Raw genomic sequence first — 53,622 nt, 5'->3', positions numbered from 1 at the left:
CTCGACGCTGACGCAGCAGCTTGCCAAGAACATCTTCCTCAGCAATGAGCGCTCCATCGAACGCAAGGTCAAGGAAGCCTTCCTGGCGATCTGGCTCGAGGCCAATCTCTCCAAGAAGGAGATCCTGAGCCTCTATCTCGACCGCACCTATATGGGCGGCGGCACCTTCGGCGCAGCGGCGGCGGCGCAATTCTATTTCGGCAAGAGCATCACTGACGTCAATCTGGCGGAAGCCGCGATGCTCGCCGGCCTCTTCAAGGCGCCGGCAAAATATGCGCCGCACGTCAACCTGCCGGCGGCGCGCGCCCGCGCCAACGACGTGCTGTCCAATCTCGTGCAAAGCGGGCTGATGACCGAGGGACAAGTGATCGCCGCGCGACGCAACCCGGCTTCGGTGGTCGACCGAGCTCAGATCGAATCCCCGGATTATTTCCTCGATTGGGCCTTCGATGAAGTGCAGAGGCTTGCTACGCGGTTCCCCGAGCGCTCGCTGATCGTGCGCACCACCATCGATATGGGGCTGCAGAAGGCGGCGGAGGATTCGGTTCAATCCAGCCTGATGGAGTTCGGCGAGCGCTATAAGGCCAAACAGGGCGCCTCCGTCGTCATCGAAAATGGCGGCGCTGTGCGCGCCATGGTCGGCGGCAGCGACTATGGCGAAAGCCAGTTCAACCGCGCGACCAAGGCGCTGCGCCAGCCCGGTTCGTCCTTCAAGATCTATACCTATTCGGTCGCGATGGAAAACGGCATGACGCCCACCTCCACCATCGTCGATGCGCCGATCAGCTGGGGCAACTGGAGCCCGCATAATTACGAAAACCGCTACGAAGGCAAGGTGACGCTCACCCAGGCGCTGACGCAATCGATCAACACTATCCCCGTGCGGCTCGCCAAGGAGAAATTCGGCATTCAGCCGATCCGTAACATGGCCAAGGCCATGGGCGTGGAAACGCCGATCCGCAACGACAAGACCATTCCGATCGGCACATCGGAAGTAACCGTCCTCGATCAGGCGACAGCCTATGCGGTGTTTCCGGCCAACGGCATGCAGTCGCGCCGCCACGGCATCGAGCAGATCACCGGCTATGACGGCAAGGTGCTCTACGATTTCGGCCGGGACGAGGCGCCAGCCAAGCGGGTTTTGAGCGAAAAAGCCACGTCATACATGAACCAGATGCTGACGCAGGTTCCCGTGATCGGCACCGGCCGCAAAGCAGCCCTCGACAACGGCATCGTGGTCGGCGGCAAGACCGGCACCACGCAGGCCTATCGTGACGCCTGGTTCATCGGCTTTACCGGCAACTACACCTGCGCTGTCTGGTTCGGGAATGACGACTATACCTCCACGAACAACATGACGGGCGGCACGCTGCCGGCCATGACCTTCAAGAAGATCATGGATTACGCCAATCAGGGCATCGTGCTGAAGCCGATCCCGGGCATCACCAACCCCTTCCCCGTGCAGAAGCCGCAAACAGTTGCGGCCAAGAAGCCCGCCGACCCCGCCAGTAGCGCCCTGCCGCCGCTGGCGCGCCCGCGCTCGCTTTCGGTAGACTCCACGAATATCCTGCGCGATATCGGCGAAAGGCTGAAGGCGGCGACACCGCTCGGCGCGCAGAAGGTGGCGACGGCGGAGCATCGCAGCATGACTGCGCCTGAGTGACCAACCCTCCCGGAAACTGTACTGCAACGCGAGGCAGGTGACGGCGGCAAACCTGCCGTCGAATTGAAGGATGGAAGCCGGCGTTTTGGATGCCCACTGCCGTTCCCGATCTTGCCTATTGTTCCGAAGACAGCCGTAAATAGTGGCTTGCCCTTCCCCCTACCGCCAGAATCAGGAATAAATCGACACTGATTTGTCACGAGGACGATCCTAGGGTGTTCCGAGTTCCCCTTCTTGTTGCGCTTTCGCTTGTCATCGCCTTTGGCGGCGGTATCGTGTTCACGCTTCTGGCGTTGGATGCCACCTCCGGCTTCGGCGCGATCAAGCTTGGCGCCTGGCAGGCGTTCCCCGAAACGCAGACGGCGGATGCGGACCCTTATGCGAAATCGCATCGAGCACGCGCGGGGCGTTTGCTGTACGGCACAGCCGAGGGGCTGGTGTTTACCGCCTCCGACGATGACAGCAAAGCGCGGCTGACCGCAAATTGCACCTACCGCATCAGCGGCCAGACGCCACCGGCAAGGCTTTGGACCCTCTTTATCGCCGGCAATGACGGCCGGCCGATCGAAGATGCTGCCGGTCGCCCTTCCACCATCAATTCCTGGGTGGTGCTGCGCAAGCCGGATTCGACCTTCAACATCACGGTTTCATCCAGTCCCCAGGCGGGCAACTGGCTCGCCCTGCCGCCATCTGGCAATTTCCGCCTGGTATGGACGCTCCTGGATTCGCCGGCGGCCAGCAATTCCGGCCTGATCGATCTCGGCATGCCGAAACTCGAGAAGATCGGATGCGGCAATGTTTAGATTCGTCTTCGCGATCCTCACCGGCCTATTCGGCGCGGTGCTGCTGCATATCATCATCATTCTGTCGCTGCCGCATTTCTCCGATCGGGACGCCTATACGCGTGTATCGGACGAGGGTGACGAAAATCATTTCTACATGCTCGACAACAAAGATGACGATGCGGGGCTTTCCAATACCGATCCCTACATCCGCACGGCCGTCTGCGCCTTCGACATCGAGGATACGCCCGTTCATCTGACCGCGAAGGGCAAGGTGCCGTTCTGGTCGCTTGCCATCTATGACGCGGCATCCAATGAAGTGTTCAGCATGAGCGACCGTACGTCGGTCGGCGGAACGCTAGATTTGCTGCTTGCATCGCCTGTCCAGCTAACTGGCATACGCAAGGCACTGCCACCCGCGCTTGCCCAATCGATCCTGGTGGAAGTGCCGCGGGCTCAAGGCTATGCGGTGCTGCGCACCATGGCGCCGCAAGCAAGTTTCGACGATGCGGCGCAAGAATTTCTCTCCGAGGCCGGCTGTGACGAATTCGACAATGGCTGAGATCTTTTGGAGCTGAGATCTTAGGAGCTAAAATCTTTGGCTGAAAACCCCGGCTCCAGAATTGTACTGCGGGAAGCTGGCGGCTCGTGGCGAGTGGCGCCAGCAAGCGCTATTCGGCTGGATTGCAGCGACAACTGGCAGGCGCGAAAACTCGCCACGCACTCGCATATGTTGAAGCGCTTACTTTCCCTTTGCCCGCTTCGGGCCTGCCCCGGGGCGATGCGTTGGCGTATCAAGATGCTCGTAACGTACGCCGGTGAACAATAGTATCTTTGCCTCCACCGGTTCCTTCTGGGCGCGCGGCGGCAGGCGCAATCGCCAATCCGAAAGAGATATGATCTTTGCCATTCTCGTCTCCATTAACGTCTCGAGACGGATGAACCTGCGACTTGATTTCACCCTGCCCGCCACTGAAGCGGACTAACGCTCCCCTCCATTCCAGCCTTTGTTTTGGGCTTCAATGGAGGCATCCGCGCCTTCTCACGGCATTTCCCTTACACCGTGGCATGAGCACCGATTTTTCGGCTTCCATGCTGTCTGTACACTCGATCACATTCTGCCAATGGCTGCTTTCAAGCGGAATTCAGACATATCGCAGTTAACAGAATGCTAATTCTCATCGCTCGTCATTCTCGACATCACTCGTCATGCTCTATTAACGCCGTGACGGCGGCTTTGGTTTCATCGGCTGTTGAAAAATTGCGGAACGCGCTTTTGCCATGAAAACGAGCAATATCATGCTCTTAACTCAACAGACGATCCGGCGGGCACATGGAAAGCGCGAATACCACGTTGCAGAAAAGCGTCACACAAATATTATTTGCGCTCACGAAAAATTAACGTAATGTAAGGTCGTAATTCGAGGGCAATCAATGTTTGCGGCGGGCAGTTCCGTCTTTTCACCGGAGGACGTCACCGTCTTGCGCGATGCGCTGGATGGGTGGTGCCTGGAAAAGCGGATCGATATTAGAAGCACGGAAGCCCAGTTCGCGGCCACGGCGGCAATCGGCCTTTTTCAATCCGGCTACAACACCTCGGAAAAGCTGCTCGCAGCCTTGCGCGAGCATAAGGGCATCTGAAGAATCCCACCTGCATCAAGAAGCCGGATCTCCGCTTTTGCAGCGAGTGACATCGCTTTTGACTATCTCCACAACAGAAGCACTCATAGGTTGAATTTGCCTGTAAGCACCTATGCCCAGAAAGGTTTTCCACAGGTCCGCTTTCGCCCCAAACTGCCGTCCATGCGGACAAAATGCGGCTGCACTCCTCGCGCAAGCTTAACGCGCAATTTTTATTTGGATTTTAATAAAGTTTTCACGAACCATTAACCCTGCCGGCCTTAGTCTTTGGCGAAAGCCAGATAAGGACGACCGTGTCCATACCCGTTTCGACAGTCATCATCGAGGTCGCTCTCTTTATCGAAAGAGTCGTCCCGTTCGACTGGAGTGAAGCAAAGCGCAAGCCATGGTCGACCTTCGGGCTCCCTGCTTTTTTGTTCGGCGTATCAGTATGGGTGTTGGCGTGCGTGATCGGTTTAGAGACCTTGAAGAGCCTGCGACTGTCCGCAAGAAGGACGTGGTTCTGATGGCGACGATCACCAGCTTCGAAGGCATGGGCCATCCGTCCAAATCGGAACTTCGCCAATTTGCCGAGCTTTTCACCCCCGTTTTCCAGGCATCTTCGGACGAGGCAAAGCGGCAGGCGGTTGCCGCCCTCTCCCAATGTGAAACCGTGCCCCAGGCAGTTGCCCTGTTCATCGGCTGTCAGCCGATCGCCATTGCCGCTCCGTTCCTCACGAGTTCGCAGGCGATCGACGACGATACACTCATCACCATCGCTCGCACGCAAGGGGCCGCTCATGCCCGAGCAATCGTCCGCCGCTCATCCCTTTCCCCCAAAGTCATAGACGCACTTGTCGGTCTGCATCAGGCCGAGCCGGAACGCGGCATGACAATGCAGGAGCAGCCAGCTGATGTAATTTCATCGCAGGCCGAGGCGGAAACCGAACGGCGGTCACGCGAAGAAATCCTGCGCCAGCAGATCAAACAGGCTGCGCGCCATCTCAACCGCGATGACAGCGACCGGCTCGGTCTGCGCAGCCTTAGCGAGACGCAGGAAGCGCTGCTCGTCCGCTTTGCGCGCGAGCGCGATGCGGTGCAATTCGCAACGACGCTCGCCGATGCCCTCTCCTCCAGCTACTGGCTTGCTGAACGCATCCTGCTCGACACTTCGGGGCAACAGCTCGCCGTCACGCTCGTCAGCCTCGGCATGGGCATCGCCGATGCAGTCTACTCGCTGGAGCGTTTCTATCCGCATCTGTCCGAACGACATGGCAGCGTCAGCCGGGCATGGCTGGTGCTCGATGATATCGACTCGGAAGAGAGCCAGGCGCGCGTCGAGGCATGGCGCCGCGCCGACAGTTACACCTATCTGCCGCAGGAAAAGCCGGCGCAGCGTCCTGCAGCGCCGTTGTTCGGGGCAAAATCAGGTCCTCTCCGCGAATTGCGTGTCGCAAACCGTCGGTAAAGACGGCTCAATCCAGCGGATTGGCGCGGAAACCGGCCAATGGGACGATATCGGCGATGTCGTCCGTTTCCAGTTCGACGATCCATAAATCAGGATCGAATTTCAGCTCGCGATCAAGGGTTTCGCGGATTTCCTGCGGTTCCTTCCGCTCGATGCGGATCTCGAAGAGCCGCGTCCCGCTCTCCTCCTCATCGAACAGGCTCTGCGGTGCCGGCGCATAAAGGGTTTCCGATCCATCGCGGAAGCGTTGGCGGATGAAGATCGCGCCAGCCTGCTCCTCGCCCTTGTGCTCGACAGCGGCAAAATCCCCACGCGCAAACAAGCGGCGGACAAGGGCGGAAACAAAGATGTCGCTGCGCAATCTCATGCCCGAGCTATAGCGATGCATGCTCGCCAAGGCAATTGAAGCCGCCTGCAGCGCGTAGTCGTCACCAGGTTTGCGGCAGAGGCCTGTACCGCGGGCTTCAGAGCGCGCCGATATCCTGCAGCTTCTTGAGGACCGCCATATTCGGTTCGCCGGTTTCCGGCAGGCGATAGTGCTTCTGGAAGCGGCGGATCGCTGCCTTCGTCTGCTCTCCGGCTACGCCGTCGATGCTGACATTGCTATAGGCGATGTTGCTCAGACCCTTCTGGATCTGCATGACCATATTGACCTTATTGACCGCATCGCTGGGCGTTGCTTTGGCCGCTACCGCGCCGGTCTTCAGGTTCTTTTCGGCATTCTGTATGGCGGCAGCAACCGGGTCGATCGCATCCGCCGTGGCGGAAACGTTGACGGGGCGCTCGGCGGGGACGGCAGCCGTCGCATTCGCTCTGCCGCTAGCCGGCTGTGCAGCAGCGGCATTGCTGGCCTTGAGGGCGGCAAGAAGCTCCGGTGTCGGCGTACCGGTCTGCGGAAGACCAGACGCCTCCTGGAAGAAGAGGATGGCCGATGTCGTGCGCGATCCCGGCTTCCCATCGGCTGCGCCATCATAGAGGCCGTGACGGATGAGTTCAGCCTGTACATCGGCAATCAGTTTCGACGGCGCGCTGGACGATTGTGCTGCGACCTGGCCGGTTGACGACGGCGGGGCAAGATCGGCGGCCGAATCCTGCCTTTCTATCCGAAAGGTCGTTACATTGCCGGCATCGGCCTGTTGCGCGTGCAAGAAGGATTTGCGGCCGGGAATCTGGTAGGGAGACGCGGGATCGCGGGTGCGCAATATGGGCGATGGATGTGCGCCCGTCTGATACCAGAGCGCGTTGGCGGTGACGAAACCGAAAACGCCGAAGAAGAGTGCGACACCGCCGGCAATGGCGGGATGACGGCCGACTGCACTGCCGATCAGAGCGGCGAGCGCGCCCGCACCGCGAAGGCCAAGGCCGCCCAGCGCGGTGCTGCCGCGCAGGCTCAGGCTGCCAAGGGCAACCGCACCACGGGAGGCCAGGCCGGGCTGCTTGCGCTTGCCCCTTCCTCTTCCCTTAGGCGATTTTCGCTTTTGCGGGGCCATTCATCAGTTCCTTGTTTCGCCCTTCATCTATCTCCATAGTATGTTTCAGGCGCGGCGGAAAATCGACAGGGCGATTAACATCCACAGGCTGCTGCATCGTTACGGCACCGGAGCCGTCGAATGGAATGAGGATGGTGATGACCGTACCCTCGCCCGGCGCGCTGGCAATCGAGAAGTTTCCGCCATGAAGGCCGACGAGGCCCTTGACGAGCGACAGACCGAGGCCGGTGCCGGCGTAACGGCGGGTGTAGTCGTTCTGGATCTGCACGAAGGGCTGGCCGAGCGATGCCAGCCGTTCGCTGGCAATGCCGATGCCCGTATCGCCGACCGACAGCTTCAACATGCCATCGGCCAAGGCCGCATCGATGGTGATCGCGCCGCCCGCATCGGTAAATTTGATGGCATTGCCGACGAGGTTGATGAGAATCTGCTGGATCGCCCGCTGGTCGGCGACGATCTCGCCGAGGCCGCGCTGGATGCGGCTTGTCAGCGTCAGTCCCTTTTCCTTCGCCTGCAGCCCGAGCATTGCTTCGCATGTCGCAATGGTGTCCTCGATCGCGAAGGATTCGAGCAGCAATTCATAGCGGCCAGCCTCGATCTTGCTCATGTCGAGCATGGTATTGACGACCGACAGAAGATGGGCACCCGACTGGCGGATCAGGCCGACATATTCGCGCTGGCGGTCATTTTCCAGCTTGCCGAAATACTCGCCGCTCAGAATATCGGAAAAGCCGAGGATGGCGTTAAGCGGGGTACGCAGCTCATGGCTGACGGCAGCGAGGAAGCGCGACTTGGCATCATTGGCCGATTCCGCCTCGGCCGCCTTGCGCGCCGCATCCTCGCGGAGCTGCTGGTCCTGAGAAATATCGCGCAACTGGCTGACGATTGCCGTCAGGCGCCCCTCGCCATCGCGGCGCGCGGTCAGCTCCATGCGCACATGGACGAACTGGTCATCACCGCCGACAACCGCCGAGCGTTCCAGGCGCAAATCGGCGCTATGGGCATCCCTTCCCTGGCGCAGTACATCGATCGCCTGCAGGAAGACGATTCTGTCTGAGACGTGGATCTGCTCGACGAAGCCACGCCCGACGGGGTCGCTCATCCAGCTCAGAAATTCCGCACGATCGCGACCACCGACTGTGGTCACATTGCCCTGGGGGTCGAGCAGCAGGACGAGGCCGAAGGCCGACTCCAGCATCAGATCGTGGTGCTCGACGACGACGGCCTCTGCCGGGTGGAGGGCAGGCCGCTGACGCGACAGCGCGATGCTGCCCACGGCCGAAAAGAGGAAGGCGGCGCATACCGTGGCCACACCGGCAGGCAGCGCCACGGCCGGGCTTGTAACGAGGGAAAGACCGGCCGGAACGGCAAAGAGCGCGACGGAAGAAGCAAGCGCAAGCCGGCGCAGGATCGCCAATTCCTGCCCACGGACTTCGCCATCCCCGCTCGTCCGGGAAAGCCAGCTTCGGCCTACCCGGTCCACGAGGGCTACAGCCCCGACAGAAATGTCACTCAATACGCGCACACTACAACCCGTCAAAACGGTCACTTATCGGACTGCACAATAGGCCCCGCCGACTTAAGGAAAGAATAAAGAAGGAACGCTGAGGACGGCTGAAAAGGGCTCAAAATCCCGTTTTGACGCAGAATGAAGGACCTTTGTTTTTTGTGGTTAACAGCGGGTAAGCAACGGATTTTATTCGTATTTCTGCCGCGCGTTAACTTTTGCGGCAAGGCTTGCATCCGCAAACCCCTGCATATCAGGCGGATAGGGCGAGACATGCTTAACAGCAATCGCTACAATTTGAACCAAATGCTGGTCAAAGTCGGAAAGCTAAAATTTGAATCAAAATTGCAGAAAATGCTGCCGACTTTTGAAAAGCGCTGTTGTCCTCTGCCAGATAGGGTTCGAACCAGATCGGACGGGCAAGTCCGAATCGGCGATCGAGCCGAGCGACAGAGAGGATGGGGCTAGGCGATGTGGTTTCTGATTAGAGCAGGGTTCTGGTTTTCGCTGGTTCTCATGTTCCTGCCGATCTTTGCAAAGCCCGAGGGTGCGCCGCGGCCGGCAGGTGAAGCGACGCTGCAGGTTTCCGATGCGATTTCGGCTGCATCGGGCGTCGTTCAATATGTCGGCGCCATGTGCAACGAGAAGCCGGATGTCTGTGCCAAGGGCGGCGAAACGCTGACGGCGCTCGGCTATCAGGTCGGCGACGGCGCTCGCGTCGCCTACGACATGCTCGGCCGTCACTTCAAGGATCAAGCCGCAAATCCGCAGGCAGCTGCCGCAACGGCTCACACGGGCACCGATCAGGTTGCCGCCATGGCGCAGCCGATGCCGGCCAAGCGCATCACGGGTACAGAAACGGCCGACGCCGTCGTTACCGGCACGGTCAAGCTGCCGTCCTCCATTCCGCTGCCGATGCCGCGCCCACATATCTGACATTTTTTCCATTGGCCCCAACTTCAGCGCCGCCGCCCCCTATGGTCGGTGGCGTTCTTTGTCGTCCCGGGTTCAAATCGGGCACCGTTTCGCCTATATCCAAGACAATGGACAATCTGGACTGCTGCAATGACACCGCTTGAGAAGATCATCGAAGACTTTTCCTTCCTGGACGAATGGGAGGATCGCTACCGCTTTGTGATCGAGCTCGGCAAGGCGCTGCCCGACCTGCCGGAGGAAAAGCGGACTCTGGAAAACAAGGTACAGGGCTGTGCGAGCCAGGTCTGGCTCGTCACGCATGCATCTGGCGATCCGGACAATCCGATATTGACCTTTGAAGGCGATTCGGACGCGCATATCGTGCGCGGGCTGGTGGCGATCGTGCTTGCCACCTATTCCGGCAAGCCAGCTTCGGAAATTGCGGCTCTCGACGCACTCGATGTCTTCGGGAAGATCGGGCTGGTGGAGCATCTGTCCTCGCAGCGCGCCAACGGATTGCGCTCGATGATCAAACGCATTCGCGAAGAGGCTCGTGTCAGGGCCGCGGCATAGACCGCTCCTGCAGCCAACATGGGGATAACCCGGCCCAAAAGCCGGGTTATCTTTAAGGTCGTTATGGAACTCTCAGCGGCCGCGCTTGCGACGTTGGCCGAGGCCCATTTCCTTTGCCAGGCGCGAACGGGCTTCCGCATAGGCTGGTGCCACCATCGGATAATCGGCAGCGAGGTCCCACTTTTCGCGATATTCTTCCGGCGAAAGACCATGATGGGTCATGAGATGGCGCTTCAAAGACTTGAAGCTGCCGCCACATTCGAGGCAGGTGATCTGGTCATCCTGCACGGATTTGCGAACGGATACGGCCGGCTTCTGCTTTTCGACCACGGTTACGGCAGGTGCCGGAGCCGAGGTGCTGCTCAAGGCGGAATGTACGTCGGAAATCAAATTCGGAAGGTCGCTGACCGGTACGACATGGTTGCTGACATAGGCCGCAACAATGTCGGCAGTCAGTTCAACCAGTAACTCCTGCCCGTTGCCAAGGGCCGCATCTGTCATTGTGTTCTCCTGTTCATCGGCTTGCCTGCTGCGTCCGCGCCTCCGGAGAGCACGCAGGGCACAACGTTGCTATATATTTTGCGCTCGGCTACGGAAATCTGTCGATTTCGCTATGTCCCAGCGCCGAACAATCCGCACAAACGCATTGCTCGTATTCGTAGCAGTCACCAGCAAGAAAACGGTGGATAAAACCAAATTTCTTTCCGCATGAAATCCACCCCTAGACCTCACGTGAGAGAAAACCGCCCCTTGCCGCCTGACATCAGAATTAGCGACCGCGATAGCGATCTTTAATCACTTACCGGAAGAAAGTTTTGCTCAGCTTTTCATCAAAGAAAGATAAAAGCATCGAGAGCTTAAACCCGGTCGAGACTAACTCAACATCAGAACTCTACTTGAATCTGAATTAGCACTCTTTATCCAAATGTCCAGTTTTTAATCCCTACATTTCTTCGCAAAAAATTCATCTACTAAAAAACAGATAACTAATAACGCGAACAGCTATTCCTTTCTGAACAATTTCCACGTTTGTTAGCCCTTCTTTCTATACGCGCCTTTGGTGATCTGCTCCCTCGCCAGCAGTTCATCCCGCACGGAAGGCGGCGTCAGCCGATGTCCAGCCCTGTGTGCCGCCCTCGCGAGAAGATGCGCTGCGATCGGTGCCGTCAGCACGAAAAAGACGAAACCCGCCAATGCTCTTGCCAGGACAGATATGTCCTGCGAGTGGATACCGACTGCAAGTAGTAGTAGGCCGGAGCCAACCGTACCCGCCTTCGACGCCGCATGCATACGGCTGTAGAGATCGGGAAGACGCACGATGCCAATCGCTGCAATGAGCGAGAACAGCGCACCCGAAAGTAGAAGCACGGTTACTATGATAGCCCAAAGCAAATCCACTATCGCCCTTCCTTCTTCCGCCCGCGGTGCTTACGCCTCTTTTTGCCTTCGGCTGCGGTATTCTCATCCGGTCCTGCGCCAGCCTGTTGCACGGCATCCGATTGCCCCTGTGTCAGGATGAACCGTGCGAAGGCGACGGTCGCCAGAAAGCCGACGAGACCGAGCGAGATGGCAATATCGATATAGAGCGTGAAACCCGTCTTGATGGCGATGATGGCGATGAAGCCGATGGCGATCGCCACCAGCATGTCGAGCGCGAGAACCCGGTCCGGCAAGGTCGGGCCGGCCACCACACGATAGACGGTCAACAGGAAAGCAATGCTCAGAATGCCGAGCGCCACCATCGCGGCGGCTGAGACGACGGATGCGGCCATCATCGGAAGGCCTCCATGATCCGGCGCTCGAAGCCATCGGCGATGCTGCGCCTGATGGCCTCCGGATCGGAGCAATCGAGCGCATGGACGTAAAGCGTCTTGCGATCATCGGAGACGTCGACGGACAGAGTTCCCGGCGTCAGTGTGATAAGATTGGCAAGCAGCGTGATTTCGAAATCGCGATCGACCGTCAAGGAAAAGACGAAGATACCGGGCTTCACGTCCATCCTGGGGCTCATGACGGCGACGGCGACCGCCCAGACCGACTTGGCGAGCTCGCGGATGAACAGCAACAGCAATGCCAAAATGCGGCGGACACGGCCGAGATAAAGCACGCCGCCATAGGACGAGCGGACGATCGCCAGCGCAATTGCCGCAAGGACGAATCCGAAGATCAGATTGATGAAGGAAGCGCTGCCGGTGATGGCGACCCAGACGATGGCGAGCAGCAGGTTGAAGACGAATAGGATCATTGCGCGCCTCCTGCCGTGGGGAAGACCGAGCGCAGATAGGCCGACGGTTGCTCAAGGCCGGCAGCGGCGGCCTGCGTCAGGTGCAGGAGCCATTCCGGAAACAGGCCGAAACCGACGACAAGCAGAGAAAGAGCAAGGAGCGGCAGCGCCGCCTGCCATGCAATCGGCTCCGCTGCGATCCCATCTGCCGCCGCCGGGCGCCAATAGGCCAGGAGAAATACCCGCCCGAACACGATTGTCGTTAGGAAACCGGCCAAAAGGATTGTTGCGGCAAGCCACCATGCGCCCGTCGCGAACGCCGCCTTCACGAGCACGACCTTCGGCCAGAAGCCGGAAAAGGGCGGCAAGCCGCTGATGGCGAAGAACAGCACCAGCGAGATGCCGGCAAACCAGCCGTTGCGGCGATAGAGGCCACCGAGGGCGCTCAAGGAAAAGCTGCCGCCGAGCCGAGCCGCCTGCCCTGCGAGCAGGTAAAGTGCCGTCATCAGCACCATCGAATGCAGTGCATAGAAGATCGCGCCGCTAAGGCCGTCGGCACTGCCGAGAGCGACACCCGCAAGCATGGTTCCGATACCGGAGATGACGATATAGCCGAGCATGCGCCTGATATCGTTTGCCCCCAGCGCTCCGACGACGCCGACAAGCATGGTGGCAATAGCAACGACCGCGGCGAGCGGACCAAGCTCCACCCGCTCAACAGGCAGCAGCATGACCAGAACCCGGATCAGCGCATAGATGCCGACCTTGGTCAGCAAGCCGGCAAAAATCGCCGAAACGGTGATGCGTGGTGTATGATAGGAGGCCGGGAGCCAGAAATTGACCGGAAAGGCGGCAGCCTTCATGCCGAAGGCCAGCAGGAATAGGCCGGCCAGCGTCATCAGCGGTGCGTTGCTGTCACCCGCCCTCGCCTTCAGCGCGATATCGGCCATGTTGAGCGTGCCGAAGACGGCGTAGAGATAGCCCACGGAGACGAGAAAGAGCGTGGTGGCGATCAGGTTGAGGACAGCATATTTCAGCGCACCGTCGATCTGCTCCGGCTCCGAGCCAAGGATCAGCAGGCCAAAAGACGAGATCAGCAGCACCTCGAACCAGACGTAGAGGTTGAAGACATCGCCCGTCAGGAAGGCGCCGCTAACGCCGGCGAGCAGCAGCATCAGGAATGGAAAGAAGCCATATCGCCGACCACTCACCGTGATTTCGCCAAGAGAATAGAAACCCGCTGCGAGCGCAACCACCGCCGCCGTCAAAGCCATCAGCGCGCCAAAAATATCGACGGTGAAGGCGATGCCGAAGGGCGGCAGCCATCGCCCCATGACCATGGTCACGGCGCCGTCGCTGACGACCCGGTAGAGCAAGGCGGCATCGATCAGCACCAATAGTACAAGGCCGGGAATGGCGATCGCGGCATGCCATTCGGTACGATTGCGCAGCATCAAAAGAAGCGCGCCGAGCCCGATACACAAGACGACCGGCGAAATGACGAGCCAATGTCCCATCGGTATCGGCGCGGCAACCAGCGCTTGGGAAAGATCAACTGTGGTATCCGTGGGTCCAGCCATGGCGTCAGTACCCCAGGGGCGGCAGCGGCCGCTCCTCCGGTTCAGCGAGCCGCATCTCGCCCGTATTGTCGGTCTTCAAGGCCTGATAGGCCCGATAGGTCAGGACAAGCAGAAAAGCGAGGAACGAGAAGGAGATGACAATCGCTGTCAGGATTAAGGCCTGCGGCAGCGGATTGGCGGCGGCAAGATCGAGTGTGGCCGCGCCTTTCTGAATGATCGGCGGCACTTCGGGCGTGACACGGCCGGCCGTGAACAGCAGAAGGTTGACGGCGTTGCCGAGGATCGCGATGCCGAGCATGATGCGGATCGAGTATTGCGAAAGCATCAGATAGATCGCAGCGGTGAAGAAGATGCCGACGACGACGGCGAAGACGGCTTCCATCAATCCACCTCCCGCTCTTCGAGCGCGAGCGCGATCGAGGTGATGGCGCCGACGACGACCAGATAGACGCCGGTGTCGAAGAGCATGACGGTGGAAAGCGGCACCTCGACACCGAAGAGATGCGGATAGATCCACAGCCCCGTCATGAACGGCACGCCGGCAAAGACGGACACCAAGCCGGCAAGGGTCGAGGCAAGCAGGCCGAAACCGGCAATCGCCAGCGGATGAAAGATGATCGCGCGGCGGACGGCCGTCACGCCGCAGGCAATGCCATAGATCGCGAGCGCCGAAGCCGCGATCAGGCCGCCGATAAAGCCGCCGCCGGGCTCGTTATGACCGCGCAGCAGCACGAAGATGGAGAAGAGCAACATCAGGGCCGTCAAAAACGGCGCGGCGGTGCGGAAGATCAGCGTGTTCATGAGCGCTCGGCCTCCATCCCTTCCTCGAAACCGGGCTTCTCCTCAAGATCGGGATCGTTGGTTGCTAGCTTGCGCTCGCCGCCGGCGCGGATGCGGATCAGCGCCAGGATGGCAAGCCCGGTCATGGCGACGACAGCGATTTCGCCGAGCGTATCCGTGCCGCGGAAGTCGACGATGATAACGTTGACCACATTGTCGCCATGCGCGATCAGCTTCGAATATTGATTGAAGAAGGCGGTCAGCGCCAGATCGAACGGCGCTTCGGTCGCCTTCAGCAGCAGGAGCGTAAAACCGCTGCCGCAGGCAATGGCGAGCACGGCATGGGCGATCCTGGCGAGCGGCGGCCGGCGATCGGACGGCGAAAGCCGCAGCCGCGTCATGACAAGCGCCAGAATCACCACCGCAAGCGTCTCGACCATGAACTGCGTGAAGGAAAGATCCGGTGCGCCGAACAGCAGGAAAATGACGGCGACGGCAAAGCCCTGGATGCCGAGCGAAACGATCGCCGTTAGCCGGTCCCGCGCAAAGACGACCGCAACAACGCCGATGACGGCAATCAAAAAGATCGTTGCCTCATGCCACTGCAGGTTCGGCCATGCCGGCATCGCGGGCAGCTCGCCATGAGCAGCGAGAGGAATCAGCAACATTGCCGCCAGGCAAAGGAAAGTGACGGTGACGTAGATTTCCAGCCGCCCTGGCTGCAGCAGCCGCGAGACGATGTGCGACAGCCGCACCAGACCGGAGATGAATCCATCGAAACCGCGATCCGGCCCCGGCCCGAGGGCGCGCAGAACGACGGACATCAGGAAACGGGCGCGATCGAGCTGCCAGTAGACGATGACGCCGATCAGCACGGTCAGCAGAGAAAGCGCCAGAGGCAGACCAATATGGGGGATCAAGGAGACCGAAATCTCCAATCCCTTGCCGCCGACCGCGCTTGCCATCGGCGAAGAGACATACTCGTGCCAAAGGCCCGAGAACAAAGCCGAAGCGATGCCGAGTAAAGCAAGCGTGACCGGTCCGAGCCAGAGCAATGGGGGCGCCTCATGCGGCGGGCGAGGCGTCTCGGTCAGCGGGCCGACGAAGGGCTTCAGCGCCACGGCAAAGGCGATGGCAAACATCAGCGCATTGCCCGCCACGGCGATGAGGGTGAGGGTGATGGCAGCCGGCGATGCCTGTGCCAGCGCGGCATAGATTTCCTCCTTCGCGAGGAACCCGAAAGCCGGAGGCAGCCCTCCCATCGATATGGCAGCGACCAAGGCAGCGACAAAGGTCAACGGCATGGCCGAGCGCAAGCCGCCCAGCCGGGTGATGTCGCGTGTTCCCGTTTCATGATCGACGATGCCGGCGACCATGAACAAGGCGCCCTTGAACAGGGAATGCGCGACGAGATAGAGGACGGCGGCTTCGACGGCATAATCGGTGCCGAAACCGGTGAGCATCACCAGCAGGCCGAGCGAGGAGACCGTCGTATAGGCGAGCTTCAGCTTCAAGTCGGTCTGGCGGATGGCAAGCAAAGTTCCGACAAGCAAGGTCGCCGCGCCGAAGACCGGCAGGATCGTCTGCCAGGCCATCGTCCCGCCCATGATCGGATTGAGCCGCATCAGCAGATAGACGCCTGCCTTCACCATGGTTGCCGAATGCAGATAGGCCGAGACCGGAGTCGGCGCCTCCATGGCATTCGGCAGCCAGAAATGAAAGGGAAACTGCGCCGATTTGGTGAAGGCCCCACCAAGCACCAGGATCAGGGCCGCCAGATAGAGCGGGCTTGCGCGCAGGACATCGCCAGCCTTCAGGAGATCGGACATCGCGCCGATGCCTGTGATTTGCCAGATCAACAACAGGCCCGCCAGGAACAGCAGCCCGCCGCCGCCGGTCACGACCAGCGCCTGCAGCGCCGCCCGTCGCGACGCTTCCCGATGATGATCGAAGCCGATCAGCAGGAAGGAAGTGATCGAGGTCAGTTCCCAGAAGACGAACAGCGTGAGGAAGCTGTCCGAGACGACGAAGCCGAGCATCGAGCCCATGAAGAGGAAGATGAAGGAGAAGAAGCGGCCGAGATCGACATGCCCCTTCAGATAGCCGCCGGCATAGAGGACGATCAGCGTGCCGATGCCGGTGATGAGCAGCGCAAAGGTCAGCGACAGGCCATCAATCAGCCAGGAGAACCGGAGATCAAGGCTCGGCACCCAATCGAAACCGCCAGTTTGGATGCCGCCGGCTGCAACGGCGGGAAGGAAGCTCGAAAAATGCAGAAAGGCAAGAGCGGGAAGCAGCGCCAGGAGCCACGCTGCATTGTGGCCCAAACGCCGAACGACAACCGGCGCGGTCAGCGCACCGAGAAAGGGCAGGCATAGAGCCAGGAATGTCAGGCCCGCGGTGGCGGCGGCCATGCTCCCCCCTTACTGAACGTTCATGCAGAATCCGGCAAAGCCGGAGCGGTCTTGAAGGGATAGGCGAAAGGACACATCGCCTCAAGCCCTGACAAGGGAAAACCGGACGTAAACCACCGAAATCGATTTTTGCTGCCAGCAACCGTGGAGGTTGCAGGATTCAATGATCGTCAGGAAGCCTGCGATGCCGGTTTGAAAGTCGCAGCATTGCAGAATTCCTTGCTATTCCTGCATGGCTCGCAATGAAGTTGTAATGAATTTGCGCTAATTTATCGGTATTTTCCGAACCGCTATGGAAATTGCGCTCAAAAAAGCGCTAATCTTGATCGGTTTGCTGATCCCGCCTCCCGGAAACCGCAATGCTCGCCCGCCTGATCGCCCTCCTGCTTCTTTTCCCCGTCCCGGCCTTTGCCGCGGACTGGTGGTCCTATGACAATGCAGGCTTTGGCTACGCGATCGAGCTGCCGTCGGAATTCCATCTTGCCGCCTCTTCCGAGGATACCGATCGGCTGTCGCTGTCGCCGGCAGATCGCTCCGCTTCGCTGCAGGTCTTCGGCACGATGGTTGCCAATGGCGATTTTGCATCGGAAGCGAATGGGCGCGTGGCGCTTGCCAGAGACCAGGGCTGGAAGATTTCCTATTCGAAATCGAATTCGCGCGGCATCAGCTTTTCCGGCACCAGGCAGGGGCGGATCGTCTACGTGCGTGGGGTCGCGCTCTGCAACGGTGCCGCGGCCTTCTTCCAGATGGATTACTCGAAGGCGGACATGCAGCGCTACGACGCCATCGTCATGCGCCTCGTGCGCAGCCTGCGCTCGACGAAGAAATGCACGCCGACGGCGGAGATCGTCAAAAGTTTTCCGGCGACAGGCTGAAGCAGGTCAGTACCGCCGAATAATGCACGGCGGCGGCAGCAACCACGAAGCCATGCCAGATCGCATTCTGGAAGCGCAGCTTTTCCCAGACGTGAAAGATCACGCCGAGCGAATAGATGACGCCGCCGATGATAATGAGCAGCATCGAGGCGAATGGTATATGCATGGAAACCGGCTTGGCGACGAGGATGCCGCTCCAGCCCATTGCAAGGTAAAGCAGGATCGCCAGCCGATCGAAGCGTCCTGGAAAAAGGACTTTCAGGACGATACCGAACGCCGCAAACACCCAGACGGCGATCAGCACGCCAAGCAGCAGCGGGTCCTCGGATCCGCGCTCCAGAAAGGGGGTGTAAGTAGCGGCGATCAGGACATAGATGAAAGAGTGGTCGAAGCGGCGCAGAAACCATTTCGTCCTGGATACGGGCCATAGATTATAGGTGAAGGACATTCCGAGCGTCAGCACCAGGCCGACGCCATAGATCCAGGCGGCGGCAATTTCGCCGTAGGAGCTCCAAACCGTCGCATAGAAGATCAGCACGGTGGCGCCGATCAGCGCAAGGACCACGCCGACACCATTGACGATGCCGTCTGCGATGACCTCATAGCGATCATAGGCCCAGCGGATGCCTCGGTATTCAGTCATTTCATCCGGTTCCGTTTTCGTTGGAGACCGATCCTTGCACTAGAAACAAGAGGAGACAACTGCGCCAAACGCGCACATCGATCAATCTTCGTGAACGGCTTGCCATAGGCCTACTGATCGCTTGTCAATGGAAAGCGAACGCTCAATCCGCAATTTATGGCCTTCTGTGAACAATCGAAATCCGCCATATAAATATGCAAGTACAGCGGACCAGAGGATCAAAAAGGCATATCAACCGGCGAAACCCTCCTGTCCGCTACTGGCGGCCCTTGCCGCCGACGCCGGTTGCCTTTTCGAGACCCCATCCCAAGGTTGGAACTGATACCATGACCGAAACTGCCCCCTCCTACGCCCTGACCCGTCCTGCCTATGTTGGCCAGTCGCACCTCGTCGTTACCGACGTGGCGCTGGTATCCCGCTTCTATCAGGACATGCTGGGTTTGAAGGTCATCGAGAAGACAGCGAGCGGCGAAGTCCTCGGTGTCGCCGGTCTTCCCCTTCTGACGCTGACAACCGATCGGGCTGCGGTGCGCGCACCGAAGACGGCGGCCGGCCTGTTCCATACCGCGTTCCTGCTGCCGAGCCGTGTCGAGCTTGCGCGCTGGCTTCGTCATGCCGCCCATAAGAATGTGGTGCTGGAAGGCGCTTCGGACCATATCGTCAGCGAAGCCATCTACCTGTCCGACCCCGAAGGCAACGGCATCGAAATCTACGCCGACCGCCCGCATGAGGAATGGACCTTCCACGATGACGGCACGGTCGAAATGGCGACGCTCCAGCTTGATCTGCAGAAGCTCTACGAAAGCGCCCCGCAGGATCGCTGGGACGGTATGGCCGAAGGATCGGCAATCGGCCATATCCATCTGCAGGTCGGCGATGTTGCCGAAGCCAACGCCTTCTATCGCGACGTCCTCGGCATGAAGGTCATGGCGGCGCGCTATCCCGGCGCGACCTTCCTTGCGACCGGCGGCTATCACCATCATCTCGGCGCCAATACCTGGAACAGCCGTGGCGCCGGCATACGCAGCGAACATATGACCGGTCTTTCCGACTATACGTTGCGCTTCAACGACAAGGCAGCCCTGGACAAGGCCGTAGCCGCCCTGGAGCAGCACGAAATCAAGACGGAGAAGCGCGATGGCGGCATATCGCTGCGCGATCCGTGGGGTATCGGACTTAATCTCATCGCCTGACTTTTCCGATCCGACCGTCATTCGACAAGCCCGTTGCGGAACCGCGGCGGGCTTTTTCGCGTTGAAGTAGCGAGGCAATCCTGCCTTCGGGGAACTTTCCGGGGATGGAATTTGACAAAATCGCCGCCGGCCGATCGGATGCAACAACCGCGTCGCAGGATGTCGGCCCGGGTATCGATCGCAACGCATCCCGTGCACAAGGCGACGAAGCGGAAATTTTCGGTCTCTCCGACCAGCGAGGACGCGACAAGCTCAACATTGCCGCCTCCTGGGCAACGATCGGCATCTTCCTCATGCTAGCCTTCGCCGCCGTCTACACGATGTCACTGATCCTCATTCCGGTGACGCTTGCCGTCGTCGTGGGAATGATTCTCGGCTTGGCGGCCGAAAGGCTCAGCAAGCTCGGCATTCCCCGCGTTCTAAATGCCGTCATTCTTTCCTCCAGCGTTGCCCTGGTGATCTTCCTCATCATCAATGCGCTCGCCGAACCGATCGCCAAGCTCGCACAGCAGGCGCCCGACTTCTTCCAGCGCACATCCGACCGGCTGATGCCCTATCTCGACCGGTTTCAATGGCTGCACATTTCTTCCGAAACCTTTCAAGGCAGCCCGATGTCGATCAACACCCTGCTGGAGAACAGCGGCAACGTGCTGCATGTCGTGTCCACCAGCCTGACGCCGGCCATCGTGCAGATCCTGATCTTCTTTGCAGCCCTGCTGCTATTCCTTGCCGGCAGGGTAAGCCTGCGCAAGACGATCATCATGACCTTTTCCAGCAGGGCATCTCGACTGAATGCCATCCGCATCATCAATGCCGTGGAGCGGGTGCTCGGCTTCTATTTTGCGACGGCTTCGCTGATTTATGCCGGGATCGGCCTCGTGATGACCTTGATCGCCTATGTCGGCGGAATGAGCGTGCCGGTGCTGTGGGGCGTTTTCGCCTTCTTATCCAGCTTCATCCCGTTCCTCGGCGTCACCGCCATGACGATCGCGCTCGCGATCGCCGGCATCATCACGCATTCGGACATCATTTTCGGTCTCGCGCCGGCCGTCGCCTTCTTCGCAGTGCATCTAACCGTGGAAAACCTAGTTTTCCCGGCGATCATGGGCCGCCAATGGGAGCTCAATCCCTTCGTCGTCTTTCTGGCCATCATCTTCTGGACATGGATGTGGGGCGCGGTCGGCGCCATGCTGGCGCTGCCGCTGTCGCTGATCGTCATGACCGTCATTGACGAGCTTTTCATCGAGGAAAAAACGCAGCCGCAATTGCCGGGCTAGCACTCGACCGCTCAGTTAGTCGTGTCGTCGTCACCCTTTTCGGCGATATCCTGCAGACGAACGAAATCGACGCCTTTGGCCTTCAGCGCGAGGATGCTGGCCGCGACCCCCTCGCCTGCCGTATGCGTCGGCTGGTTGATGTGGGAGATGATGACATCACCGTCCTTGGCGGAGGCATATTGCTTTTCCACCATCTTGGCCGGCAGAAGCGAACCGCTGTCGCCATTCACCGAGTAACCGGCGATCCGATAGCCCATGCCACGGATCTGCATGATGGCGGCAGGCGTGTATTTCGCGGTCGCGCCGCGGAACCAGCGCGGTTGCGGAATGCCGGCTGCGATCATGGCGTCCGCACCACCCTTCACCTCCTGGGCGACCGCCTGCGGCGAACCGGCGGCGGCAATGCCATAGACTTTGGTCGGGACATCGACGGCGGGGATATGGTTTTGACCGTGATTTTCCAGCTCGAAGAGATCCGGATGCGCAAGGAAGACCTTCAATGCATCCGGATTGGTACGCAGCCAGCGCGCGGTGACGAAGATCGTCGCCGGAATGCGCTGATCGACGAGGGTGCTCAAAATGCGTGGGTCGGTCTTGCCCATGCAGGCATCGAAGGTGAGCGCGATGAGGGGAGCCCCCGTGCCGGCACGATCGACATGCAGATGCGGCTCCACAAGTTTGATCTTCGAAACCTGCGCCTTCGGCGGCAGCGGCGGCCAACCGGCAGGCGGCTGCTCGGGCTGCGCGGCAAAGGCGGCCGTCGCGGCAAGAAGGAGCGAGGAAGCGAGCAACAGGCGTTTCATCGGACGGCCACCGGTGGATCAGGCAAACAAAATTCGGCGGGCGCTTGATTACCAGCCCAGCCACACCGCTCGCCATTATCCGGCAAGACGCCGGAAATATGGCAAAGCGGCGGCGGCAGCGCCCATTTCACATCACAATGGCGACGGACATGAAAGCTGCCAAGTCCGGGCTTCAACCTGACCGCGTCTATGATACGATTGATATGAGCCTACCCTAGCACTATCTGCGTATCTTTCCGTGCTCCCGAAGAGAGACATGTATGAGTCGCGATCCCTATGAAATTTTGGGCGTAAAGCGGGACGCCCCCCAAAAAGACATTCAAAGCGCCTATCGCAAGCTTGCCAAGAAGCTTCACCCAGATCTCAACCCGGGTGACAAGCAGGCCGAGGACAAATTCAAGGAAGTCTCGGCGGCCTATGGCATTCTCGGCGATGAGGAGAAACGCGGGCGGTTCGACCGTGGCGAGATCGACAGCAGCGGTGCCGAGCAGGCGCCGCGCAACTACTATCGCGATTATGCAGCGCAGGAAGGCCAGCGCGGCCGCTATCAGAATGCGGGCGGCTTTGCCGATTTCGGCGATGCCGACGATATATTTTCGAGCTTCTTCTCGCGGCGCAGCCGAGGCCAATCGCAAATGCAGGGTCAAGACCGTCACTATACGATGGAGGTCGATTTTCTCGACGCCATCAATGGCGCCAAGAAGCAGATCAGCCTGCCCGAGGGGCCGGCGCTCGACGTCCAAATTCCACCGGGGACACGCGATGGGCAGACGCTACGCCTGAAGGGCAAGGGCGATCCCGGCTTCAACGGCGGGAAACCCGGGGACGCGCTGATCGCCGTGCATGTTCGGCCGCACCGCTTCTACACGCGCGATGGCGACGATATCCGATTGGAAGTACCGATCTCGCTGGCCGAAGCTGTGCTCGGTGGCAAGATTCGCGTCCCGACGCCGTCGGGAGCCGTCACCGTGACGCTGCCGCCGAACTCCAATACGGGCAAGGTGTTGCGCTTGAAGGGCAAGGGCGCACCCGTGCGTGGCAAGGACAATGGCGATGCCTATGTCTCGCTGAAGATCGTCCTGCCGGATACGCCGGACCCCGAGCTGACGCGCTTCGTTTCAGATTGGGAGGCAGGCAAGGCGCAAGATCCCAGAAAGACCATGGGAGGATAAGCGATGAACGAGAGCGAGTTTCGACTTCACCTCCGGATCGAAACCACGATGCTGGAAGTCTGGATATCTCAGGGCTGGGTCGTGCCCGAAGTCACCGATCAGGGCCGCAATTTCCACGAAGCCGACATTGCGCGCGGCCGGCTCATTCTCGATCTCAGCAAATCGATGGGCGTCAACGAGCCCGGCGTCGATGTCGTCATGGATCTGGTGGATCAGCTTCACAGCCTCAGAGCGACACTGCGGGACCTGACGGATGCCGTGTGCCGGCAGCCGCCCGATGTGCAGGATCACATCCTGTCGGAGCTGACACGAGTGGAATCGCTGAGACGGCGATAAGGTTGGAAACTACCTCAGAATGGAGCGTGGCCGCCATGAAGCGATCTCCGGGGCGGCCCCTCGTGCTTCATCCGGGCGCTCAATCGTAAAGATAATGCTCCTGCCAGGCGTCGCGCGGCACCTTGTCGCCGATCTGATAGCTCAGATCGCGGACATGAATATGCTGCGGCCCGGTCACACAAGTATAGGAGAGGTGATACCAGTCACCCTTACTGCGAAAGACCGCACCGGGGGCATTCATGGCATCCGGCTTCATATCCGGATCGCCGAATGTGTAGGCGATCACCTTGTCCGGCTTGAACCCCGTCTTGTCCGTACCGATCCGCTTCATGGCCTCTGCATCGCATGCCTGCTCCATTCGCTCCGACGGATCGAGCTTCTCTAACTGCTTCTTGATAGCCGCATCGACGGCGAAGGCGGAGGTGGCGACGCTAACCAATGGAATCAGGATGGCGAAGAGTTTCAGCATGAAGACCGGTCCCTTGCATTGTTTTGGATTTGAGTGCGTTCGCTCCATCAGAGAAGGCTTTGACCGCCTTCATGTCGACGCACTGTATGCCGACTTCGATAAAGAATGTGGTCTCATCAAGGCAGCGCCGCGATGCGGTCTCCCGCAGGCTGCCTGTTCGAGTAAAACTAATATCGGCTGCTTGCATGAAGCTTGAGGGACAGACATGGCGCTTGAACCTCACCTCGCTGCCCTCTATTTCTCTCTTCACTTCACATCCGACTTTCACTCCAGAGAAAGCGCCCCTCGTGTCAGTTTTCAAGAATCTTCCCACCCCGCCCGCCGCTGCGAAAAAACCGTTTACGGATACACGCCACGGCATTACCCGCACCGACGATTATGCGTGGCTGCGGGCCGACAACTGGCAGGCCATGTTCAAGGACCCGTCGATCCTGGCGCCGGAAATCCGGTCGCATCTGGAAGCCGAGAACACTTACATGAACGCCGCGATGGCGGACACGAAGGAGCTGCAGAAGGTCCTCTTCGGCGAGATGAAGGGCCGTATCAAGGAAGACGACAGCTCGATACCGATGAAGGATGGCCCCTACGCTTACGGCACACTTTTCGTTACCGGCGGCGAACAGCCCCATTTCTTCCGCGAGCCGCGCAACGGCGGGGAACGCAAGCTGCTGCTGAATGGCGACAAGGAGAATGAGGGGAAATCCTATTTCCGTCTTTCTGGCCTCGATCACTCCTCCGATCACAGCCATGGCATCTGGGGCTATGACGACAAAGGCTCAGAATATTTCACGCTGAAGATCCGCAATTTCGAGACCGGCGAGGATCTTGCCGACGTGATCGAGAACACCGGCGGCGACGCCGTCTGGGCGCCTGACGGCAAGAGCTTCTTCTACACACTGCAGGACGAGAACCATCGCCCTTCGAAGATCTTCCATCACATCATCGGCACGCCGCAGTCCGACGACCGGCTCGTCTATGAGGAGGAGGATCCGGGCTTCTTCATGGGCGTCGGCGGCTCGCTGTTGGACGACTACATCTTCATCGACATTCACGATCACGAGACCAGCGAATATCGTATCATCCCGACCTCGGATCTCACCGCCGAGCCCAAGATCGTGGCCGAGCGCGAAACCGAGATCGAATATGAGATCAGCGAAGGTGGCGACGTTTTCTACATTCTCACCAATGACGGCGACGCCAAGGATTTCAAGATCATGGAAGCGCCGGCGGAGAGCCCAGGCAAGGAAAACTGGCGCGAGGTCGTGCCCCACAAGCCAGGCACGCTGATCCTCAGCCATCTCGCCTATGCCCGCCATCTCCTCTGGCTGGAGCGCAAGGACGGCCTGCCGCGCATTATCATCCGCGACCGCCGTACTGGCGAGGAACACGCGATCGCTTTCGAGGAGGAGGCCTATGCGCTCGGCCTGCAAGGTGCGGCGGAATACGACACGGATGTCATCCGCTTCTCCTATTCTTCGATGACGACGCCGAGCCAGCTCTACGACTATAATATGGTGACGCGCGAGCGCACGCTGCTGAAGACACAGGAAGTTCCTTCCGGCCATAATCCGGAAGATTATGTGACGCGCCGCGTCTTCGCGCCGGCCTGGGACGGCGAGACGGTACCGGTGACGTTGCTTTATCGCAAGGACACGCCGCTGGACGGCTCCGCCCCCTGCCTGCTCTATGGCTACGGCGCCTATGGCGTCACCATCCCGGCCGGCTTCAACACCAATTGCCTGTCGCTTGCCGATCGCGGCTTCGTCTACGCCATTGCCCATATCCGCGGCGGCAAGGATAAGGGCTTCGCCTGGTACGAAGACGGCAAGATGGAAAAGAAGACCAATACCTTCAAGGACTTCATCGCAGCCGCCGACTATTTGAATCAGCAGAAGTTCACCTCTTACGCGAAGATCATTGCCGAGGGCGGATCGGCCGGCGGCATGCTGATGGGGGCCGTCGCCAACATGGCGCCGGAAAAATTCGCCGGCATCATCGCCGCCGTGCCCTTCGTCGACGTGCTCAACACTATGCTTGACGACACTCTGCCGCTGACGCCGCCGGAATGGCCGGAATGGGGCAATCCGATCGAGAGCAAGGAAGAGTACGAGCAGATCGCCGCCTACAGCCCCTATGACAATGTCGGCGAGAAGCCCTATCCGCCGATCCTCGCACTCGGTGGCCTCACCGACCCGCGCGTCACCTATTGGGAACCGGCCAAGTGGGTCGCCAAGCTGCGCGACAAGACGACGAGCGACGCGCCCATCCTGCTGAAGACCAATATGGATGCCGGCCATGGCGGCGCTTCCGGCCGCTTCCAGCGCCTGGAGGAAGTCGCGTTCGAATACGCCTTCGCCGTCAAAGTCGCCGAGAAGATGTAAGCCGGACGGCGGGAGGAAGCCATGACCGTTTTCGTTGCCCTGCTGCGTGCCGTCAACGTCGGCGGCACCGGCATGCTGTCCATGGCCGATCTCAAGGCACTGTGCGAAGAGATCGGCTTCCAGGATGTGCGCACTTACATCCAGAGCGGCAATGTGGTTTTCCGCGCCGAAGCAGATGAGGCAACGGTGCTGGCTCAACTTGAAAAGGCGCTGGCTACGAAGATGGGCAAGTCTCCCGGCGTAATCCTGCGCTGCCGCGAAGCTCTCGAAAGGGTTGCGGAACATTCGCCCTTTCCGCACGCCAAGCCGAACTATCTGCTGGTCACCTTCCTGCAGGAAGCGGCACCGGAGGATGCGCTGGAGAAACTCGTCGCACCCGGCGGCGAGGAAGTGCATATCGCCGGCAGGGAGATCTACGTGCATTATCCCGATGGCTCGGGACGCTCGAAGCTGAAGCTGCCGGCGCTGAAGGCGGGAACATCGAGAAATCTCAATACGGTGCGCAAGCTTGCGGAGATGGCGCGGGAGCTGGAGGAAGACTAGGGACGCGCCAACAGGGTCTCATAGTCTCTGCTTCCAAAGAAGACATTGGTGATCCAGACTGTATTTTCGACAATGGTGTAAAGGATGACGACGCTCTTTTCGAAAACCGCCATGCGAATGCCGGTACCTAGGTCGTCTCGAGCAACGCCTCCGAACGGTGCATCACCGATCTTTTCACAGCGCGCGTAGATACGACCAATATATCCCTCCGCTGTTCTGATATTCTGACTTAGCTCGAACACGTAAGCTGCGACGTCAAGCAGATTTTCCACGGCCTCCGGGCGGTACTCGACCGCATATCGCTCCATGTCTACCGACGCTTGTCAAAAAAAGCATCAAGGCGCTGTTTTACGTCGTGTCCGCTCAAGTTTGGCCGAGGGTCATCCAAAGATGCGGCAACCTTTTGTCTGATCGCTACGATCCGCTGCTGATATTCCTCTTCTTCCCGCAACCAGACCCGGACTGCCGCCCGCAACACCTCGCTCGTAGAGGCATAGCTCCCCGCATCGACGCGCGCCTTGATCGCAGCTACCATTTCACTGGGGAGTGAAATGCTCAGTTTCTCGTTCATCGCAAAATCCTCTTATCTGGTAGGATAAAGTAGGATGATTTCCTACCTGGAGCAAGCGCCTTGCGTCGCCTCTCCGTCGGCCCTACCTTAGTAATATGAGCTCTCCTCTTCACGATGATACCGCCCTTCGGGCGCCGACGGTCGCCTTCGACAACAGCTACGCGCGCCTGCCGCCGCAGTTTTTCACGGATCAGGCGCCGACCCCGGTTGCCGCGCCACAGCTGATCAAGTTCAACGAGGTGCTGGCGCGAGAACTCGGGCTGGATGTCGAAGCGTTGAAACAAAATGCGGCGGCAATCTTTTCGGGCAACGAGCTGCTGCCGGGATCGCAGCCGATCGCCATGGCCTATGCCGGCCACCAGTTCGGTAATTTCGTTCCGCAGCTCGGCGACGGACGCGCGATCCTGCTCGGCGAGGTGAAGGATCGGAATGGCAGGCGCCGGGACATCCAGCTCAAGGGGTCGGGGCCTACGCCGTTTTCCCGCCGCGGCGATGGGCGCGCCGCGCTCGGCCCGGTTCTGCGCGAGTATATCGTCAGCGAGGCCATGCACGCGCTCGGCATTCCGACGACGCGGGCACTTGCGGCCGTGATCACCGGAGAACCTGTCTATCGCGAGGAGGTGCTGCCGGGTGCAGTGTTTACGCGTGTCGCGGCAAGTCATATTCGCGTCGGCACCTTCCAATTCTTTGCGGCGCGGGGCGATACGGAGAGTGTGCGGACCCTGGCGGATTACGTCATTGCCCGGCACTACCCGGAGATCCGAGACCGTAAGAACCCCTATCTTGCACTGCTCGAAGCCGTGGCCGATCGGCAGGCGGCGCTGATTGCGCGCTGGCTGCATGTCGGTTTCATCCACGGCGTAATGAACACCGACAATATGACCGTATCGGGCGAAACGATCGATTTCGGTCCCTGCGCCTTCATGGATGCCTATGATCCGGCGACTGTCTTCTCGTCCATCGACCGCAATGGCCGCTATGCCTATGCCAACCAGCCGGCGATCGGCCAATGGAATCTCGCACGCCTCGGCGAGACGCTTATTCCGCTGATCGCCCCCTCCGTCGATGCGGCGATCGATTTGGCGAACACGGTCATCAAAGCCTATGGCGAACGCTTTCAGGCCTATTGGCTTGCCGGCATGCGCGCCAAGATCGGTCTTGCAAACGAGGAGGACGGCGATCTCGAGCTGATCCAGTCGCTTTTGGCGACGATGCAGCAGCAGGGCGCGGATTTCACCCTCGCCTTCCGCCGGCTTGCCGCACTCGCGGCAGACGGAGATGTGGCCGATTTCGCCGCTACGTTCAACGAGCCGCAATTAGCGGCATCTTGGCTCGAAAGCTGGCGCGAGCGGCTTGCTCGCGATCCGCAGACGCCGGCAGCGCGTGCGGCGGCGATGCGCAAGGTCAATCCCGCCTTCATTCCCCGCAATCACCGGATCGAGCAGGCCATCGAGGCTGCTGTGGAGGACGGCGACTTTTCTCTATTCGAAGCATTGCTGAAGGTGCTCGCCACCCCATACGAGGATCAGCCAGGCTTTGCGCCCTATGCAGAACCACCATTGCCGACAGAACGGGTGCTTCAGACCTTTTGCGGCACCTGAGGACGCTTGAGCGCACAAGCCCCAGACAGGCTTGCAGAGTCATCGTCCCCACAACCTGTTGGGAGACATGATGATGAAAGTGCACAGCAGCACCCAAAACTATTTCAGTGCGCCGATCCGCAGCCAGCAGAGCGGCGACAGCGACGACAGCGCGCCCTTTTCGCTGCCGGGCGACGGTGGCGGCGACCAGGACGATACGCAGGGGCCTTCCATTTCCTCCAGCGGCGTCCCCTCCTCCATTTCGTCCGGCCTCTGGCTCAGCCAGTTCGGTGATTCCTCGTCTTCGACATCAGGCTCCGCTGACGACCAGTCTGGCGCGAGTGCTACCAGCAGCTCGGCATCGTCAAGCGGACAGTCCGATCAGGACATTCTCGACGAGTTTGCCAAATGGGCAAATATGACGCCGGCCCAAAAGATCCGCGCACAATATCTGGAAGCGCATGGCCTGACGGAAGATTCTTTCAAGTCCTTGCCGGCCGACCAACAGAAGGCGATCAACGACCAGATTGCCGATGAGATCAAACAGAAGCTCGGCGCCGGCAATGCCGATGGGGACGGCGATCAGGAAACGGACAGCGCAGCCTCAGCACTGGCGCTGGTCTAAACATGCTGACGGATTACATGAAGACGATACGAAGCTGATTCACATCTTGGTCGTATCGCCTTCTATTTATTATCAATCTCGCTATTGCCCGACCATGTCTACGATGATCTTGCTGACCTCAGCAAAAACGGCTTCCACGTCTTTTGCATCCGCAGTTGCCTCGGCCACGAAAGTTGTGACCAGAACGGGACCGCGTTCCGGCGGCCAGATGACCGCGATGTCGGCATAGGAACCGTTATTGCCTGTACCGGTCTTATCGCCAACCTTCCACTCCTTCGGCAGGCCGGCACGCAGGCGATTGTTGCCCGTCGTGTTGGCGACCAGCCAGTTGACCAGCTGATCCCTCGATGTCTCCGACAGCGTATTGCCGAGGGTCAGAAGGCCGATCGAATCCAGCATCGCATCCGGCGTCGTCGTATCGCGCGGGTCTTCCTTGACGGCCTGATTGACATCGGGTTCGTTGCGATCGAGGCGGGTTTCGGTGTCGCCTGTCGTGCGCAGCCATGAGGTCAACGCGGCAGGGCCGCCGAAGCTTTCGAGCAGAAGATTGCCGGCCGTATTATCGCTCAGCGTGATTGCGGCTGCGCAGAGCTCGGCAATGGTCATGCCATCGCCGTCGGCATGCTTTTCTGTTTCCGGCGAATAAGTGACGACCTTGTCCTTGCCATAGGTGACGCGCCGGTCGAGCTTTTCCGTGCCCTGATCGACGCGCGCCAGCACAAAGCCAACGGCAAGCGCCTTATAGGTGCTGCACAGGGGAAAATGCTCCTCCTCACGATGGCCGAGCGAAATATTGGTTTCGGTGTCAAGCACGGAGACGCCGAGACGACCACCGGTCTTCTTTTCCAGATCGGCCAGTTGCTTGTCGACATCGTCGGACAGTTGCGAATTGTCCTGAGCTCCGCTGTCACCTTGCGGGCTCTGGCCGCCGGCGTCGGGCGTTGCCGGATTGTCCGTTGCGGGAGGCGTCTGCGCCGGCGTGCCGCTATCCTCAGCGAAAAGCGCGTCGGGGCCGAGCATCAGGGCGGGAAGAAGCAGCGCCGAGCCCGACATGAGGCGGCGGCGCGTGAGCAATGTGGGCATATGAGAGGCCTCCAGCGGAATCGGCAGGTCTTGGGCTATGCGAGGAATGTGGCAAGCCTCTGACCTGACCGATTGCTAACGGATTCTATGCCGCCTTGTCGACGGTAACTTCGACCGTCACGTGTGAGAGCTCGTGAATCTCGGCAAGTCGCGCCTTGTAGAAAGATGGATCGCGCGAGACGGGCGTTGCGACCGCGACGATGGCGGCATGATGCCCCGGGCCGACCCGCCATACATGTAGATCGGTGATGCGATCCTCGTCCGTCTCGATCGCTTCGCGGATCTCCTCAGGCAGATCCTCACCTTGCGGAATGAAATCGAGGAGAACGGCGCCGGAAGCGCGCAGCAGGCTCCATGCCCATTGCAGGATGACCAGGCCGCCGACGATGCCCATGACCGGATCGAGGAAGGTCCAACCGAAACGACTGCCGAGCAGCAGGGCGACGATGGCGAGAACCGAGGTCATCGCGTCGGCAATGACATGGACATAGACCGAGCGCAGATTGTTGTCCCTGCCACCTTTTTGGTCATGGTCGTGGTGGTGATGATCGTCGCCGTGTTCATGATGATGGTCATGATCGTGGGCATGGCCATGGCTGTGCCCATGGCCGGCGTGGCCGTGGTGGTGATGGCTATGGTCGTCGCGCAGCAACCAGGCGCTGGCGAGATTGACGAGAAGACCCACTACCGCAATAGCAATCGCTTCGCGGAAATTGATCGCCACCGGATCGAGCAATCTCAAAATGCTCTCCCAGCCCATGATGAGCGCGATCAGCGCCAGCACGATGGCGCTGGCAAAGCCCGCGAGGTCGCCGAACTTGCCGGTGCCGAAAGTAAAGCGTGCATTATGCGCATGCCGACGGGCGTAGAGATAGGCAAGCGCCGAGATCAGCATGGCGCTGACATGGGTTGACATATGCCAGCCGTCGGCAAGCAGCGCCATCGAGCCATAGATCGTGCCCGCGCCGATCTCGACCACCATCATGACGGCGGTCAGCGCGATGACGACCCAGATGCGGCGCTCGTTGCGCTGGTGATCTGAGCCCAGAAAAACGTGGCTGTGGCCCATTTCGGAAGAAATACTCATGACATTAGTCTCTCTTTGAACGCTCGAATCGTCACCGCAGATAGGTCTTCAGCACGTCGGCAATCTCATCGACCGCCTGCCGGCGGCCCTCTTCACTTTCGGCATGCAGCACGTGCTCCTGCAGATGGTCTTCAAGAACCTCCCCGGTCAGCCCCGTTAGGGCACCCCGAATGGAAGCAAGCAGTTGCAAGATTTCCCCGCAGGGACGCTCGGCCTCAAGCGCCCGCTCCACCGCCTCCATTTGCCCTTTGAGCCGGCGGACGCGAGAGAGGAGCTTGGCTTGCTGACGAATGGTATGGGACATCGTGGCCTCGATTATAATATAGGGGGGTATACTATTTGTGACGATGAATGGGAAGCCCTACTTTGTCGCGACGATCGGACGATGAGGTGACCAGCAGAGTATCCCATCCGCCTGTACAGCTACCTAGCCTTGCAATTTCCATGAACGGGCCTCATATGTTGCTCTAGAGACTAGAGGTATTGGGGACTCTGAATGCTAACCATCGGCGATCTATCCAAGCGGACGGGCGTGAAAGTGCCGACAATCCGTTATTATGAGCAGATGGGCCTGATCTCGGAGCCCGAGCGCAGCGAAGGCAATCAGCGGCGTTACTCCAAAGCCGATCTCGAGCGCCTCGCCTTTATCCGTCATGGCCGCGACCTCGGACTGACGATCGATGCCATCAAGGAACTGATTTCGCTCAGCCAGCATCCGGACCGCCCCTGCATCGGTGCCGACCGTATCGCCAAGGAACATCTGGATGACGTTCGCACCAAGATTGCGCGGCTGAAGAAGCTGGAGCACGAACTGGAGCGCATCGTCTCGCACTGCGATGGCCACAGCATCGAAGACTGCTATGTGATCCGTGCACTCTCCGACCACGGCCTGTGCGAACACGAGCATTGAGGCCCCATTGACAAACGCGCTGAACCGGATCATTGATGCGCCCATGATCACGCACGCGCTCCACAACTGCTCGTATTTTTGGCTGTACCTGTAACGGGCGGCCAAGACAGATCATATGTCAACAAGCCGCCGTCAGGCGGCTTTGTTGTATCGGCAGCGTCCTGACGGCTCATTTGAAAAACAAGGACGCAAAATGCCATGCTAGACGATAGCGACATCTCACTTCTCCGCCCGCCGGTTCTCACCATCCGCAACGCGCAGCCGCGTGACCTGCCGGAGCTTAACGACATGATCCGGCTGCTGGCCGCCCACCACGGCGATCCCTCCGGCACGACGCCGGAGCAGCTTGAGCGCGACCTCTTCGGCCCCGTGCCCTGGATCACGGCGCTTGTCGCGGAAGGCGAGCAGGGGCTGATCGGCTACGCCATCCTCGTGCCGCTCTACAAGGCGCAGGAAGGCCAACGCGGCATGGACCTGCACCATCTCTTCGTGCGCGACGGCCATCGCGGCCATGGCGTTGGGCAGCATCTCGTCGACCGCGCCCGCGATATCGCCCGCAAGGCCGGCTGCAGCTACCTTTCGGTCGGCGCCGCAACAGGCAATTTCCAGGCCCACCGCTTCTACGAAAACATGGATTTCAAGCCGCGGCCGGTCACCGGCATGCGCTACCTGCAGGCTCTCGCCTGATGCCGGCCTTTAAGAGGATCGCCATCCGATATTGATTTTTAGAGTGTTTCTGGTTTTGCGCATTCCGGACGAAAAACCGATGCACATTTGGAAATGCTTCAGTGATCGATGGCAATCCCGCGGCCTGCAAAGAACCTCTCGAACACCTCCAGCGGCATCTCCGCGTTCTCGCGCGTCGCATCGACGTGGCCGGAGGGATTGTGGAAGCGGATGCTGTTTCCGTCGACGGCCGTCACCAGCACGAGATGGCCGCCCTTGGCCGGCGGCTCGGTCTCTGGCCAGCGGATCGAATGATGCACCGACGCGATGAAAAACTCCGACTGCAAGAGGATATCGGCGATATCAGCAACGGAAATCCCAGTGACGACACGGGCCTCGAGGCCGAAGCGATCGCGAACGAAGGGAACGAACGGCGCGTAGATCAGCCCCTTGATCCTGCCATCCACCTCCTCGACATAGCCGCCATACTCCCTGCAACCCATGGCCAGATCCATGATCGGGATGGTTTTGCCGGTGCGGGCGGCGAGCACCATCTTCAGGCAGGCCATACCGCAAAGATTGCCGGCCCAGCGGGCATAATCCTCGACGGTGCTTGCGCCGGATGACGCCCAGAGCGGGTCCTTCAGCAAGGCCGATTGTGCGCCCTCGGCGACGACCGCCAACGTCATGTCAGGCGTTTCCCATTGGCTGAAATAAGGAACCTTCCTCGCCACCCTTGCGTCCACGACCACCCTCTCCTGTTGCCGAATCCCGTAGCTACAAGCTTGACCGGAAATGCGCTAGAAAAATGGCTGTCGACTTCGATCTGCAACTGGAGATGCGACTTGGAACAGCGGTTCACATTCGATGGCGTCGCCAGCCTCTACAATACTTCCCGCCCGCTCTATCCCGATGCGCTTTTTGCCGATGTCATCGATTTTGCCGGGCTGGAAGCCAAGGATCAGGTCCTCGAAATCGGCTGCGGCACCGGACAGGCGACAGAGGGCTTTGCCCGCCGTGGCCTCTCCATTCTCGCGCTTGATCCCGGCGCGGAACTGATTGCAGTTGCACGGGAAAGATTGGCGGAATTTCCGCGAGTGCGATTCGAGCAAACCACCTTCGAAGCATGGCCGGGCAAGCCGGAGAGCTTCACGCTGATATTCGCGGCACAATCCTTCCATTGGGTTTCGCCGGAACTGCGCTTCGCTGCGACGGCCGCCCTCCTCGCGCCGGAAGGAACACTCGCCGTCTTCGGCAATGTACCGATGAAGCCGGAACCGCCACTATCCGACAAGTTCGCGGGGATCTACGCCCGCCATGCCCCGCAGCTTGCCGGCCCGCCCGTGGAGACATGGTATCTGCCTGATGGCCCTTTTGATCGGGAGCTGCAGCAGTCCGACCATTTCGAAGCTCCGGTGCACCACTCTTATTCCTGGAGCCGGTCGCACACGGCGCAGAGCTATACTGATCTTTTGCGGACGCTTTCAAGCTACCGGCTTTTGAGCGAGGATCGGAGAGAAGCGCTGCTTTTCGAACTTGCCGATGCCATCAACGCGCATGGCGGCGTATTCGAATTGCATTATGAAACCCATCTCTATCTCGCCAAGCGCTGGGGCGCGACCTGAACACCAGGCCTATTTCGCCGGCAGCGCCTTCAGGTAGGCCGCGATCGCCTCACGGTCGCTTGCCGGCAGATGGGCGATGTTTTGCTGGACTTCGGCCATCGAGCCGCCGGCGGAGTCGTAGTCCGGGGTGAAGCCGGTTTCCAGGTAGTTGGCGATGTCTCCGGCGCTCCAGCTGCCGATGGCCTTCGAGCCGGGCGTGATATCGGGGATCTGTCCCTTGCCTTCCGGATTGGGTGCACCCGCCAGCCATTGGCCGCTTACGAAGCCGCCGAGACCGTCGCGTGGGGTGTGGCATTCGCCGCAATGGCCTGGCCCTTCGACGAGATATTGCCCGCGCTTGACCTTCTCGTCGGCACTGGCGAGCACGATACGCGGCTGGTCGTTGAGATAGAGGAACTTCCAGCCGCCGAGCGCCAGCCGGATGTTGAAGGGAAAGGGCAGCTCATGCGGCGGAGCGACATTGTCGCTCTTCGGCAGCGTCTTCAGGAAGGCCCAGAGATCGTTGATGTCCTTGTCGCTCATGCGGGTATAGGAGCCGTAAGGAAAGGACGGGTAGAGGTGCTCGCCGTTTTTACCGACGCCGCGCTTCATGGCGTTGCCGAAATCGGCAAGCGTCCAGCTGCCGAGCCCGGCTTTCTCATCCGGCGAGATATTCGGCACATGGAAAGTACCGAAGGGGCTCGTCAGCGCGAGACCGCCCGAAAGCACCAACTTGGCATCACCCTGCGCGCCCGGAGCCGCATGACAGCTCGTGCAGCCGCCTGCCCAGAAAACCATCTGACCGTTCTTGACGTCAGGATCGCCGAGATTGGCCCAATGGCTCGCCGGCAAAGGCGACGGTGCGGTGATGACGTAAAATGCGCCGCCGCCGAGGATGATCACGCCGAAAAGGCAAAGCAACCATCGAATAAACCGCGCCATCACGCCACCCCAAGCCTTAGCTCTAAAACCAAAAGGCTCCGCACCGGCAGAACCGGTGCGGATGCCAAGATCGATTTCTAGACCTACCGCTTAATCCTTCTTGATGCGATAGGCCTGATGACAGGCGCCACAGCTGGCGCCGAGGGTCTTCAGCGTCGCGCCGACGCCCGCCTTGTCGGCAGGAAGCTGGGCGAGCGCTGTCTCGGCATCGGTCGAAAGCTTGGCGGCATGCGCCTTGAAGTCATCGAGATTGTCCCAGATCTTCGGATTGACCTCGGGATCGGTCTTGTCGCTCTGCGGGTTGAACTGATCCGGGAAGGCCTTGGCCGTTTCGGCGATCGTCGTCAGCGACGCCTTGACGATATCGGCGTCATAGGGCTTGTCCCCCTTGGCGATCGCGCCGAGAGCTCCGGTGGCGCCGCCGATCTTCTTCATCATCCCGATGCGGGAGTCATGCGTGCCGTCGGCTGCGACGACCGAACCTAGTGCGATGCCGGCCAAAGCCGTCGCCATCACAATCGCTTTCCACTTCATTTCGTTCTCCTACCTCTCGGGTGTTCAAGACCGCGCATGCGGCCCGGCGCATGATTACGGCGACATGTTTGCCGGTTTCCTTTCCGGCAATGAAGTCACAAAGTGGTGAGAGCTGAGTGAAATCAGTGTCATGCCATCGACATACACATTCGCGGCGGCAACCCTTACCCCAATTTCAGGCCCTCCCAGACAGTAAACACGGAAACCACGACAAGCATCAGCCCGGCTGCGCGGCCCGCAAAGGCGGTTGCTCTGGGATTGGCGACCAGTAGCTCGCGGCTGCGCCCGGCAGTGATGGCAAGTCCGCCATAGACGGCAAATTGCGTTGCGATGGTCATGGCTCCCATGATGACGGCCTGTATCCACATCGGCCCGTAATCCGGCTTTAGGAATTGCGGATAGACGGCGAAGATGAAGAGATAGGCCTTGGGATTTATGAGGCAAGTCACCGCTCCCTGCCGGAAGGCTTTCCAGGCGGAGCGGCTGCCGGCCGGCCCTTCATTGCCCACGGTGATGGAGCTGCGCATCAGCGTGTAGCCGATGAAGGCCATATAGGCGCCGCCGGCGATCAGCAGCGGATTGAAGAGAACGGGCACGAAATGCATCAGCAGGCCGATGCCGACGGCGCCGTTCAGCGAGTGCACCGCACCGCCGAGCATAATGCCGCCTGTCGCGGCGAGGCCGCGATTGCTGCCGCCAGTCAGCGAATTGGCAAGCACGAACAGCATGTCCATGCCCGGCACGATGATGATGCCCAAGAGAAGGATGAAGAAGAGCCAGAGATTTTCTGCGTAACCCATGTCAGTTGCCTATCGCCCTCTCCAGAGAGACAGGAGAGGAAATGGTTGATTTTCAAGTCGATAGGCAGTCTTATAAAATGAACCAACTGACGGGGTGTTGTCAGTAGCCTTCTTCTTTGGGGCAAGAAATGCGCAAGGCATCGCGCCTGTTCGAGATCATCCAGATCCTGCGGCTGGCCAAGCGGCCGGTGACAGGGGCCGATATCGCCGCCCGGCTGGAGGTGACGGTCCGCTCGGTCTATCGCGATATCGCGGCACTTCAGGCGATGCGGGTGCCGATCGAGGGCGAGCGAGGCATCGGCTATATCCTGCGGCCCGGCTTCGACCTGCCGCCGCTGATGTTTTCGATCGAGGAAATGGAGGCGATCGTGCTGTCGCTGGCCTTGTTGGAGCGCACCGGCGATGCCGAGCTGAAGCAGGCAGCCAAGCGCGTCACCGCGAAAATTGCCGGCGCCGTGCCACCGCCGCTGCGCCAGACGCTCGACGCCAATGCGCTGCATGCCTGGGGCTTTGCCGCACCTTCCGCCTCGGCGATCGATCTCTCGCTGGTGCGCCGCGCCATTCGCGACGAGGAAAAGCTGGATCTTGCCTATCGCGACGAGTTGGGCCGCGCCACGGAACGCATCATCCGGCCGATCGCCCTCATCTATTATTCGGAGACCGCCAACATCGTCGCCTGGTGCGAACTGCGCCAGGCCATCCGCAACTTCCGTAGCGATCGGATCGAAGGCTGCGAGGCGACGGGATTGTGGTTCAAGGGCGAAGGTGATGGTTTGAGGCAAATCTGGGTGAACGGCTGGCAGATAAACACCCCAACCGCTGCCGGCTGAGGTGCTGCAGATCCCACAGATCTAACGTTGCGAATTAGAGGACCATGCCACCCGAGGCTTCGATACGCTGCCCGTTGACCCAGCGATTGTCGTCCGACAGCAGCGAGGCGATCATCGGGCCGATATCGTCAGGCAGACCTGCGCGGCCGAGCGCCGTCATGGAGGCGACCATCCTGTTGACCTCGGGATTGTCGCGGACCATGCCGCCGCTGAAATCGGTCTGGATCGCGCCCGGCGCCACCGTGTTGACCGTGATGCCACGCGGGCCGAGCTCCTTGGCAAAGTAGCGCGTCAGCACTTCGATCGCACCCTTCATCGCCGCATAGGCCGACGAGCCCGGATAGCTGACACGAGCAAGGCCGGAGGAAATATTGACGATACGGCCGCCGTCGTTGATGTGCGACAGCAGCTTCTGCGTCAGGAAGAAGACGCCCTTGAGATGGATGTTGTAGAGCTTGTCGAACTCGGCTTCCGTCGTTTCAGCGATGGAGGCATGATAGGACGTGCCGGCATTGTTGACGAGGAAATCGAAACGATCGCGCGCCCAGCCCTTCTGCAGCACGCGGCCAACTTCGGCAACGAAAGCGTCGAAGGATGCAACGTCGCCGGTGTCGAGCTGTAAGGCTACAGCCTTTTGACCGAGCGCTTCGATCTCGGCAACGGCGTTATCGGCTTCTGCCTTATTTGCGTTATAGGTCAGGATGCTATCGACACCGCGCTGGGCAAGATGAATGGCGCTGTTGCGGCCGAGGCCACGGCTGCCGCCGGTAATGATCGCAATCTTTGTCTTTGATTTATCGGAATTTTCAGTCGTCATTGCCGTTCTCCAGGGAATGTTTGGTGACCGGAATCTACGCCTGCGGAACCATTTCCCTGAATGCCGGAACTCGCGAATTTCTTGCCTATTCCTCCAACTGCCTTGTTCGCTGTTGCCCCGCTGCTATGATGCCGCAGTGGCACTTGCCCCGGAGACCACCAATGTCCTCAGCCCTTAAAGATGCGATCACACAATTTATCGAAGCCAATGACGGCGGCGACAATGGCGTCTTTCCCACGGGCATCGATGGCCTGCTGATCATGCGCTCGACCGAGCCGAAAATGCCGCATGCGATGATCTATCGACCGGCGCTCTGCGTCATTCTGCAGGGCGCGAAGCAATTGATGCTGAATGACAGAGTGATCGATTATGCCGAGATGCAGGCGCTCATCATCAGCATCGAGCTGCCTGCAGCCGGTAGAGTGGTCCAGGCGAGTGTCGAAAAACCCTATATGGCCATCTCCCTGGAATTCGATGTGGGCATGATGCGTGAGGTGATGGAACAGCTCGACAAGCCGCCGAAACCAGCAGGCGGCGCGCAGCTTGGCATCTTCGTCGAGAATCTCGGCGATGAGCTTGCCGATTGCCTGGTACGATTGACCCGATTGCTGTCGAACCCGAGCGCCATTCCGGTGCTCTATCCGGCGATCATGCGCGAAATCTGCTTCTGGCTGCTCACCGGCCCGAATGGCGGCGAGGTCTGCAAGCTGGTGCTGCCCGATGGCCAGACGCGGCGCATTGCGGACGCCATCCGCCTGTTGCGCGACAATTTCACGGGGCCGGTGCGCATCGAGGAGTTGGCCGCTGTCGCACGCATGAGCCCCTCCTCCTTCCACCAGCATTTCAAGACGCTGACCTCGATGACGCCGCTGCAGTACCAGAAGCAGATGCGGCTGCTCGAAGCCCGCCGCCTGATGGTCGCCGGCCACGCCAATGTCGAGACGGCAGCCTACCGGGTCGGCTATGAAAGCGCCTCGCAATTCAGTCGCGAATATACCCGTATGTTCGGCACGCCGCCGAAAAGGGACGTGACCGAGATGCGGATGGCGGCGGAATAATAACAGGTCAACTCTCGGTTTTGCGCGCCGCTAAAGAGCAATCGCGGTCACCAACAGAATAAAAGCCAGTAATCCCAAGACCGCCCGCGCGGCATGCGACCATTCCCAGAGATCACGCAGCATGGTCCAGTCCGCCTCGGCATCAGCCTCGATCCGATGACCGCCGACTGGAACGTAGGAAAAGAAGCCTGCGCCCAACCCTTTCAGCTCGGCATCCTTGAGCCAGAAATTGTTTACGGGCTGTATCAGCAACCAAAAGACTGCATGCATGGCAGCCATGGCGGCAAAAGCCGCGGCAAACAGCCAGAACGCGATGATGTTGGCTGGCGTCAGGAACAGGAGAAGCAGAAGCAAAAGAGTGCCGATCGGCTCGGCAACGCCGCCGATCGTGAATCCGGGATAATAAATTCGCTGAACCGTCATATAGTCTTCTTTCGACAGTCGCATTTTGCCCGGCAGCTCCAGCAGATGTGCCAGCGCCAGTGCCATGGCAACTGCCACGACCATGATTGTCAGAATTTGCAATACCGGAAACATCGGCTCCGCCTCACAGCAGCCTCGGTTCCTAAACTTTCAACGTTGCGGATCGTTCCCCCTGTCAAATCATCCAAGGGATTCATCAAGCGCCCGGCAGCGCCAGCACCCGGCTATCCTCGCGTCCGAAGCCCATGACCTCCAGCCGATCATTGTGGACTGCGACGATCGCATAGGCGCTCGTATCTTCGGTATCGACCATGCCCTTAAAGTTGACGAAGTATGTGCCACCCGACACTCCGAAGTTGCCGGCGTGATTGTGGCCATTGAGGTAGGCGACGACATGCTCGTGCTCCGCCAGAAGCGCCAGCAAGCGGTCGCTGTTCAGGGCGTTATGGGCATTATCCGGGAAAATCGGATAGTGGTTCATGACGATGACCTTCTCGCCCGCCGCCTTTGCTTCCCTGAGCTTTGCAGCAAGCCAGTCATATTGTGTGTCGCCTATCGCTCCGTTCCATCGTTGGCCATTGAGCGCGCCGGTGCTTTCCAGCACCCGCATCATTTCCTTTGCCTCCTGCCGTCGAGGATCACCTTCCGGCGGGGCAAAGACGCTGATTTCATTGCCGTCGAGCGCAATGAAGCGATAGCCGGAATGGCCGAAATCATAATAGGCGGACGGCATGCCCACACGTGCCGGCACCGTGCCGAGATGTTCCGATGCCACGGCGAAATCGTGATTGCCGAGGAGGAAGTGCTTGGGATGACGCAAGGCTTCGTAGACAGGCAGAATGGCGTCGAAGCTCTTCCATTCGCGATCGATGATATCGCCGAGGGTCACGACAAAGGCGAGATCATGGCGATTGAACTCCTCAATTGCATCCCGAAGCTTGTCGAGGCTCTTCGCCGGATAGCGATTGAGGGTGAGATTGGGCGCGAGATCGGCATATTGCGGATCGGCGATGACACCGAAGCGGAAAAGCGGCGCTGATGGCATTCAGCCTCCTGTGGCGATCTCCTGAGCCGTCATGCGGCACACAGATATATCAACAAGGCTGCTCATAAGAAAACACCCGACGCCAGGAAGACGCCGGGTGCGAAAGCCAGCCTATGCGGCGAACCTTACTTCGTAGCGGCTTCGTAGCGCTCCAGGACGTAGTCCCAGTTGATCAGGCTGTCGATGAAGGCTTCGAGGTACTTCGGACGCAGGTTGCGGTAATCGATGTAGTAGGAGTGCTCCCAAACGTCGACGCCGAGGATCGGGTCGGCGCCGTGGACGAGCGGGTTTTCGCCGTTCGGGGTCTTGGAGATTTCGAGCTTGCCGTTCTTGACGGAAACCCATGACCAGCCCGAGCCGAACTGAGTGGCGCCGGCAGCCGCAAAATCGGCCTTGAACTTGTCGTAGCCGCCGAGATCGGAGGCAAAAGCCGCTTCGAGCTTGCCCGGCAGTTTGTTGCCGCCGCCGCCCTTCTTCATCCACTTCCAGAAATGGATGTGGTTGTAGTGCTGGGCTGCATTGTTGAAGAGGCCTGCATTGGTGCCGAAGGACTTCTTCACGATTTCCTCGAGCGACAGATCGGCAAGACCTGCTTCCGCGGCGAGCTTGTTGCCATTGTCGACATAAGCCTTGTGGTGCTTGTCGTGGTGATACTCAAGGGTTTCACGCGACATGAAGGGCGAAAGGGCGTCGTAATCATATGGAAGTTCAGGCAATTCGAAAGCCATGGTCATATCTCCTCTTGGCAAAAAATTGCGTCGGCAGGTGAACCGGAACATAGGAGCGGTCGCCTGGAAGGGCAACCGGCGACATGCCAAAAAAGTTGCACTCGGGAGTAAAAATTGCCCTATTTTTGAATTAGATATAGCATAGACTTAGAAATGAACCTTGCTGTATATGATGATGCCCGAATACAGAGCGAACTGCTGCACCGAAATGTCGACAAGGCAGGTTGCCGAGGCTAGGTTTGCGGATCTCATTCGGTGATGAGGAATGTCGGTGACGATCGCCTGTTTGCACACAGCCGAAAGCAACATCGCCGTCTATGAAACGGCAGCGAAGGCACTTGGATTGCCCGAGGGGATGCTGCGTCATCACGTCCGCGCGGATCTTCTACTTGCCGCCGAAAAAGTGGGGCGCCTGACGGATGAGATCTCTGCCGAAACGGCGGCCCTCCTCTGGCATCTGGCAGAGGATGCCGATGCCGTCGTGCTCAATTGCTCGACACTCGGTCCGGCAGCATTGAAGGTCGCTGCCGGTGCCGAGGCACCGATCATCCGGGCTGATGCGATGCTGGCCGAGCAAGCGGTCAAGGCAGGCGGCAAGGTTATCGTGTTGTGCACCGTCGAAACGACCATCGCCCCGACGACCGCACTTTTCGAAACAGCGGCTAAGGCGACGGGTGCTGAAATCGAGGTTCGGCTGGTGCCGGGCGCATGGGCGCACTTCCGCGAGGGGGATCTCCGGGCCTATCTCACCTCGATTGCCGAGGCGGTGAAAGCGGTCAGCGGCGAAGGCGCTGTCACGATCGCTTTCGCTCAAGCCTCGATGACCGATGCTGTTCATCTTCTTCCGGCAAACTGCCCGCAACCTATGACCGGTCCGGCGGCCGCACTTGCCGCGGCAATGGCGAAGACCACGGATAGCTGAAGCGTCACAGGTTGCGCCCGAAATAGACGTTGACCTCAGCAATGCGGTCGCCGGCAAAGCGGATGAGCTCCACATTGCGAAAGCTGGCACCATCCATCTTCTCGGCGCGATAGCCGACGATCACGTCGTCACCATCTGCGACCAGATGTTCGATATGAATGTCACGGAACACCTTCTCCTTCGGCCAGCAGTGCTCGAAGTACCGTTTCCGGTCGATATGATCGTCGCGCGGGCTGGAAAAGGTGAAATCCTGGGTCAGCATCGGGTCGACGATATCCGGATGCTGAGCGACATAGGCAGCAAACAGCCGTTTGACCGTATCGCAACGGGCATTTTCGAGAGAGTTCATAACCTGCCTCCTCCTTTGCATCAGCGGGCTTTTGATCCGCCAATCATGAACCGCTTGCGTAACGCAATCAGTTTTATAATATCGGTCGGGAGAACCGACAAGGCGGTTTGCGGACTTGGCATTGCCGCCTGTGTGGTCCAAACTCCGCGGCACCCCCAATCAGCAGAAAGCCATCGCAGTGTCCGAGGCTCATCACTCCATGTTGGAAAAGCTGCGCCGCCTGGCGGCAAAGGACAATCGTCCGGCGGGCGAACCGACCGGCATCGGCAGCTATTCCACACTTTTCACCTTCGTCACGCGCGAACGCGAGCGCATTGCCGGCTCGGCCTTTTCACAGGTTTCAATCGTCGCCATCCTCGAAGGTTCCAAGGAAATCGTCAGCATGGGACGACAGCGGCATTTTGCGGCCGGTACGGTGCTCGTGCTGCCGGCAGGCTGGAGCGGCGATGTCGTCAACGACCCCGATCCGCAGACAGGCGTCTATCGGGCAATCTTCATCACCTTCCCCGAGGAATTGACACGCCGTGCAGCAAAAGCCTTTCCGCCTGCGCAGCCCGCATCGCAGATAAACTTGCCGCTCGATCCGCTGCTGGCTGCCGCGATCAACCATGCCGGCGAAGGCATCGCCGGCGGCAATATGCCGATCCCGCTGATCGAGCACAGGCTTCTCGAAATCCTTATGGTGCTCGGCATGCGCGGTGCCCTGCCCGGTTCGCCGGAGACCACAGCCGAGGCGGTGCGGGCGCTGGTGCGCTGGCAGCCGGATCGAGCCTGGACAGCCGATCTCATCGCCGCCGAGCTCGGCACCAGCAACGCCACGCTGCGCCGCCGCCTGTCGCGCGAGGGCGCCTCCCTGCGAGAGGTGCTGGCAAGCGAGCGCGTGGCGCTGGCCACGACCCTTCTCGCCGAGGACGGGCTATCGCTGCGGGAAGCCGCGCTTGCGACAGGCTATCGCTCGCCCCGACGCTTTGCCGATCGACTTCGCAGCGCGTGAGCGTTTGCGACAGCATTTTGAGCGTTTGCGTGCGCCGACGCTCGGCACGAATTTGTTAGACCCTGCCCTCGAAGCTCACAGGAGCGAACCGCGAAAGGGCAACATCATGAAAACCATGCTCAACCTTCTGAACGCCACCGTCATCGCAGCAGTTGTCGCCACCCCGGCCCTATCGGCCGATCTCAAGGTGACGTTTCCAAAGAGCAATGACCGGATGCTGCTGCCGGAAAACGCCTCCTGCATTTCGACATCTTCAGACAAGTCGGCACCCGGCCCCAACAAGAGCCTTGCCGTTTCCTGGTCGAAAGGGCCGAAGGGCACGCGTTCCTATGCGCTGACGATGGTCGACCCTGACGTACCCACTGATTTTTCGCTGTTCAACAAGGCGGACAAGACCATTCCGAATGATTTCAATCGGATGGAATTCGTTCACTGGGTCCTGGCCGATATTCCCGCATCGCGCACCAGCCTTGCCGAAGGCGCGGACGGAAACGGCCCTTCAGCCAATGGCCTGCCGCTCGAACGCACGGCCTATGGACGCCGCGGCCAGAATGGTGCCGGCGGCGGCAATTTGAAGGATGGGCCGCATGGCGGTTATATGGGCGCCTGCCCACCCTGGAATGACGCGCGCATTCACAGCTATCACGTCACCGTCTATGCGCTCGATGTCGACCGACTGAACCTGCCGGATCTCTTCACCCGCGCCGATCTGCTTGCCGCCGCGAAAGGCCATATCCTGGCATCGGGCAGCAAGGAACTGTTTTACACATTGAATGCAAAGGCCGAGAAATGACCGAGACGAGATGGGATGCAGCAGCACCGGCCGAGCCGGAAACCGCCCATTGGATGCGGAACCTGATCATCTGCCTCGTCGGCTCGTTCACGACGATCGTGGCGATGACGCTGCTGCTCCCCTTCCTGCCGCTTTATGTCGAGGAACTCGGCGTGAGCGACAAAGCCGCGATCGTGCAATGGTCCGGTATCGCCTATGGCGCCACCTTCTTTACCGCCGCCTTCGTCGCGCCGCTCTGGGGACGGCTGGGCGATATATACGGCCGCAAGCTGATGCTGATCCGCGCCAGCCTCGGCATGACAGTCGCCATCTCGCTGATGGGCATGGCCGGCAATGTCTGGCAGCTGGTGGCGCTGCGCCTCTTCACCGGTCTTGCCGGCGGCTATGCCTCGGGTTCGATGGTGCTGGTGGCAGCGCAAACGCCGAAGCATCGCTCGGCATGGGCGCTGGGCACGCTATCTGCCGGCATCATGGCCGGCAATCTCGTCGGACCGCTGATTGGAGGCGCGCTGCCGCCTGTTATCGGCATTCGCGGCACCTTCCTGCTGGCCGGCGGCGTGATCTTCCTGACCTTCCTGGCGACGACCTTCCTGATCAAGGAGGAGAAGTCCACGGCACGGAAGAAGGCTGCGAAGGCCACCGGCAGCTGGGCCTCCATTCCGGACAAACGCCCCGTCATCGCCATGCTGTCGCTCGGCCTCTTGCTGATGCTCGCCAATATGTCGATCGAGCCGATCATCACAGTCTATGTCGCGCAGTTCGTCACGGACGCCAAAGTGACGATGGTCTCCGGCGTCGTCATGGCGGCCGCTGCGCTCGGCAGCATCCTGTCGTCCTCCTGGCTCGGCAAGCTAGCCGACCGCATCGGCTACTGGAGCGTCATCATGGCGGCGCTTGCTGTTGCGGCGCTGCTGCTGATACCGCAGGCTTTCGTGAGCTCGGCCTGGCAGTTGATCGGCCTGCGTTTCCTGATGGGCGTGGCGCTCGGCGGCCTTCTGCCCTGCATCACCGCCGTTATCAGGCATAATGTTCCCGATGCGGCGACGGGCAGCATTCTCGGGCTCTCCATCTCCTCGCAATATGTCGGCCAGGTGGCAGGCCCAGTCCTGGGCGGCTTCGTCGGCGGCCATATCGGCATGCGCGCCGTGTTCCTCGGAACCTGCGTGCTGCTGGCGATCGGCGCTGCCTATTGCTGGTGGGTCAGCCCGAAGAAGGAAGCGGAATAACTCAGCCGCTACCTGCAAACAAGGGCATTGAAGATCAGAATTGCCGCGTGATCGTCGCGATTCTGACCGAGCCAGATTGAGCTCAAATGTGCTTTTGCTATTCTCCCGTGATTGACAGTTGTGGAGATCCGCCATGGCGCTTCCAAGCTTCGAAACCGAGAGACTGATCCTTCTGCCTCGCGTCATGGCCGATCTTGACGATTGCATCGCCATGGATCGCGACCCGGAGGTAACGCGCTTCATTCCCGGCCCGTGGCACGATGCCGTGGCACATCGAACCTTCGTGAAAGGTCGGATCGAGGCGAGTTTCGGTGATGGTCTCGGATATTGGTCAATCCGCGCCAAAGAAAGGCCTAAGCAATTCCTCGGCTGGATATTGCTGATACCCGCCGACGCCGTCGGGCCTGATATCGAGATCGGATGGCGGCTGAACAGGCGTGCCTGGGGCAAGGGTTACGCGACCGAGGCGGCAAGGCCGGTTCTCGCCCATGCCTTCCAGACGCTCGAACTCGATCGGGTGATTGCCGATATCGCTCCTGGAAATGCGGCGTCCATTCGCGTTGCGCAAAAGCTCGGTCTGTCGCAGCCGCGCCAGACCACCTATCACGATGAGCCCTTTGCCTCCTATAGCATGACGAGGGCTGCCTTCGAGGCTGAGCTGACGAGGCAGTGAACCCATGCCTCGCGTCAGGGCCGACCGCAGATAAAATCGACCCCAGAACGCGCTATCGCCTCCAGCGTTTCGCGCGTATCGCCTGCACGCGCTCGAACGGCAAGCGAATGCATGACAGCGGATGCCAGCTTTGCGAGAGTTGCAGCATCCGCTTCAGTCGGAAGCTCGCCCCGCTCAACCGCAAGCTCCATGCGTTCCTTGATCGCGTCGTCGAATTCATTCAAGCTGCGGCGCAATACCTCCCGTACTCGATCATGCTGAATAGCCTCTGCCGTGGCCGTGCTGATCAGGAAGCAGCCACGCGCCGCGGTCTCGCCATGCAGGTATATTTTCAGAGCCTCGGCATAGATGCGCGCGAGATTCTCCCGCAGCGTGAGGACCGGGTTGAGCGCTTCAGACAATATATCGAGACTGTCCTCGCGATAGCCTTCCAGGGCGTCAAGATAGAGGTCCTCCTTGTCCCCGAATGCTCCGTAGAGGCTCGGCCGATTGAGTTTGGTCGCGGCACTCAAATTATCCAATGAGGCGGCCGAGAACCCCCTATCCCAAAAAACCTCCCGCGCCTGCCCGATGACGGCTTTCGCGTCAAAAGTGCGTGGACGGCCCTGCTTCTTCTCGCTCTTCATATTTTATACTACTTCGCATAAAAATCTTGACCGGATAGATTTTATGCGAAATGGTACAAATATTCAATGGATGCCGACGCCATGCATCGCGCCTGCATCGAAAAGGAGAGAGACCCATGAAACTCTACATGCACGCCGCCGCTTGCTCTTTGTCGCCACACATCGTTTGTCGGGAGTTGAGGCTGGATGTCGAACTGGTCGAAGTTGATCGAAAGACTCATCGGACGAGTTCCGGCGAGGACTACCTTGCCATCAACGGGAATGGCTACGTGCCGGCATTGGTGCTCGATGATGGGAGGGTGCTGACCGAAGGTCCTGCCATCGTGCAATTCCTCGCGGAATGTTCACCGGAGGGTTCGCGCCTCCTGCCGGAGGCCGGAACCTATGCCAGAAGCCAAGTTCAATCCTATCTGAATTTCATCACCGCCGAACTTCACAAGCCAATGGCGATGCTGTTCAACGCCGCTTATGAAGGCGCTCATGCCGGCATCCATGAACTGGTGTGCAAACGACTGGATTGGCTGAACAGCCGGCTTATCGGCCCCTATCTGACCGGTGACGACTTCACGGTCGCTGACGCCTATCTCTTCGTCTGCCTAAACTGGTCGCCGTGGATCAAGATCGACCTTGCAAGCAGGCCGGCGCTCCAGGAATTCATGGCTCGCGTCAGCGCAAGACCGAGCGTCCGCCACGCGCTCCACGCCGAAGACCTTGAGGCTTTCGAGACTGATGGCGTTTTCTTCGCGCCGCGATCCTACCTTGCTTCGGCAGGTCGTGTAGGAACACCCGTGCGGCCATGAACGGCCGCACTCTTCTGCATGCCCTTCTCCTTGCCAGAAGGGTTTATTCCTCGCTGGCGCTACGGCCGTGTGCCCAATCCATATAGAGTTCCAGCGCCTTGCGGGCGACCGGGCCTTCCTGGAATTCGCGGTCGTCCAAGCGGTTGACGCTGACGACCTTGGAATAGTTGCCGGTCGTGAAGATCTCGTCGGCGGCCATGAACTGCTCGACGGACAGGGTTTCCTCGCGCACATCGAAGCCCTCCTGGCGTAACAGGCCGATGACGCGGGCGCGCGTGATGCCGGCAAGGAAGGTGCGGTTGGCAACCGGCGTATAGACGATACCATCCTTGACCATGAAGACGTTGGACGATGCCGTTTCGACGACATTGCCGTTCATGTCGCGCACCAGCGCATTGTTGAAGCCGCGACCCCTCGCCTCCAGGATCATGCGGCCGCTATTCGGATAGAGCGAGCCGGCCTTGGCGTCGGTCATCGCCGTTTCAGGCGACGGGCGGCGGAAGGGCGAAACAGTCAGCGTGATGCCGCCGGTGCCGCCGAGCGGCGCCTCGAACAGGCAGAGGGCGAAGCGCGTCGATTCCGCATCGACGGCGACGACGCTGCCCGGCGAGCCGTGCTCACCCCAATACATGGGCTTGATGTAGATCGGCGTCTTGCCGTCGAATCTTTTGATGCCTTCCCAGGCGAGCGCTTCGATCTCCTGCGAGGTCTTGACCGGCTTCAGCCCCATGGCTACGGCCGAGCGATTGATGCGCTGGCAATGGAGATCGAGATCGGGCGCGATGCCATCGAACCAGCGGGCGCCGTCGAACACGGTCGAGCCGAGCCACATGGCGTGCGAGGTCGGCCCGATCAGCGGCGGATTGCCGGAAAGCCATTCTCCTTCGACATAGGTCCAGGTGGCGGTGCGGGGTGACGTATCGACGGACATGGGGTTTTCCTCTCCTAAAACAGTTCAGCTCACGGGATCTCTGAACCGCTCTACCTTTTTGTTTTCTCGCAATTCCGGGCGCAAAACGGCTTCGTACTTTTGCTGGAATTGCTCCGGGTGGCGGAGAGCAAATAACCGTGCAACCCAAGGGTCAAGCAGAAACTGCGCGGCAAAATCCATTTGCAACAAAGCGCTTGATATCGCATTCATAACGCAATTTTCATGCGCCGAAACAACAACTTGACGAATGGGTCCATCAGCAAAAGTGATGAACCATAGGGATCGTCAGGAGAGAGGGAAAACTCCCATGAAAGCGATGTATTACGAGGCCTTCGAGGCAACACCCGAAATCCGTACCCTGCCCGACCCGACACCCGGAGAAGATGGTGTGGTCATCGCCGTCGGCGCAACGGGGCTCTGCCGCAGCGATTGGCATGGCTGGATGGGTCATGATCCCGATATCAAGCTGCCGCATGTGCCGGGCCACGAGCTCGCCGGCAAGGTCGTGGCAACCGGGCGCGGCGTCGTCCGTTTCAAGGTCGGCGATCGCGTCACCGTTCCTTTTGTCTCCGGCTGTGGCCACTGCGCCGAGTGTCACTCCGGAAACCAGCAGGTCTGCCCCAGCCAATTCCAGCCAGGCTTCACCCATTGGGGTTCCTTTGCCGAATACGTCGCAATCGACTATGCCGACGCCAATCTCGTGCACCTGCCAGAATCTGTCGATGACGCGACGGCGGCAAGCCTCGGCTGCCGTTTCGCCACCTCCTTCCGTGCCGTTGCCGATCAGGCGAAGACGCGCCCCGGCGAATGGATCGCCGTCCATGGCTGCGGCGGCGTCGGGCTGTCGGCGATCATGATCGCCAGCGCGCTCGGCGCCAATGCCATCGCCGTCGACATTTCCGACGAAAAGCTCGCCTTTGCCCGCGAATGCGGCGCGGTCGCGACGATCAATGCGGCTGAGGTCGCTGATGTGGCGGAGGCGGTGCGCGAGATCACCAACGGCGGCGCCCATGTCTCGATCGACGCGCTCGGCCACCCTGCCACCTGCTTCAACTCCATCAAGAACCTGCGACGGCGCGGCCGGCATGTGCAGGTCGGCCTCATGCTCGGTGACTATGCGACTCCGCAGATCCCGATGGCGCAAGTCATCGGCCATGAACTCGAGATCTACGGCAGCCACGGCATGCAGGCCTGGCGCTACGATGCCATGCTCGACATGCTCGCCGCCGGCAAGATCGCGCCGCAGAAGCTCATTGGCCGCAGGATCAGCCTGGAAGACGCCGTTCCGGCGCTGATGACGCTTGATAAGGCCGAGGGCAAGGGCATCAGCGTCATTACACGGTTCTGATACATCCCGGTGCTATGCGCATCGGGAAAACGGCAATCCAGGAAGAGGGTATGCCCATGGCATGGTCTGCCGGCCAATATGTGAAATTCGAGGATGAACGCACGCGTCCGGCGCGCGACCTCTTGGCGCAGGTGCCGCTGCAGCATGTCGAGCGAGCGATCGACCTCGGTTGCGGCCCTGGCAATTCGACCGAGCTGATCGTGGAGCGTTATGGCGTCGCCGGCGTTTCCGGCCTCGACAGCGACGACAACATGCTGGAGGCCGCCCGCAAGCGCATGCCCGGTACGAGCTTCGTCAAGGCGGATCTCGCCAGATGGCGGCCGGAGGAGCCGGTTGATCTGCTCTTTGCGAACGCGGTCTTCCAATGGCTGCCCGATCATCTCGATATTCTCGATCATCTGATGGACGGTCTAAAGCCTGGCGGCGTGCTTGCCGCGCAGATGCCCGACAATCTGACGGAGCCCAGCCATCTGATGATGGAGGAGACGGCCAAGAGCGGCCCGTGGAGCGAGGCCTTTGCGAAGAAGAGCGTACGCCGCAATCCCCTGCCCGCGCCCTCGGTCTATTACAACAGACTAATCGGCAAATCGGCCCGGGTCGATATCTGGCACACGAACTATAATCATGCACTGGAAAACGCGGCAGCCATTGTCGAATGGGTGAAGGGCACGGGCCTGCGCCCCTATCTCGACCATGCCGGCGCCGAGCATGGCGATGCCTTTGCCGCCGAATATCTGAAGCATATCGAGCATGCCTATCAGCCGCTTGTCGACGGCAAGGTGCTGTTGCGCTTTCCGCGGCTCTTCCTGGTCGCGGTGAAGAAATAGGATATTTATCAGCCGCGAAATGCCGACTGACGGCGGTGCGTCGATCCCATCGACAACCGACATCGGCCCGCGCTACAGCGCCGCGCGCCACATGTGGCGCGCAAAGGCCGCTGTAACGCTTTAAATCTGCTGCATAATTTTATCCCTAAATCGATTCCGATTTGTGGAATTATGCAGTAGAACACCCATAGCCAAAGCTGAAACAGCAATAGCTCCGAGGAGATAGTCGATGTCGTCCAGAAGCCCCGAATATGGCCGCCAGAAGGAGATGCGCGCATGACCACCCCCGACGTCGCACCGGCTCCGCCGCTGACATTCGTGATCTTCGGTGCTGCCGGCGACCTTACGCGGCGCCTGCTGATCCCAACGCTGATCAACATGACCCGCAGCGGGCTTGTCGGCGAAGACCTGCATATTCTCGGCATCGGCATCGAGACCGGCGGCGTCGACATGCTGCTGGATCGGCTGGAATCATTTCTGAAGACCTCCGGCGATATGGACGATCCGGAGCGGCAGGCCGCATGGCAGAGCCTACGCAAGCGCATTAGCTACATCTCTGGCGATTTCACCCAGAACGGCGTCTACAAGGAGATTTCGGATTATCTCTCGCACGCGCCGACCGCCAATGCAGCCTTCTATTTCGCCGTGCCGCCGCGCTTCTTCGGCGATATCGCCGAGAAACTCTCCGAAAACGGGCTGATGAACGAGGCGACCGGCGCCTTCCGCCGCATCGCGATCGAAAAGCCCTTCGGCCACGATCTTGCTTCGGCACAGGCTTTGAATGCGCGGCTGCTGAACCATGTGTCCGAAAGCCAGATCTATCGCATCGACCATTTCCTCGGCAAGGAAACGGTGCAGAACATCATGACGACGCGCTTCGCCAACATGATGATCGAGGCGCTGTGGAACAACAACTATATCGACCACGTGCAGATCACGGCGGCAGAGCTTGTGGATGTCGGCACGCGCGGTAAATTCTACGATGCGACCGGCGCGCTTCGCGACATGGTGCCGAACCATCTTTTCCAGCTGCTAGCGATGGTGGCGATGGAACCGCCGAACAGCTTCGATGCCGAATCCATTCGTAATGAGAAGGGCAAGGTGCTGAAGGCCCTGCGTGTCTATTCGCGGGAGGAGGCAATCAAGAACGGCGTGCGCGGCGCCTATACGGCCGGCCCGATTGCCGGCAGGGATCTGCCGGCCTTTACCCAGACACCCGATGTCGCGCCCGACAGCAACACCGAAACCTTCGTGGCGCTAAAGCTCTTCGTTGATACATGGCGCTGGGCGGGCGTGCCCTTCTACCTGCGAACGGGCAAGGCGATGAAGGCGCGGGATACGGAAGTGGTCATCACCTTCCGGCCGGTGCCCTTCGCCCAGTTCCCGCGCCACGAATCCCGCCCCGAGTTGCCGCCGAACAGGCTCATCATCCAGGTGCAGCCCGACGAAGGCCTCGACATGGAAATCTCGATCAAATCGCCGGGGCTGGTGCTGAAAACCGCGCCGGTTTCGCTCGATTTCCGCTATGCCGACAGTTTCGATATCGGCAAGCAGACCGGCTATGAAAGTCTGTTCTACGAACTCTTCGTCGGTGACCAGACGCTCTTCCAGCGCGCCGACGGCATCGAAGCCGGCTGGGCGGCCGTTCAGCCCTTCCTCGACCTCTGGGCAGAGGGCGGCAAACCCGATCCTTACGCCCCCGGCAGCACCGGCCCGGCCTGCGCCGACGAACTTATCGAACGCGACGGCCGCAAATGGCATGAGATCGATGGGACGCCGAAGGGCAGGAAGGTTTAGTATTGCCGGCTGGTCTGTGCGGCGAAGGCGCTCATGCCGACGCCGCAATCTGGACGGCCAGATCCTCGCCCATGAAGGGACGGTCCGCGGCGCCGCCCTGGCCATGGCCCATAGCCCATCGTTCAGGCCATGTGGTGCGCTCGAGACCGGTTGCCGACGCGCCCTTGAGCGAGCTCCACCCGTGGTCGGTCGGCATGCGAAAGAGCATGCCACCAGGCCCCATGCCTGCGTGCAGGGCAATATCTATATCGAATGTTCGGCCCGGAGCGAGATCAGGCCCGAACCAGTAATGCGGACTGCGGCCGGGATCGCGGCCAAGAATCAA

At 60.0% G+C, this 53,622-nt stretch carries 63 protein-coding genes (2 of these 63 only partly in view); 30 read left to right on the top strand and 33 right to left on the bottom strand.

Annotation, left to right across the window (positions count from 1 at the left end; genetic code table 11):
- The 3 genes from AC13RC_RS02790 to AC13RC_RS02780 all read left to right on the top strand — a co-directional run.
- Positions 1–1,663 carry the 3' portion of a transglycosylase domain-containing protein gene (locus tag AC13RC_RS02790; protein WP_488556744.1) on the top strand. It extends 521 nt beyond the left edge of the window, so the window shows 1,663 of its 2,184 coding nt (coding positions 522–2,184); the start codon falls outside the window, past its left edge; the stop codon is at positions 1,661–1,663.
- A gap of 215 nt (positions 1,664–1,878) precedes the next feature.
- Entirely contained in the window at positions 1,879–2,466 is a 588-nt protein-coding gene (locus AC13RC_RS02785) for a DUF1214 domain-containing protein (protein ID WP_113330798.1), read from the top strand.
- On the top strand, positions 2,459–3,007 hold the full coding sequence (locus AC13RC_RS02780) for a DUF1254 domain-containing protein (RefSeq protein WP_113330797.1): 549 nt from the start codon (positions 2,459–2,461) through the stop codon (positions 3,005–3,007). Before AC13RC_RS02785 ends, AC13RC_RS02780 begins: the two co-directional genes overlap by 8 nt.
- Before the next feature lie 180 nt (positions 3,008–3,187).
- Here the strand turns inward: AC13RC_RS02780 and AC13RC_RS02775 are convergent, their stop codons facing one another.
- Positions 3,188–3,355, bottom strand: a complete 168-nt coding sequence (locus AC13RC_RS02775) for a hypothetical protein (protein WP_167459816.1) — start codon at positions 3,353–3,355, stop codon at positions 3,188–3,190.
- A 524-nt stretch (positions 3,356–3,879) separates the two neighbouring features.
- Here AC13RC_RS02775 and AC13RC_RS02770 point away from each other — a divergent pair.
- A complete protein-coding gene (locus AC13RC_RS02770; RefSeq protein WP_113330796.1) occupies positions 3,880–4,086 on the top strand; it encodes a hypothetical protein in 207 nt (68 codons plus the stop codon).
- Between the two features lie 430 nt (positions 4,087–4,516).
- Entirely contained in the window at positions 4,517–5,533 is a 1,017-nt protein-coding gene (locus AC13RC_RS02765) for a DUF2336 domain-containing protein (RefSeq protein ID WP_488556425.1), read from the top strand.
- A gap of 7 nt (positions 5,534–5,540) precedes the next feature.
- Here AC13RC_RS02765 and AC13RC_RS02760 read toward each other — a convergent pair whose 3' ends face one another.
- From AC13RC_RS02760 to AC13RC_RS02750, 3 genes are all read right to left on the bottom strand, one after another.
- Positions 5,541–5,900, bottom strand: coding sequence for a DUF1491 family protein (locus AC13RC_RS02760; RefSeq protein WP_069616307.1), 360 nt, complete (start codon positions 5,898–5,900; stop codon positions 5,541–5,543).
- A gap of 97 nt (positions 5,901–5,997) precedes the next feature.
- A complete protein-coding gene (locus AC13RC_RS02755) occupies positions 5,998–7,023 on the bottom strand; it encodes a peptidoglycan-binding domain-containing protein (RefSeq protein WP_113330795.1) in 1,026 nt (341 codons plus the stop codon).
- Positions 6,995–8,548 carry a sensor histidine kinase gene (locus AC13RC_RS02750; protein ID WP_488556424.1) on the bottom strand — a complete coding sequence of 518 codons (1,554 nt, stop codon included), beginning with the start codon at positions 8,546–8,548 and terminating at the stop codon, positions 6,995–6,997. Before AC13RC_RS02750 ends, AC13RC_RS02755 begins: the two co-directional genes overlap by 29 nt.
- Before the next feature lie 453 nt (positions 8,549–9,001).
- Here AC13RC_RS02750 and AC13RC_RS02745 point away from each other — a divergent pair, with 453 nt between their 5' ends.
- Complete coding sequence (locus AC13RC_RS02745) at positions 9,002–9,466, top strand: DUF5330 domain-containing protein (RefSeq protein ID WP_113330793.1); 465 nt, start codon at positions 9,002–9,004, stop codon at positions 9,464–9,466.
- Positions 9,467–9,595: 129 nt separating this feature from the next.
- Complete coding sequence (locus AC13RC_RS02740; protein WP_092710230.1) at positions 9,596–10,018, top strand: SufE family protein; 423 nt, start codon at positions 9,596–9,598, stop codon at positions 10,016–10,018.
- Positions 10,019–10,090: 72 nt separating this feature from the next.
- Here the strand turns inward: AC13RC_RS02740 and AC13RC_RS02735 are convergent, their stop codons facing one another.
- The 8 genes from AC13RC_RS02735 to AC13RC_RS02700 all read right to left on the bottom strand — a co-directional run bounded on the left by AC13RC_RS02735 (position 10,091) and on the right by AC13RC_RS02700 (position 17,016).
- Positions 10,091–10,519, bottom strand: coding sequence for a Ros/MucR family transcriptional regulator (locus AC13RC_RS02735; RefSeq protein ID WP_069616071.1), 429 nt, complete (start codon positions 10,517–10,519; stop codon positions 10,091–10,093).
- A 531-nt stretch (positions 10,520–11,050) separates the two neighbouring features.
- The gene (mnhG, locus tag AC13RC_RS02730) at positions 11,051–11,416 is read right to left on the bottom strand and encodes a monovalent cation/H(+) antiporter subunit G (protein ID WP_113330791.1); all 366 of its coding nucleotides are present in this window, start codon (positions 11,414–11,416) and stop codon (positions 11,051–11,053) included.
- Positions 11,416–11,793: a cation:proton antiporter gene (locus tag AC13RC_RS02725; RefSeq protein ID WP_113330790.1), complete on the bottom strand. Its 378-nt coding sequence runs from the start codon at positions 11,791–11,793 to the stop codon at positions 11,416–11,418. Before AC13RC_RS02725 ends, mnhG begins: the two co-directional genes overlap by 1 nt.
- A complete protein-coding gene (locus AC13RC_RS02720; RefSeq protein WP_488556423.1) occupies positions 11,790–12,263 on the bottom strand; it encodes a Na+/H+ antiporter subunit E in 474 nt (157 codons plus the stop codon). Before AC13RC_RS02720 ends, AC13RC_RS02725 begins: the two co-directional genes overlap by 4 nt.
- Positions 12,260–13,822: a Na+/H+ antiporter subunit D gene (locus AC13RC_RS02715; RefSeq protein WP_488556422.1), complete on the bottom strand. Its 1,563-nt coding sequence runs from the start codon at positions 13,820–13,822 to the stop codon at positions 12,260–12,262. Before AC13RC_RS02715 ends, AC13RC_RS02720 begins: the two co-directional genes overlap by 4 nt.
- Positions 13,823–13,826: 4 nt before the next feature.
- Positions 13,827–14,204 (bottom strand): Na+/H+ antiporter subunit C, encoded by a 378-nt coding sequence (locus AC13RC_RS02710; RefSeq protein WP_488556421.1) that lies wholly within the window; start codon positions 14,202–14,204, stop codon positions 13,827–13,829.
- Positions 14,204–14,623: a Na+/H+ antiporter subunit B gene (locus AC13RC_RS02705; RefSeq protein WP_069616065.1), complete on the bottom strand. Its 420-nt coding sequence runs from the start codon at positions 14,621–14,623 to the stop codon at positions 14,204–14,206. Before AC13RC_RS02705 ends, AC13RC_RS02710 begins: the two co-directional genes overlap by 1 nt.
- A complete protein-coding gene (locus AC13RC_RS02700; protein WP_488556420.1) occupies positions 14,620–17,016 on the bottom strand; it encodes a putative monovalent cation/H+ antiporter subunit A in 2,397 nt (798 codons plus the stop codon). The genes AC13RC_RS02705 and AC13RC_RS02700 overlap by 4 nt, the downstream gene beginning before the upstream one ends.
- Before the next feature lie 359 nt (positions 17,017–17,375).
- On the opposite strand from AC13RC_RS02700, the gene AC13RC_RS02695 reads away from it, so the two are divergent.
- Positions 17,376–17,891: a hypothetical protein gene (locus AC13RC_RS02695; protein ID WP_145320707.1), complete on the top strand. Its 516-nt coding sequence runs from the start codon at positions 17,376–17,378 to the stop codon at positions 17,889–17,891.
- Here AC13RC_RS02695 and trhA read toward each other — a convergent pair.
- Positions 17,866–18,534, bottom strand: a complete 669-nt coding sequence (gene trhA / locus AC13RC_RS02690) for a PAQR family membrane homeostasis protein TrhA (RefSeq protein ID WP_488556419.1) — start codon at positions 18,532–18,534, stop codon at positions 17,866–17,868. The two genes, AC13RC_RS02695 and trhA, sit on opposite strands and share 26 nt — an antisense overlap.
- 326 nt (positions 18,535–18,860) lie before the next feature.
- Between trhA and AC13RC_RS02685 the strand changes: the two genes are divergently transcribed.
- Entirely contained in the window at positions 18,861–19,727 is an 867-nt protein-coding gene (locus AC13RC_RS02685; RefSeq protein WP_488556418.1) for a VOC family protein, read from the top strand.
- Positions 19,728–19,831: 104 nt separating this feature from the next.
- A complete protein-coding gene (locus AC13RC_RS02680) occupies positions 19,832–21,004 on the top strand; it encodes an AI-2E family transporter (RefSeq protein WP_488556417.1) in 1,173 nt (390 codons plus the stop codon).
- A gap of 11 nt (positions 21,005–21,015) precedes the next feature.
- Here the strand turns inward: AC13RC_RS02680 and AC13RC_RS02675 are convergent, their stop codons facing one another.
- The gene (locus AC13RC_RS02675) at positions 21,016–21,807 is read right to left on the bottom strand and encodes a polysaccharide deacetylase family protein (protein WP_488556416.1); all 792 of its coding nucleotides are present in this window, start codon (positions 21,805–21,807) and stop codon (positions 21,016–21,018) included.
- A gap of 260 nt (positions 21,808–22,067) precedes the next feature.
- Here AC13RC_RS02675 and AC13RC_RS02670 point away from each other — a divergent pair, with 260 nt between their 5' ends.
- Both AC13RC_RS02670 and AC13RC_RS02665 read left to right on the top strand, forming a co-directional pair.
- Complete coding sequence (locus AC13RC_RS02670; protein WP_069616058.1) at positions 22,068–22,979, top strand: DnaJ C-terminal domain-containing protein; 912 nt, start codon at positions 22,068–22,070, stop codon at positions 22,977–22,979.
- Positions 22,980–22,982: 3 nt separating this feature from the next.
- Complete coding sequence (locus tag AC13RC_RS02665) at positions 22,983–23,315, top strand: chaperone modulator CbpM (protein ID WP_488556415.1); 333 nt, start codon at positions 22,983–22,985, stop codon at positions 23,313–23,315.
- Between the two features lie 79 nt (positions 23,316–23,394).
- Here the strand turns inward: AC13RC_RS02665 and AC13RC_RS02660 are convergent, their stop codons facing one another.
- Together AC13RC_RS02660 and AC13RC_RS02655 are read right to left on the bottom strand one after the other, a co-directional pair.
- The gene (locus AC13RC_RS02660) at positions 23,395–23,784 is read right to left on the bottom strand and encodes a DUF930 domain-containing protein (protein ID WP_069616056.1); all 390 of its coding nucleotides are present in this window, start codon (positions 23,782–23,784) and stop codon (positions 23,395–23,397) included.
- The gene (locus AC13RC_RS02655) at positions 23,747–24,085 is read right to left on the bottom strand and encodes a hypothetical protein (RefSeq protein ID WP_488556414.1); all 339 of its coding nucleotides are present in this window, start codon (positions 24,083–24,085) and stop codon (positions 23,747–23,749) included. The genes AC13RC_RS02660 and AC13RC_RS02655 overlap by 38 nt, the downstream gene beginning before the upstream one ends.
- Here AC13RC_RS02655 and AC13RC_RS02650 point away from each other — a divergent pair.
- Positions 24,072–26,165, top strand: a complete 2,094-nt coding sequence (locus tag AC13RC_RS02650) for a S9 family peptidase (protein ID WP_488556413.1) — start codon at positions 24,072–24,074, stop codon at positions 26,163–26,165. The genes AC13RC_RS02655 and AC13RC_RS02650 overlap by 14 nt on opposite strands.
- Before the next feature lie 21 nt (positions 26,166–26,186).
- Positions 26,187–26,708, top strand: a complete 522-nt coding sequence (locus AC13RC_RS02645; RefSeq protein WP_488556412.1) for a DUF1697 domain-containing protein — start codon at positions 26,187–26,189, stop codon at positions 26,706–26,708.
- On the opposite strand, the gene AC13RC_RS02640 is transcribed toward AC13RC_RS02645, so the two are convergent.
- Together AC13RC_RS02640 and AC13RC_RS02635 are read right to left on the bottom strand one after the other, a co-directional pair.
- Positions 26,705–27,016, bottom strand: a complete 312-nt coding sequence (locus tag AC13RC_RS02640; RefSeq protein WP_113330778.1) for a type II toxin-antitoxin system RelE/ParE family toxin — start codon at positions 27,014–27,016, stop codon at positions 26,705–26,707. The two genes, AC13RC_RS02645 and AC13RC_RS02640, sit on opposite strands and share 4 nt — an antisense overlap.
- A 2-nt stretch (positions 27,017–27,018) precedes the next feature.
- Positions 27,019–27,279, bottom strand: coding sequence for a ribbon-helix-helix domain-containing protein (locus tag AC13RC_RS02635; RefSeq protein WP_113354008.1), 261 nt, complete (start codon positions 27,277–27,279; stop codon positions 27,019–27,021).
- Between the two features lie 95 nt (positions 27,280–27,374).
- Here AC13RC_RS02635 and AC13RC_RS02630 point away from each other — a divergent pair, with 95 nt between their 5' ends.
- Together AC13RC_RS02630 and AC13RC_RS02625 are read left to right on the top strand one after the other, a co-directional pair.
- Complete coding sequence (locus AC13RC_RS02630; RefSeq protein WP_488556411.1) at positions 27,375–28,880, top strand: protein adenylyltransferase SelO; 1,506 nt, start codon at positions 27,375–27,377, stop codon at positions 28,878–28,880.
- A 67-nt stretch (positions 28,881–28,947) separates the two neighbouring features.
- The gene (locus AC13RC_RS02625) at positions 28,948–29,484 is read left to right on the top strand and encodes a hypothetical protein (protein ID WP_488556410.1); all 537 of its coding nucleotides are present in this window, start codon (positions 28,948–28,950) and stop codon (positions 29,482–29,484) included.
- Positions 29,485–29,565: 81 nt separating this feature from the next.
- On the opposite strand, the gene bla is transcribed toward AC13RC_RS02625, so the two are convergent.
- From bla to dmeR, 3 genes are all read right to left on the bottom strand, one after another.
- Positions 29,566–30,567: a class A beta-lactamase gene (gene bla, locus AC13RC_RS02620; protein WP_145320721.1), complete on the bottom strand. Its 1,002-nt coding sequence runs from the start codon at positions 30,565–30,567 to the stop codon at positions 29,566–29,568.
- An 85-nt stretch (positions 30,568–30,652) separates the two neighbouring features.
- Positions 30,653–31,654, bottom strand: coding sequence for a CDF family Co(II)/Ni(II) efflux transporter DmeF (gene dmeF, locus AC13RC_RS02615; protein ID WP_488556409.1), 1,002 nt, complete (start codon positions 31,652–31,654; stop codon positions 30,653–30,655).
- A gap of 31 nt (positions 31,655–31,685) precedes the next feature.
- Positions 31,686–31,958: a Ni(II)/Co(II)-sensing transcriptional repressor DmeR gene (dmeR, locus tag AC13RC_RS02610; protein ID WP_113330773.1), complete on the bottom strand. Its 273-nt coding sequence runs from the start codon at positions 31,956–31,958 to the stop codon at positions 31,686–31,688.
- A gap of 192 nt (positions 31,959–32,150) precedes the next feature.
- Between dmeR and AC13RC_RS02605 the strand changes: the two genes are divergently transcribed.
- On the top strand, positions 32,151–32,564 hold the full coding sequence (locus AC13RC_RS02605) for a MerR family transcriptional regulator (RefSeq protein WP_113330772.1): 414 nt from the start codon (positions 32,151–32,153) through the stop codon (positions 32,562–32,564).
- 198 nt (positions 32,565–32,762) lie between these two features.
- Positions 32,763–33,251, top strand: coding sequence for a GNAT family N-acetyltransferase (locus AC13RC_RS02600; protein WP_069616046.1), 489 nt, complete (start codon positions 32,763–32,765; stop codon positions 33,249–33,251).
- A gap of 98 nt (positions 33,252–33,349) precedes the next feature.
- Here AC13RC_RS02600 and AC13RC_RS02595 read toward each other — a convergent pair whose 3' ends face one another.
- Positions 33,350–33,919 carry a cysteine peptidase family C39 domain-containing protein gene (locus AC13RC_RS02595; RefSeq protein WP_488556743.1) on the bottom strand — a complete coding sequence of 190 codons (570 nt, stop codon included), beginning with the start codon at positions 33,917–33,919 and terminating at the stop codon, positions 33,350–33,352.
- Between the two features lie 156 nt (positions 33,920–34,075).
- Between AC13RC_RS02595 and AC13RC_RS02590 the strand changes: the two genes are divergently transcribed.
- The gene (locus AC13RC_RS02590) at positions 34,076–34,855 is read left to right on the top strand and encodes a class I SAM-dependent methyltransferase (RefSeq protein ID WP_488556408.1); all 780 of its coding nucleotides are present in this window, start codon (positions 34,076–34,078) and stop codon (positions 34,853–34,855) included.
- A 9-nt stretch (positions 34,856–34,864) separates the two neighbouring features.
- Here the strand turns inward: AC13RC_RS02590 and AC13RC_RS02585 are convergent, their stop codons facing one another.
- The 3 genes from AC13RC_RS02585 to AC13RC_RS02575 form a co-directional block, all read right to left on the bottom strand.
- On the bottom strand, positions 34,865–35,779 hold the full coding sequence (locus AC13RC_RS02585) for a cytochrome c (protein ID WP_488556407.1): 915 nt from the start codon (positions 35,777–35,779) through the stop codon (positions 34,865–34,867).
- A gap of 87 nt (positions 35,780–35,866) precedes the next feature.
- A complete protein-coding gene (locus AC13RC_RS02580; protein ID WP_069616043.1) occupies positions 35,867–36,310 on the bottom strand; it encodes a c-type cytochrome in 444 nt (147 codons plus the stop codon).
- A 164-nt stretch (positions 36,311–36,474) separates the two neighbouring features.
- Positions 36,475–37,110, bottom strand: a complete 636-nt coding sequence (locus AC13RC_RS02575; RefSeq protein ID WP_488556406.1) for a LysE family translocator — start codon at positions 37,108–37,110, stop codon at positions 36,475–36,477.
- Positions 37,111–37,238: 128 nt separating this feature from the next.
- Between AC13RC_RS02575 and AC13RC_RS02570 the strand changes: the two genes are divergently transcribed.
- A complete protein-coding gene (locus AC13RC_RS02570; protein ID WP_145320734.1) occupies positions 37,239–37,940 on the top strand; it encodes a helix-turn-helix transcriptional regulator in 702 nt (233 codons plus the stop codon).
- A gap of 34 nt (positions 37,941–37,974) precedes the next feature.
- Here AC13RC_RS02570 and AC13RC_RS02565 read toward each other — a convergent pair whose 3' ends face one another.
- On the bottom strand, positions 37,975–38,757 hold the full coding sequence (locus tag AC13RC_RS02565) for an SDR family NAD(P)-dependent oxidoreductase (protein ID WP_488556405.1): 783 nt from the start codon (positions 38,755–38,757) through the stop codon (positions 37,975–37,977).
- Between the two features lie 161 nt (positions 38,758–38,918).
- On the opposite strand from AC13RC_RS02565, the gene AC13RC_RS02560 reads away from it, so the two are divergent.
- Positions 38,919–39,815, top strand: a complete 897-nt coding sequence (locus tag AC13RC_RS02560) for an AraC family transcriptional regulator (RefSeq protein ID WP_488556404.1) — start codon at positions 38,919–38,921, stop codon at positions 39,813–39,815.
- Positions 39,816–39,845: 30 nt separating this feature from the next.
- On the opposite strand, the gene AC13RC_RS02555 is transcribed toward AC13RC_RS02560, so the two are convergent.
- The 3 genes from AC13RC_RS02555 to AC13RC_RS02545 all read right to left on the bottom strand — a co-directional run bounded on the left by AC13RC_RS02555 (position 39,846) and on the right by AC13RC_RS02545 (position 42,011).
- On the bottom strand, positions 39,846–40,304 hold the full coding sequence (locus AC13RC_RS02555; protein WP_488556403.1) for an anthrone oxygenase family protein: 459 nt from the start codon (positions 40,302–40,304) through the stop codon (positions 39,846–39,848).
- Positions 40,305–40,434: 130 nt separating this feature from the next.
- Positions 40,435–41,283, bottom strand: a complete 849-nt coding sequence (locus AC13RC_RS02550) for a metallophosphoesterase (protein WP_488556402.1) — start codon at positions 41,281–41,283, stop codon at positions 40,435–40,437.
- Between the two features lie 125 nt (positions 41,284–41,408).
- Positions 41,409–42,011, bottom strand: a complete 603-nt coding sequence (locus AC13RC_RS02545; protein ID WP_488556401.1) for a superoxide dismutase — start codon at positions 42,009–42,011, stop codon at positions 41,409–41,411.
- Between the two features lie 265 nt (positions 42,012–42,276).
- On the opposite strand from AC13RC_RS02545, the gene AC13RC_RS02540 reads away from it, so the two are divergent.
- Positions 42,277–42,933 (top strand): aspartate/glutamate racemase family protein, encoded by a 657-nt coding sequence (locus AC13RC_RS02540; protein WP_488556400.1) that lies wholly within the window; start codon positions 42,277–42,279, stop codon positions 42,931–42,933.
- A gap of 4 nt (positions 42,934–42,937) precedes the next feature.
- On the opposite strand, the gene AC13RC_RS02535 is transcribed toward AC13RC_RS02540, so the two are convergent.
- A complete protein-coding gene (locus tag AC13RC_RS02535; protein WP_113390341.1) occupies positions 42,938–43,282 on the bottom strand; it encodes a nuclear transport factor 2 family protein in 345 nt (114 codons plus the stop codon).
- Positions 43,283–43,460: 178 nt separating this feature from the next.
- On the opposite strand from AC13RC_RS02535, the gene AC13RC_RS02530 reads away from it, so the two are divergent.
- The 4 genes from AC13RC_RS02530 (at position 43,461) to AC13RC_RS02515 (ending at position 46,968) form a co-directional block, all read left to right on the top strand.
- Positions 43,461–44,276: a helix-turn-helix domain-containing protein gene (locus AC13RC_RS02530; RefSeq protein ID WP_488556742.1), complete on the top strand. Its 816-nt coding sequence runs from the start codon at positions 43,461–43,463 to the stop codon at positions 44,274–44,276.
- A gap of 106 nt (positions 44,277–44,382) precedes the next feature.
- Positions 44,383–45,069 carry a YbhB/YbcL family Raf kinase inhibitor-like protein gene (locus AC13RC_RS02525; protein WP_488556399.1) on the top strand — a complete coding sequence of 229 codons (687 nt, stop codon included), beginning with the start codon at positions 44,383–44,385 and terminating at the stop codon, positions 45,067–45,069.
- On the top strand, positions 45,066–46,295 hold the full coding sequence (locus tag AC13RC_RS02520) for an MFS transporter (protein ID WP_488556398.1): 1,230 nt from the start codon (positions 45,066–45,068) through the stop codon (positions 46,293–46,295). The genes AC13RC_RS02525 and AC13RC_RS02520 overlap by 4 nt, the downstream gene beginning before the upstream one ends.
- A 133-nt stretch (positions 46,296–46,428) precedes the next feature.
- The gene (locus AC13RC_RS02515; protein ID WP_488556397.1) at positions 46,429–46,968 is read left to right on the top strand and encodes a GNAT family N-acetyltransferase; all 540 of its coding nucleotides are present in this window, start codon (positions 46,429–46,431) and stop codon (positions 46,966–46,968) included.
- Positions 46,969–46,982: 14 nt separating this feature from the next.
- Here the strand turns inward: AC13RC_RS02515 and AC13RC_RS02510 are convergent, their stop codons facing one another.
- The gene (locus tag AC13RC_RS02510) at positions 46,983–47,594 is read right to left on the bottom strand and encodes a TetR/AcrR family transcriptional regulator (RefSeq protein WP_488556396.1); all 612 of its coding nucleotides are present in this window, start codon (positions 47,592–47,594) and stop codon (positions 46,983–46,985) included.
- Between the two features lie 116 nt (positions 47,595–47,710).
- On the opposite strand from AC13RC_RS02510, the gene AC13RC_RS02505 reads away from it, so the two are divergent.
- Positions 47,711–48,394, top strand: a complete 684-nt coding sequence (locus AC13RC_RS02505; RefSeq protein ID WP_488556395.1) for a glutathione S-transferase N-terminal domain-containing protein — start codon at positions 47,711–47,713, stop codon at positions 48,392–48,394.
- A 43-nt stretch (positions 48,395–48,437) separates the two neighbouring features.
- Here the strand turns inward: AC13RC_RS02505 and AC13RC_RS02500 are convergent, their stop codons facing one another.
- A complete protein-coding gene (locus AC13RC_RS02500; protein WP_183813323.1) occupies positions 48,438–49,325 on the bottom strand; it encodes a branched-chain amino acid aminotransferase in 888 nt (295 codons plus the stop codon).
- A gap of 307 nt (positions 49,326–49,632) precedes the next feature.
- Between AC13RC_RS02500 and AC13RC_RS02495 the strand changes: the two genes are divergently transcribed.
- The 3 genes from AC13RC_RS02495 to zwf all read left to right on the top strand — a co-directional run bounded on the left by AC13RC_RS02495 (position 49,633) and on the right by zwf (position 53,297).
- Complete coding sequence (locus AC13RC_RS02495; RefSeq protein WP_488556394.1) at positions 49,633–50,673, top strand: zinc-dependent alcohol dehydrogenase family protein; 1,041 nt, start codon at positions 49,633–49,635, stop codon at positions 50,671–50,673.
- Between the two features lie 56 nt (positions 50,674–50,729).
- On the top strand, positions 50,730–51,500 hold the full coding sequence (gene tam, locus AC13RC_RS02490; RefSeq protein ID WP_488556393.1) for a trans-aconitate 2-methyltransferase: 771 nt from the start codon (positions 50,730–50,732) through the stop codon (positions 51,498–51,500).
- A 276-nt stretch (positions 51,501–51,776) separates the two neighbouring features.
- Positions 51,777–53,297, top strand: coding sequence for a glucose-6-phosphate dehydrogenase (gene zwf / locus AC13RC_RS02485; protein WP_152093552.1), 1,521 nt, complete (start codon positions 51,777–51,779; stop codon positions 53,295–53,297).
- A 31-nt stretch (positions 53,298–53,328) separates the two neighbouring features.
- On the opposite strand, the gene AC13RC_RS02480 is transcribed toward zwf, so the two are convergent.
- Positions 53,329–53,622, bottom strand: the final stretch of a protein-coding gene (locus tag AC13RC_RS02480; protein ID WP_488556392.1) for a metallophosphoesterase family protein. The gene runs 1,062 nt beyond the window's last position; 294 of the gene's 1,356 nt are visible here — the last part of the coding sequence; its start codon lies beyond the right edge, outside the window; it ends in the stop codon at positions 53,329–53,331.

The sequence above is a fragment of the Martinezella sp. CNPSo 3890 genome, from assembly GCF_057784455.1.
Note: the sequence above shows the minus strand (reverse complement) of the source record. Positions and strands in the feature narration are given on the sequence as shown.

Coding starts and splice junctions, on each gene's coding strand:
- AC13RC_RS02780 (WP_113330797.1), top strand. CDS start 2,459: ATGTTTAGATTCGTCTTCGCGATCCTCACCGGCCTATTCGGCGCGGTG.
- AC13RC_RS02775 (WP_167459816.1), bottom strand. CDS start 3,355: ATGGCAAAGATCATATCTCTTTCGGATTGGCGATTGCGCCTGCCGCCG.
- AC13RC_RS02770 (WP_113330796.1), top strand. CDS start 3,880: ATGTTTGCGGCGGGCAGTTCCGTCTTTTCACCGGAGGACGTCACCGTC.
- AC13RC_RS02765 (WP_488556425.1), top strand. CDS start 4,517: ATGGGTGTTGGCGTGCGTGATCGGTTTAGAGACCTTGAAGAGCCTGCG.
- AC13RC_RS02760 (WP_069616307.1), bottom strand. CDS start 5,900: ATGAGATTGCGCAGCGACATCTTTGTTTCCGCCCTTGTCCGCCGCTTG.
- AC13RC_RS02755 (WP_113330795.1), bottom strand. CDS start 7,023: ATGGCCCCGCAAAAGCGAAAATCGCCTAAGGGAAGAGGAAGGGGCAAG.
- AC13RC_RS02745 (WP_113330793.1), top strand. CDS start 9,002: ATGTGGTTTCTGATTAGAGCAGGGTTCTGGTTTTCGCTGGTTCTCATG.
- AC13RC_RS02740 (WP_092710230.1), top strand. CDS start 9,596: ATGACACCGCTTGAGAAGATCATCGAAGACTTTTCCTTCCTGGACGAA.
- AC13RC_RS02735 (WP_069616071.1), bottom strand. CDS start 10,519: ATGACAGATGCGGCCCTTGGCAACGGGCAGGAGTTACTGGTTGAACTG.
- AC13RC_RS02725 (WP_113330790.1), bottom strand. CDS start 11,793: ATGATGGCCGCATCCGTCGTCTCAGCCGCCGCGATGGTGGCGCTCGGC.
- AC13RC_RS02720 (WP_488556423.1), bottom strand. CDS start 12,263: ATGATCCTATTCGTCTTCAACCTGCTGCTCGCCATCGTCTGGGTCGCC.
- AC13RC_RS02715 (WP_488556422.1), bottom strand. CDS start 13,822: ATGGCTGGACCCACGGATACCACAGTTGATCTTTCCCAAGCGCTGGTT.
- AC13RC_RS02710 (WP_488556421.1), bottom strand. CDS start 14,204: ATGGAAGCCGTCTTCGCCGTCGTCGTCGGCATCTTCTTCACCGCTGCG.
- AC13RC_RS02705 (WP_069616065.1), bottom strand. CDS start 14,623: ATGAACACGCTGATCTTCCGCACCGCCGCGCCGTTTTTGACGGCCCTG.
- AC13RC_RS02700 (WP_488556420.1), bottom strand. CDS start 17,016: ATGGCCGCCGCCACCGCGGGCCTGACATTCCTGGCTCTATGCCTGCCC.
- AC13RC_RS02695 (WP_145320707.1), top strand. CDS start 17,376: ATGCTCGCCCGCCTGATCGCCCTCCTGCTTCTTTTCCCCGTCCCGGCC.
- trhA (WP_488556419.1), bottom strand. CDS start 18,534: ATGACTGAATACCGAGGCATCCGCTGGGCCTATGATCGCTATGAGGTC.
- AC13RC_RS02685 (WP_488556418.1), top strand. CDS start 18,861: ATGACCGAAACTGCCCCCTCCTACGCCCTGACCCGTCCTGCCTATGTT.
- AC13RC_RS02680 (WP_488556417.1), top strand. CDS start 19,832: ATGGAATTTGACAAAATCGCCGCCGGCCGATCGGATGCAACAACCGCG.
- AC13RC_RS02675 (WP_488556416.1), bottom strand. CDS start 21,807: ATGAAACGCCTGTTGCTCGCTTCCTCGCTCCTTCTTGCCGCGACGGCC.
- AC13RC_RS02670 (WP_069616058.1), top strand. CDS start 22,068: ATGAGTCGCGATCCCTATGAAATTTTGGGCGTAAAGCGGGACGCCCCC.
- AC13RC_RS02665 (WP_488556415.1), top strand. CDS start 22,983: ATGAACGAGAGCGAGTTTCGACTTCACCTCCGGATCGAAACCACGATG.
- AC13RC_RS02660 (WP_069616056.1), bottom strand. CDS start 23,784: ATGCTGAAACTCTTCGCCATCCTGATTCCATTGGTTAGCGTCGCCACC.
- AC13RC_RS02645 (WP_488556412.1), top strand. CDS start 26,187: ATGACCGTTTTCGTTGCCCTGCTGCGTGCCGTCAACGTCGGCGGCACC.
- AC13RC_RS02640 (WP_113330778.1), bottom strand. CDS start 27,016: ATGGAGCGATATGCGGTCGAGTACCGCCCGGAGGCCGTGGAAAATCTG.
- AC13RC_RS02635 (WP_113354008.1), bottom strand. CDS start 27,279: ATGAACGAGAAACTGAGCATTTCACTCCCCAGTGAAATGGTAGCTGCG.
- AC13RC_RS02630 (WP_488556411.1), top strand. CDS start 27,375: ATGAGCTCTCCTCTTCACGATGATACCGCCCTTCGGGCGCCGACGGTC.
- AC13RC_RS02625 (WP_488556410.1), top strand. CDS start 28,948: ATGATGATGAAAGTGCACAGCAGCACCCAAAACTATTTCAGTGCGCCG.
- bla (WP_145320721.1), bottom strand. CDS start 30,567: ATGCCCACATTGCTCACGCGCCGCCGCCTCATGTCGGGCTCGGCGCTG.
- dmeF (WP_488556409.1), bottom strand. CDS start 31,654: ATGAGTATTTCTTCCGAAATGGGCCACAGCCACGTTTTTCTGGGCTCA.
- dmeR (WP_113330773.1), bottom strand. CDS start 31,958: ATGTCCCATACCATTCGTCAGCAAGCCAAGCTCCTCTCTCGCGTCCGC.
- AC13RC_RS02605 (WP_113330772.1), top strand. CDS start 32,151: ATGCTAACCATCGGCGATCTATCCAAGCGGACGGGCGTGAAAGTGCCG.
- AC13RC_RS02600 (WP_069616046.1), top strand. CDS start 32,763: ATGCTAGACGATAGCGACATCTCACTTCTCCGCCCGCCGGTTCTCACC.
- AC13RC_RS02595 (WP_488556743.1), bottom strand. CDS start 33,919: ATGACGTTGGCGGTCGTCGCCGAGGGCGCACAATCGGCCTTGCTGAAG.
- AC13RC_RS02580 (WP_069616043.1), bottom strand. CDS start 36,310: ATGAAGTGGAAAGCGATTGTGATGGCGACGGCTTTGGCCGGCATCGCA.
- AC13RC_RS02575 (WP_488556406.1), bottom strand. CDS start 37,110: ATGGGTTACGCAGAAAATCTCTGGCTCTTCTTCATCCTTCTCTTGGGC.
- AC13RC_RS02570 (WP_145320734.1), top strand. CDS start 37,239: ATGCGCAAGGCATCGCGCCTGTTCGAGATCATCCAGATCCTGCGGCTG.
- AC13RC_RS02565 (WP_488556405.1), bottom strand. CDS start 38,757: ATGACGACTGAAAATTCCGATAAATCAAAGACAAAGATTGCGATCATT.
- AC13RC_RS02560 (WP_488556404.1), top strand. CDS start 38,919: ATGTCCTCAGCCCTTAAAGATGCGATCACACAATTTATCGAAGCCAAT.
- AC13RC_RS02555 (WP_488556403.1), bottom strand. CDS start 40,304: ATGGCACTGGCGCTGGCACATCTGCTGGAGCTGCCGGGCAAAATGCGA.
- AC13RC_RS02550 (WP_488556402.1), bottom strand. CDS start 41,283: ATGCCATCAGCGCCGCTTTTCCGCTTCGGTGTCATCGCCGATCCGCAA.
- AC13RC_RS02545 (WP_488556401.1), bottom strand. CDS start 42,011: ATGGCTTTCGAATTGCCTGAACTTCCATATGATTACGACGCCCTTTCG.
- AC13RC_RS02540 (WP_488556400.1), top strand. CDS start 42,277: ATGTCGGTGACGATCGCCTGTTTGCACACAGCCGAAAGCAACATCGCC.
- AC13RC_RS02535 (WP_113390341.1), bottom strand. CDS start 43,282: ATGAACTCTCTCGAAAATGCCCGTTGCGATACGGTCAAACGGCTGTTT.
- AC13RC_RS02525 (WP_488556399.1), top strand. CDS start 44,383: ATGAAAACCATGCTCAACCTTCTGAACGCCACCGTCATCGCAGCAGTT.
- AC13RC_RS02520 (WP_488556398.1), top strand. CDS start 45,066: ATGACCGAGACGAGATGGGATGCAGCAGCACCGGCCGAGCCGGAAACC.
- AC13RC_RS02515 (WP_488556397.1), top strand. CDS start 46,429: ATGGCGCTTCCAAGCTTCGAAACCGAGAGACTGATCCTTCTGCCTCGC.
- AC13RC_RS02510 (WP_488556396.1), bottom strand. CDS start 47,594: ATGAAGAGCGAGAAGAAGCAGGGCCGTCCACGCACTTTTGACGCGAAA.
- AC13RC_RS02505 (WP_488556395.1), top strand. CDS start 47,711: ATGAAACTCTACATGCACGCCGCCGCTTGCTCTTTGTCGCCACACATC.
- AC13RC_RS02500 (WP_183813323.1), bottom strand. CDS start 49,325: ATGTCCGTCGATACGTCACCCCGCACCGCCACCTGGACCTATGTCGAA.
- AC13RC_RS02495 (WP_488556394.1), top strand. CDS start 49,633: ATGAAAGCGATGTATTACGAGGCCTTCGAGGCAACACCCGAAATCCGT.
- tam (WP_488556393.1), top strand. CDS start 50,730: ATGGCATGGTCTGCCGGCCAATATGTGAAATTCGAGGATGAACGCACG.
- zwf (WP_152093552.1), top strand. CDS start 51,777: ATGACCACCCCCGACGTCGCACCGGCTCCGCCGCTGACATTCGTGATC.